This is a genomic window from Ruegeria sp. YTSC192, from assembly GCF_059609705.1.
The window spans coordinates 278583-335621 of record NZ_JBXWMG010000003.1 but is presented as its reverse complement, the minus strand read 5'-3'; the positions used below and the strand labels follow the sequence as shown (position 1 = coordinate 335621).

Annotated in this window: 54 protein-coding genes and 1 tRNA gene (1 of these 55 cut by a window edge); 31 read left to right on the top strand and 24 right to left on the bottom strand. The window is 60.1% G+C overall.

All coding sequences use genetic code 11. The annotated features are described in order from the left end of the window. Positions 1-306 precede the first annotated feature (306 nt). The 4 genes from AC2FD8_RS07150 (at position 307) to AC2FD8_RS07135 (ending at position 3836) form a co-directional block, all read left to right on the top strand. Complete coding sequence (locus tag AC2FD8_RS07150) at positions 307-867, top strand: TRAP transporter small permease subunit (protein ID WP_496854868.1); 561 nt, start codon at positions 307-309, stop codon at positions 865-867. Then, positions 864-2192 (top strand): TRAP transporter large permease, encoded by a 1329-nt coding sequence (locus AC2FD8_RS07145; RefSeq protein WP_170677494.1) that lies wholly within the window; start codon positions 864-866, stop codon positions 2190-2192. The genes AC2FD8_RS07150 and AC2FD8_RS07145 overlap by 4 nt, the downstream gene beginning before the upstream one ends. 66 nt (positions 2193-2258) lie before the next feature. Beyond that, positions 2259-3299 carry a TRAP transporter substrate-binding protein gene (locus AC2FD8_RS07140; RefSeq protein WP_496854866.1) on the top strand — a complete coding sequence of 347 codons (1041 nt, stop codon included), beginning with the start codon at positions 2259-2261 and terminating at the stop codon, positions 3297-3299. A gap of 111 nt (positions 3300-3410) precedes the next feature. Further along, on the top strand, positions 3411-3836 hold the full coding sequence (locus tag AC2FD8_RS07135) for a VOC family protein (RefSeq protein ID WP_496854864.1): 426 nt from the start codon (positions 3411-3413) through the stop codon (positions 3834-3836). A gap of 79 nt (positions 3837-3915) precedes the next feature. On the opposite strand, the gene xylA is transcribed toward AC2FD8_RS07135, so the two are convergent. From xylA to xylF, 4 genes are all read right to left on the bottom strand, one after another. Next, positions 3916-5223: a xylose isomerase gene (gene xylA / locus AC2FD8_RS07130; protein WP_496854863.1), complete on the bottom strand. Its 1308-nt coding sequence runs from the start codon at positions 5221-5223 to the stop codon at positions 3916-3918. A 9-nt stretch (positions 5224-5232) separates the two neighbouring features. Next, positions 5233-6030: an ATP-binding cassette domain-containing protein gene (locus AC2FD8_RS07125; RefSeq protein ID WP_496854880.1), complete on the bottom strand. Its 798-nt coding sequence runs from the start codon at positions 6028-6030 to the stop codon at positions 5233-5235. After that, on the bottom strand, positions 6030-7328 hold the full coding sequence (locus tag AC2FD8_RS07120; RefSeq protein WP_496854861.1) for a sugar ABC transporter permease: 1299 nt from the start codon (positions 7326-7328) through the stop codon (positions 6030-6032). The genes AC2FD8_RS07125 and AC2FD8_RS07120 overlap by 1 nt, the downstream gene beginning before the upstream one ends. Positions 7329-7394: 66 nt before the next feature. Then, entirely contained in the window at positions 7395-8414 is a 1020-nt protein-coding gene (gene xylF, locus AC2FD8_RS07115; RefSeq protein WP_496854859.1) for a D-xylose ABC transporter substrate-binding protein, read from the bottom strand. Positions 8415-8566: 152 nt separating this feature from the next. On the opposite strand from xylF, the gene AC2FD8_RS07110 reads away from it, so the two are divergent. Both AC2FD8_RS07110 and AC2FD8_RS07105 read left to right on the top strand, forming a co-directional pair. Continuing rightward, positions 8567-9784, top strand: coding sequence for an ROK family transcriptional regulator (locus AC2FD8_RS07110; protein WP_496854857.1), 1218 nt, complete (start codon positions 8567-8569; stop codon positions 9782-9784). Then, a complete protein-coding gene (locus AC2FD8_RS07105; RefSeq protein WP_496854855.1) occupies positions 9774-11285 on the top strand; it encodes a CRTAC1 family protein in 1512 nt (503 codons plus the stop codon). Before AC2FD8_RS07110 ends, AC2FD8_RS07105 begins: the two co-directional genes overlap by 11 nt. On the opposite strand, the gene AC2FD8_RS07100 is transcribed toward AC2FD8_RS07105, so the two are convergent. From AC2FD8_RS07100 to AC2FD8_RS07085, 4 genes are all read right to left on the bottom strand, one after another. Then, positions 11279-12562, bottom strand: coding sequence for a cytochrome-c peroxidase (locus AC2FD8_RS07100; protein WP_496854853.1), 1284 nt, complete (start codon positions 12560-12562; stop codon positions 11279-11281). The two genes, AC2FD8_RS07105 and AC2FD8_RS07100, sit on opposite strands and share 7 nt — an antisense overlap. Next, entirely contained in the window at positions 12559-13491 is a 933-nt protein-coding gene (locus AC2FD8_RS07095; RefSeq protein ID WP_496854851.1) for an aldose epimerase family protein, read from the bottom strand. Before AC2FD8_RS07095 ends, AC2FD8_RS07100 begins: the two co-directional genes overlap by 4 nt. Positions 13492-13810: 319 nt before the next feature. Beyond that, positions 13811-14737, bottom strand: a complete 927-nt coding sequence (locus AC2FD8_RS07090) for an aminotransferase class IV (protein WP_496854849.1) — start codon at positions 14735-14737, stop codon at positions 13811-13813. After that, positions 14734-15465: a sulfotransferase-like domain-containing protein gene (locus AC2FD8_RS07085; protein WP_496854847.1), complete on the bottom strand. Its 732-nt coding sequence runs from the start codon at positions 15463-15465 to the stop codon at positions 14734-14736. Before AC2FD8_RS07085 ends, AC2FD8_RS07090 begins: the two co-directional genes overlap by 4 nt. A gap of 269 nt (positions 15466-15734) precedes the next feature. Between AC2FD8_RS07085 and maiA the strand changes: the two genes are divergently transcribed. The 14 genes from maiA to AC2FD8_RS07015 all read left to right on the top strand — a co-directional run bounded on the left by maiA (position 15735) and on the right by AC2FD8_RS07015 (position 32968). After that, complete coding sequence (maiA, locus tag AC2FD8_RS07080) at positions 15735-16370, top strand: maleylacetoacetate isomerase (RefSeq protein WP_496854845.1); 636 nt, start codon at positions 15735-15737, stop codon at positions 16368-16370. A gap of 150 nt (positions 16371-16520) precedes the next feature. Next, on the top strand, positions 16521-17348 hold the full coding sequence (locus tag AC2FD8_RS07075) for an AfsR/SARP family transcriptional regulator (protein ID WP_496854843.1): 828 nt from the start codon (positions 16521-16523) through the stop codon (positions 17346-17348). Positions 17349-17717: 369 nt separating this feature from the next. Beyond that, positions 17718-20153 (top strand): trypsin-like serine peptidase, encoded by a 2436-nt coding sequence (locus AC2FD8_RS07070; RefSeq protein WP_496854841.1) that lies wholly within the window; start codon positions 17718-17720, stop codon positions 20151-20153. Positions 20154-20157: 4 nt separating this feature from the next. Continuing rightward, positions 20158-21114 (top strand): hypothetical protein, encoded by a 957-nt coding sequence (locus tag AC2FD8_RS07065; RefSeq protein WP_496854840.1) that lies wholly within the window; start codon positions 20158-20160, stop codon positions 21112-21114. Then, entirely contained in the window at positions 21114-22319 is a 1206-nt protein-coding gene (locus AC2FD8_RS07060; RefSeq protein ID WP_496854838.1) for a hypothetical protein, read from the top strand. The genes AC2FD8_RS07065 and AC2FD8_RS07060 overlap by 1 nt, the downstream gene beginning before the upstream one ends. Then, positions 22316-22567 (top strand): hypothetical protein, encoded by a 252-nt coding sequence (locus AC2FD8_RS07055; RefSeq protein WP_496854836.1) that lies wholly within the window; start codon positions 22316-22318, stop codon positions 22565-22567. Before AC2FD8_RS07060 ends, AC2FD8_RS07055 begins: the two co-directional genes overlap by 4 nt. Continuing rightward, on the top strand, positions 22560-23285 hold the full coding sequence (locus AC2FD8_RS07050; protein ID WP_496854834.1) for a hypothetical protein: 726 nt from the start codon (positions 22560-22562) through the stop codon (positions 23283-23285). The genes AC2FD8_RS07055 and AC2FD8_RS07050 overlap by 8 nt, the downstream gene beginning before the upstream one ends. Next, complete coding sequence (locus AC2FD8_RS07045) at positions 23282-24691, top strand: S8 family peptidase (RefSeq protein WP_496854832.1); 1410 nt, start codon at positions 23282-23284, stop codon at positions 24689-24691. The genes AC2FD8_RS07050 and AC2FD8_RS07045 overlap by 4 nt, the downstream gene beginning before the upstream one ends. A gap of 11 nt (positions 24692-24702) precedes the next feature. Beyond that, entirely contained in the window at positions 24703-26865 is a 2163-nt protein-coding gene (locus AC2FD8_RS07040; RefSeq protein ID WP_496854830.1) for a DUF2853 family protein, read from the top strand. 29 nt (positions 26866-26894) lie between these two features. Then, positions 26895-27911 (top strand): hypothetical protein, encoded by a 1017-nt coding sequence (locus tag AC2FD8_RS07035; RefSeq protein WP_496854828.1) that lies wholly within the window; start codon positions 26895-26897, stop codon positions 27909-27911. Positions 27912-27955: 44 nt separating this feature from the next. Further along, positions 27956-29332 carry a hypothetical protein gene (locus AC2FD8_RS07030; RefSeq protein WP_496854826.1) on the top strand — a complete coding sequence of 459 codons (1377 nt, stop codon included), beginning with the start codon at positions 27956-27958 and terminating at the stop codon, positions 29330-29332. Between the two features lie 12 nt (positions 29333-29344). Then, positions 29345-30583 carry a hypothetical protein gene (locus AC2FD8_RS07025; protein ID WP_496854824.1) on the top strand — a complete coding sequence of 413 codons (1239 nt, stop codon included), beginning with the start codon at positions 29345-29347 and terminating at the stop codon, positions 30581-30583. Positions 30584-30591: 8 nt separating this feature from the next. Then, on the top strand, positions 30592-31551 hold the full coding sequence (locus tag AC2FD8_RS07020) for a hypothetical protein (protein ID WP_496874293.1): 960 nt from the start codon (positions 30592-30594) through the stop codon (positions 31549-31551). Beyond that, entirely contained in the window at positions 31541-32968 is a 1428-nt protein-coding gene (locus AC2FD8_RS07015; protein ID WP_496854820.1) for a hypothetical protein, read from the top strand. Before AC2FD8_RS07020 ends, AC2FD8_RS07015 begins: the two co-directional genes overlap by 11 nt. Before the next feature lie 36 nt (positions 32969-33004). On the opposite strand, the gene AC2FD8_RS07010 is transcribed toward AC2FD8_RS07015, so the two are convergent. Beyond that, positions 33005-33094: transfer RNA gene (locus AC2FD8_RS07010), tRNA-Ser, on the bottom strand. 202 nt (positions 33095-33296) lie between these two features. Here AC2FD8_RS07010 and AC2FD8_RS07005 point away from each other — a divergent pair. Genes AC2FD8_RS07005 through AC2FD8_RS06970 form a run of 8 tightly spaced genes read left to right on the top strand, consistent with a single transcriptional unit; the run spans position 33297 to position 40736 of the window. After that, complete coding sequence (locus tag AC2FD8_RS07005) at positions 33297-34472, top strand: SPOR domain-containing protein (protein WP_496854818.1); 1176 nt, start codon at positions 33297-33299, stop codon at positions 34470-34472. Positions 34473-34488: 16 nt separating this feature from the next. Next, positions 34489-35655, top strand: coding sequence for a D-alanyl-D-alanine carboxypeptidase family protein (locus AC2FD8_RS07000; RefSeq protein ID WP_496854816.1), 1167 nt, complete (start codon positions 34489-34491; stop codon positions 35653-35655). Next, positions 35652-36278, top strand: coding sequence for a dTMP kinase (tmk, locus tag AC2FD8_RS06995; RefSeq protein WP_496854814.1), 627 nt, complete (start codon positions 35652-35654; stop codon positions 36276-36278). The genes AC2FD8_RS07000 and tmk overlap by 4 nt, the downstream gene beginning before the upstream one ends. 3 nt (positions 36279-36281) lie before the next feature. After that, positions 36282-37403, top strand: coding sequence for a DNA polymerase III subunit delta' (locus AC2FD8_RS06990; RefSeq protein ID WP_496854812.1), 1122 nt, complete (start codon positions 36282-36284; stop codon positions 37401-37403). Further along, on the top strand, positions 37400-38206 hold the full coding sequence (locus AC2FD8_RS06985) for a TatD family hydrolase (protein WP_496854810.1): 807 nt from the start codon (positions 37400-37402) through the stop codon (positions 38204-38206). Before AC2FD8_RS06990 ends, AC2FD8_RS06985 begins: the two co-directional genes overlap by 4 nt. Further along, positions 38203-39000: an MBL fold metallo-hydrolase gene (locus AC2FD8_RS06980; RefSeq protein WP_496854808.1), complete on the top strand. Its 798-nt coding sequence runs from the start codon at positions 38203-38205 to the stop codon at positions 38998-39000. The genes AC2FD8_RS06985 and AC2FD8_RS06980 overlap by 4 nt, the downstream gene beginning before the upstream one ends. A gap of 45 nt (positions 39001-39045) precedes the next feature. Further along, the gene (locus AC2FD8_RS06975) at positions 39046-39978 is read left to right on the top strand and encodes an AEC family transporter (RefSeq protein WP_496854806.1); all 933 of its coding nucleotides are present in this window, start codon (positions 39046-39048) and stop codon (positions 39976-39978) included. A gap of 8 nt (positions 39979-39986) precedes the next feature. Next, positions 39987-40736 (top strand): CbiX/SirB N-terminal domain-containing protein, encoded by a 750-nt coding sequence (locus AC2FD8_RS06970; RefSeq protein ID WP_496874292.1) that lies wholly within the window; start codon positions 39987-39989, stop codon positions 40734-40736. Positions 40737-40738: 2 nt separating this feature from the next. Here the strand turns inward: AC2FD8_RS06970 and AC2FD8_RS06965 are convergent, their stop codons facing one another. The 5 genes from AC2FD8_RS06965 to AC2FD8_RS06945 form a co-directional block, all read right to left on the bottom strand. After that, positions 40739-41731, bottom strand: a complete 993-nt coding sequence (locus tag AC2FD8_RS06965) for a diguanylate cyclase domain-containing protein (protein ID WP_496854803.1) — start codon at positions 41729-41731, stop codon at positions 40739-40741. Further along, on the bottom strand, positions 41728-42315 hold the full coding sequence (locus AC2FD8_RS06960; RefSeq protein ID WP_496854801.1) for a heme NO-binding domain-containing protein: 588 nt from the start codon (positions 42313-42315) through the stop codon (positions 41728-41730). The genes AC2FD8_RS06965 and AC2FD8_RS06960 overlap by 4 nt, the downstream gene beginning before the upstream one ends. A 106-nt stretch (positions 42316-42421) precedes the next feature. Continuing rightward, positions 42422-43981, bottom strand: a complete 1560-nt coding sequence (locus tag AC2FD8_RS06955; protein ID WP_496854800.1) for a trimethylamine methyltransferase family protein — start codon at positions 43979-43981, stop codon at positions 42422-42424. A gap of 122 nt (positions 43982-44103) precedes the next feature. Then, positions 44104-44796: an HAD family hydrolase gene (locus AC2FD8_RS06950; protein WP_496854798.1), complete on the bottom strand. Its 693-nt coding sequence runs from the start codon at positions 44794-44796 to the stop codon at positions 44104-44106. Positions 44797-44813: 17 nt separating this feature from the next. Further along, on the bottom strand, positions 44814-45098 hold the full coding sequence (locus tag AC2FD8_RS06945; protein ID WP_496854797.1) for a DUF3572 domain-containing protein: 285 nt from the start codon (positions 45096-45098) through the stop codon (positions 44814-44816). Between the two features lie 89 nt (positions 45099-45187). Here AC2FD8_RS06945 and AC2FD8_RS06940 point away from each other — a divergent pair, with 89 nt between their 5' ends. Then, on the top strand, positions 45188-46585 hold the full coding sequence (locus AC2FD8_RS06940; RefSeq protein WP_496854796.1) for a diguanylate cyclase: 1398 nt from the start codon (positions 45188-45190) through the stop codon (positions 46583-46585). 5 nt (positions 46586-46590) lie between these two features. On the opposite strand, the gene AC2FD8_RS06935 is transcribed toward AC2FD8_RS06940, so the two are convergent. Genes AC2FD8_RS06935 through AC2FD8_RS06920 form a run of 4 tightly spaced genes read right to left on the bottom strand, consistent with a single transcriptional unit; the run spans position 46591 to position 48495 of the window. Next, positions 46591-47064 (bottom strand): periplasmic heavy metal sensor, encoded by a 474-nt coding sequence (locus AC2FD8_RS06935; RefSeq protein ID WP_496854794.1) that lies wholly within the window; start codon positions 47062-47064, stop codon positions 46591-46593. Beyond that, a complete protein-coding gene (locus AC2FD8_RS06930) occupies positions 47061-47414 on the bottom strand; it encodes a hypothetical protein (protein WP_496854793.1) in 354 nt (117 codons plus the stop codon). Before AC2FD8_RS06930 ends, AC2FD8_RS06935 begins: the two co-directional genes overlap by 4 nt. Continuing rightward, a complete protein-coding gene (locus AC2FD8_RS06925; RefSeq protein ID WP_496854791.1) occupies positions 47407-48021 on the bottom strand; it encodes an RNA polymerase sigma factor in 615 nt (204 codons plus the stop codon). Before AC2FD8_RS06925 ends, AC2FD8_RS06930 begins: the two co-directional genes overlap by 8 nt. Positions 48022-48027: 6 nt before the next feature. Continuing rightward, on the bottom strand, positions 48028-48495 hold the full coding sequence (locus AC2FD8_RS06920; RefSeq protein ID WP_496854789.1) for an EF-hand domain-containing protein: 468 nt from the start codon (positions 48493-48495) through the stop codon (positions 48028-48030). Positions 48496-48708: 213 nt separating this feature from the next. Between AC2FD8_RS06920 and AC2FD8_RS06915 the strand changes: the two genes are divergently transcribed. Next, positions 48709-49104 (top strand): DUF983 domain-containing protein, encoded by a 396-nt coding sequence (locus AC2FD8_RS06915; protein ID WP_496854787.1) that lies wholly within the window; start codon positions 48709-48711, stop codon positions 49102-49104. A gap of 17 nt (positions 49105-49121) precedes the next feature. Continuing rightward, positions 49122-49823 carry an NUDIX hydrolase gene (locus AC2FD8_RS06910; RefSeq protein ID WP_496854785.1) on the top strand — a complete coding sequence of 234 codons (702 nt, stop codon included), beginning with the start codon at positions 49122-49124 and terminating at the stop codon, positions 49821-49823. A gap of 8 nt (positions 49824-49831) precedes the next feature. Here AC2FD8_RS06910 and AC2FD8_RS06905 read toward each other — a convergent pair whose 3' ends face one another. The 6 genes in view from AC2FD8_RS06905 to nuoL are tightly spaced (at most 54 nt apart) and all read right to left on the bottom strand, a layout consistent with a single transcriptional unit that may run on beyond the window. After that, complete coding sequence (locus AC2FD8_RS06905) at positions 49832-51499, bottom strand: ribonuclease J (RefSeq protein WP_496854783.1); 1668 nt, start codon at positions 51497-51499, stop codon at positions 49832-49834. Continuing rightward, positions 51496-52275 carry a type III pantothenate kinase gene (locus tag AC2FD8_RS06900; RefSeq protein ID WP_496854781.1) on the bottom strand — a complete coding sequence of 260 codons (780 nt, stop codon included), beginning with the start codon at positions 52273-52275 and terminating at the stop codon, positions 51496-51498. The genes AC2FD8_RS06905 and AC2FD8_RS06900 overlap by 4 nt, the downstream gene beginning before the upstream one ends. A gap of 11 nt (positions 52276-52286) precedes the next feature. Beyond that, positions 52287-53036 carry a biotin--[acetyl-CoA-carboxylase] ligase gene (locus AC2FD8_RS06895; protein WP_496854779.1) on the bottom strand — a complete coding sequence of 250 codons (750 nt, stop codon included), beginning with the start codon at positions 53034-53036 and terminating at the stop codon, positions 52287-52289. A 54-nt stretch (positions 53037-53090) separates the two neighbouring features. Then, complete coding sequence (nuoN, locus tag AC2FD8_RS06890) at positions 53091-54533, bottom strand: NADH-quinone oxidoreductase subunit NuoN (RefSeq protein ID WP_496854777.1); 1443 nt, start codon at positions 54531-54533, stop codon at positions 53091-53093. 15 nt (positions 54534-54548) lie between these two features. Then, a complete protein-coding gene (locus AC2FD8_RS06885) occupies positions 54549-56093 on the bottom strand; it encodes an NADH-quinone oxidoreductase subunit M (protein WP_496854775.1) in 1545 nt (514 codons plus the stop codon). Then, positions 56093-57039 carry the 3' end of an NADH-quinone oxidoreductase subunit L gene (gene nuoL / locus AC2FD8_RS06880; RefSeq protein ID WP_496854774.1) on the bottom strand. The gene runs 1177 nt beyond the window's last position, so 947 of the gene's 2124 nt are visible here — the last part of the coding sequence; the start codon falls outside the window, past its right edge — the gene reads right to left on this strand; its stop codon occupies positions 56093-56095. Before nuoL ends, AC2FD8_RS06885 begins: the two co-directional genes overlap by 1 nt.

The window sequence follows — 57039 nt, the reverse complement described above, 5'->3', positions numbered from 1 at the left end:
TGCTCTGCGACGGCGCTTGGGTTCCGTCACCTTCTCAGATGGCAGCGCAGCGTCAACTGTTTCGTTTGGCCCAAAAGGCAGGCAGTTTCTGCAAAATCACCACCGAAACGGGTTTTGCGAACTTTGAACCGAAGCCGTGCTTGACAGAATCCACCCATCTCGTTCTGATACCAGCGTGAGCCAAAACACTGAATCAAACCAATGCATTGCCCGGATCGCGCGCTGCTGTCAGCATCGCTCTTGGCATAGTTGCGTTCGGTCTGATGACCCCAAACGCCTGAAAGTCTGCCTCTCGTGACCGGACCCATGATGACTTATGTGCGGTTCATCGACCGCGCCAACCGGATGCTGGGTCGCGTGATCATGTATGGCATCTTCGTAATGATGGCGATCCTGCTGTATTCCTCGGTTTCCAAGACGTTCTTCGTGCCATCGCTTTGGACGCTGGAAATGGCCCAATTCGCGATGGTGGCCTATTACATGCTGGGCGGGCCTTACGCGATGCAGATGGGCGCGAATGTTAGGATGGATCTGCTCTATGGCGAGTGGACGGATCGTAAGAAAAGCCAGATCGACGCGCTTACCGTGTTGTTTCTGATCACCTACCTCGGCTTTCTGCTGTGGGGTGGCTGGGACAGCTTGATGTATTCGTTCCAATATGGCGGGGAACGCTCCTCCTCGGTTTGGCGGCCCTACATCTGGCCGATCAAGACCATCATGGTCATCGGCATTTTTCTGATGCTGCTTCAGGCGATATCCGAACTGTTCAAGGACATCCTGCGCCTGAAAGGCTTTGACATGGGCAAAAAGGATGATGAGCCCGTCCACATGGCCCCGGAAGACCTTGAAGGAGGGCATCGCGGGTGAGCTACGAACTGATTGCCGCGCTCATGTTCTCGACCATGATGCTGATGTTGCTGACGGGCCAGCGGGTCTTTGGCGCGATTGGCTTTGTCGCAGTGATCGCCGCCTTTTTCCTGTGGGGTGACCGCGGAGGATACGATCTTGGCTTTGCGGCGGCGATCAAGGTGATGCGCTGGTATCCCCTTCTGACCCTGCCGATGTTCATTTTCATGGGTTACATCCTGTCCGAATCCCGGATTGCCGATGACCTCTATCGGATGTTCCACGTCTGGATGGGTGGGCTGTCCGGCGGGCTGGCCATCGGGACCATCGGCCTGATGGTTCTGATCTCGGCAATGAACGGCTTGTCTGTGGCTGGTATGGCGATCGGAGCCACCATCGCCCTACCCGAGCTGCTACGCCGCAACTATGACAAGCTGATGGTCACCGGCGTGATACAGGCCGGATCGTCTTTGGGCATTCTGGTGCCACCCTCGGTCGTGCTGGTCCTCTATGCCATGATCGCGCGTCAACCCGTCGGGCAACTCTGGCTGGCCGGCGTGATCCCCGGCTTGATGATGGCCACGATGTTCATCATCTACATCGCCATCCGCTGTCGCATAAATCCTGCACTCGGCCCGGTGATGAGCGCGGAGGAACGCGCAGAGGTCACATGGGGCGAAAAGATGCGTCTGCTGGGCGCTGGCCTGCTGCCTCTGGGCATCTTCGCGGTGATGATGGTGCCCTTTGTCAATGGCTGGACGTCCCTGGTGGAAAGTTCGGCCCTTGGTGCCATTGCGGCCTTTCTGGCGGCCGTTCTGAAGCGGCGCATGACATGGCAGGTCTTTGAAACCTCGATCAAGCAGACGCTGGGCATCACCTGCATGTTCATGTGGATCATCCTCGCCGCCCTCGCATTCGGGGCTGTCTTCGACGGTCTAGGCGCGGTCAAAGCAATTGAGAATTTGTTTACCGTTCAACTCGGCCTGAACCCGTGGATCATCCTGATCCTGATGCAGTTGAGCTTTCTGCTCATGGGAACATTCCTTGATGACACGGCCATGCTGGTCATCGTCGCGCCCCTTTACGTGCCGCTGGTCGGCGCGCTTGGGTTTGACCTGATCTGGTACGGTGTGCTCTACACGATCACCTGCCAGATCGCTTATATGACACCGCCTTTCGGGTATAACCTGTTCCTGATGCGGGCCATGGCCCCGCCTGAGGTAACGATCAAAGACATTTACCGCTCAATCATCCCGTTTGTCTGCGTGATGGCTGTGGCACTGGGATTGGTGATGGCCTTCCCCGACATTGCATTGTGGCTTCCGGGCATCGTCTACGGAAACTGAGCATAAGAAAAAGAGAAGCCGGGAAAACCGGTTCGATTGTAACAAAAAGCACAGGAGAGGAAGACAATGACAACAACAAGACGCAGATTTTTACGCACTGCAGCTTTGGCCGCGCCTGCGACACTGGCAGCGCCGGCAATCGTCAAAGCGCAGGCCCCGATCAAATGGCGCTTTCAGACCTACGCAGGGGGTGCGCTGGGTGAACATGTGACCAAACCGGCCATCGATTACATCAACGCCAACGCCAATGGCGAGCTTGAGATCGAGCTGTTCTATGCCGATCAGATCGTCCCCACCGGAGAGCTGTTCCAGGCGCTTCAGCGCGGCACCATCGACGGGGTGCATTCGGACGATGACTCGATGGCGTCGCCCACGCCGCTGCGCGTGTTCGGAGGATATTTCCCCTTTGCAACCAAGCACATCCTCGACGTTCCTGTCCTGTTCAACCAGTACGGTCTGGCTGATATCTGGCGGGACGAATATGCCAAAGTCGGTGTGCAATGGCTGTCTGCCGCTGGTCAGGACCCGTGCAACTTCAACACCAAGAAAGAGATCACCTCGGTCGCTGATCTGGATGGGTTGAAGCTCTATACCTTCCCGACCGCTGGTCGCTTCCTTGCCAAGTTCGGCGTGGTTCCGGTGAACATCCCTTATGAAGACGCCGAAGTGGCCGTTCAGACGGGTGAGCTGGATGGCATGGCATGGTCCGGCATTACCGAGGACTACACGGTCGGTTGGGCTGATGTGACCGACTACTTCCTGACCAACAACATCTCGGGCGCATGGATCGGATCGTGGTTCGCCAACCAAGAGCGTTGGAACGAGCTGCCGGATCACCTGAAATCCGTCGTGATGGCCGGGATCGAAGCCGGGCACACTTATCGGAACCAGTGGTACTGGGGTGGCGAAGCGGCGTTGCGGGCCAATGGTGACAAGCTGGAGCTGCGCTCAGTTCCGCCCAGCGAATGGGCCGAGGTGGAGAACGCGGCCAAGGAGTTCTGGGACGAGATTGCTCAGGAAGGCGAAGTCCACCAGAAGATCATCGGCATCTTCCAAGAGTATAACAGTGTCATCAATCAGGCTGGCGTGCCCTACAACTTCGAATAAACAAACGGGCGACCCCGCGCAAAGGGGTCGCCTTGCCAATTTGTCATCCACAGAAACCAACCGACATGCTAGAGGTCCTGAGACACCGAATGTTCAGGGCAAGGGCAGAGCATGAAACTGGAATTCCATCACATCAACTTCGTCGCCGATGATGTTGATCGCATGCACGATTTCTACACCAACGTGCTAGGGCTGGATGACATCCCGCAGGACAATTTCCCACGGACCGAGGCCGGCAAGGACAGCGGTTATGACGGCAAGATCCGCTTTGCAACCGAGGGCCACATGCAGATGCATCTGGCCGAACGCGCCTTTGACGTCGCCTTCAAAAACGGTCAGGTCATCAACCCGGTGGAACGCGGCCATATCGCCTTTCGTACCGATGACCTTCCTGCGTTCTTAAAACTACTGGACGAACGCGGCATCCCCTATTCCGACTACGGCACCACCTTCGCGAAAGAATGGCATCAGGTCTTCTTTCAAGACCCCGAGGGCAACGTGATCGAGGTTCATCAACAGGTCGCTCAGAGTGACTAACCAAAAAAAGGCCCGCGCATTCGGGTCGTGCAGCGGGCCTTTGATAGAATTGCGGCGCGAGCCGCCCAAACCTGACTGATTAGACGAACCGGTTGACGTAGTTTTCCAGAATTTCCTGCCGACCGGATCGAGGCTGAGGGTTGATTTCCTCGGCCAGTACACGGGCCGTGATCTCATCCAGACCAGAGGACAGCATGGATTGCGCGGCTTCTGTCGACCAGCCCGCGTATCTCTCCTCCAGCGCGGCCTCCAGCCCGCCATCTTCGATCATGGCGGCGGCCGCTTTCAAACCGCGCGCGCAGATATCCATACCACCCACATGCGCGGCGATCAGATCCTCGGCGTCGATCGACTGACGCCGAATTTTCGCGTCGAAATTGGTACCGCCCGTGGTGAAGCCTCCGGCCTTCAGGATGTGATAGTAGGCCAAGGCGACCTCGGGCGTGTTGTTGGGGAACTGGTCCGTATCCCAACCCGACTGATAGTCGTTGCGGTTCATGTCGATGGAACCCAGCATGCCTTCAGCCGTCGCAGTCGCGATCTCATGCTCAAAGCTGTGACCGGCCAGAATGGCGTGCCCCTGTTCGAGGTTCAGTTTGACCTCATCTTCAAGGCCGTACTTGCGAAGGAAGCCGATGCAAGTGGCGGCGTCGTAATCATACTGATGCTTGGACGGCTCCTGTGGCTTGGGTTCGACCAGAATGGCGCCCTTGAAGCCGATCTTGTGCTTGTACTCGACCACCATGTTCAGGAACCGGCCCATGTGATCAAGCTCAGCCCCCATATCGGTGTTGAGGAGCGTCTCATAGCCTTCACGCCCGCCCCACAGCACGTAGTTCTCACCACCCAGCTTGTGGGTCGCATCGATGCAGGATTTCACCGTGGCAGCGGCAAAGGCAAACACGTCCGGATCAGGGTTCGTGCTGGCCCCACCCATCCAGCGGCGATGGCTGAACATATTGGCGGTTCCCCAAAGCAGCTTGGTGCCCGAGACCTGCATCTTCTCACCGATATAGTCGGTGATCTCTTCCAGAGTTCGCAGGTTATCCGCATAGTTGCCCTGTTCGGGTCTGATATCCGCATCATGCCAGCAGAAATAGGGCTGGCCAAGAATGTCGAACATCTCGAACGCGATGTCGGCTTTCAACTTGGCCCGGCCCATATCATCCTGCGGATGCCAGGGGCGTTCGAGCGTCGGGCCACCAAACGGGTCGCCCCCTTCCCATGCGAATGAGTGCCACCACGCGACGGCGAAACGCAGGTGATCCTCCATGCGTTTGCCCATGACGACCTCGTCCGGATTGTAGTGACAAAAGGCGAGCGGGTTCTTGCTGTCTTCGCCCTCGTACCGGATCTTTTCGATCTCTTGAAAGAAACCACGCGCCATTGTCTTCCCTCACTCAGCCTTTTCGCCAGGCTTTTTGCCCAGAATGATCATCGACAGCAGGTCATCATCGGTGACATCGGGGATGTCGACGGTTCCGACCAATTGACCGTTCTTCATGACCGAGGCCCGATCGCACAGCTCCATTACAGCATGCACATCATGGTCGATCAGGAAAATCCCGATCCCCTGCGCCTTGAGCTTCTGGATCAGTTCCGCAACCATCTGGGTCTCATGCGGGCCCAACGCGGCTGTGGGTTCATCCATGATCAGGATACGCGCGTTGAAATAAACCGCCCGGGCAATCGCAACCGACTGGCGCTGACCGCCGGACAGGGCCGAGACCGGATCATTGAACTTTTGAAAGTTCGGGTTCAGCTGCCCCATGATCTTGCGGCACTCGGCCTCCATCGCGGCGTCGTTGACCAAACCCATGGGTGTCACCATCTCGCGCCCCAGAAACAGGTTTGAGCTGGCATCGAGGTTATCGGCCAAAGCGAGCGTCTGATAGATCGTCTCGATATTGTTGGCCCGCGCGTCCCGAGGGTTGTTGATCTCGACCTTTTCACCGTCGATCCGGATCTCACCGCTGTCCATCTGGTAGGCGCCGGACAGCACCTTGATCAGCGTCGACTTTCCTGCCCCGTTGTGGCCCAGCAGGCCCACAACTTCGCCGGGGTAGAGGTCGACCGACACGTGATCTACCGCCTTGATACCCCCGAAGGAAATCGAGATGTCGTTCATTTCGACCAGAGGCGGCTGGCCTGAGCCGCGACCCGAGTTAGTGTTCTGCGTTTCTTCAGCTTGCATCATTTCGCCCCCAAACGTTTGCGATAGACGATGTCGATATAGACAGCCAGGACGAGGACAGCGCCGACGACGATGTTCTGGAACGGTGCATCCACACCGACCATGGCCATGCCCGATTGTAGTGCCTGCATGATCAGGGCACCCAGGATCGCGCCATAGATCGTCCCCAGACCACCGGACAGGGCTGTTCCACCGATCACGGCCGCCGCGATAACACGAAGCTCATCCAGCGTGCCGATATCGTTCGAGTGGTTGGCCAGACGGGCCGAAGCCACAACGGCAGACAGTGCGCACAGGAAACCCATCAAGGCAAAGATCTTGACGGTCATCATGCGCGTGTTGATGCCGGAAAGCTCCGCCGCGTCGGGATTGCCGCCGGTTGCAAAGATATAGCGTCCGAACCGGGTCTTGCGGGCCACGACGGTCAGTGTGACGGCCACGAGGATCAGGATCAGAACCGAGATCGGGATGCCGTAGCCGACGACCAGACCCTCGGGCATGATCTCGCCGCGCGCTTCGAACATACGCTCGAGCCGGCGGGTCGGGATGGCGTAGCTGTTGACGATGAAGACATAGCCCATGATCGCGATGCCGATGATCCCGGCCAGCGTGGTTTCTGCCCAGACCGGTTTGACCGGGAACCCATGCGCGGCCTTGGATCGGCGCGCGCTCCAGAGCGCCCAGATCGCAGCACCTGTCGCGGCAAGGCCGAACAGAAGGCTCGTCGTGGTGCCAAGCGTTCCGTTTGTGCCGCCAAACATCAGGAACGTGCTGTCCAGCGGTCCGATGGTTTGACCATCGGTCATGTACCAGGCGACGTTTCGCCAAACCAGAAACCCTCCGAGCGTTACGATGAAGGCTGGAATTGTCAGGTATCCGATCATCCAGCCTTGAAAGGCCCCGATAAGGGTGCCAACCGCAAGCCCAACAACCAGCGTGATCGCCCAGGTTGCGGGGTTGTTCAGGCCCATGCCCAGCATATTTGGCAAAAGCTCGGTCTGGGTCATGGCCATCACGGCGGATGTTGTCGCCAGCAAGGCGCCAACAGAAAGGTCGATGTGGCGCATCACGATGATGAACACCATGCCACAGGCCATGATCGCAACCGATACGGTCTGAATGGACAGGTTGAACAGGTTGCGAGGGGTCAGGAACCGCCCATCCGTGAAGATATTGAACCCGATGCAAAGGACGATAAACGCGCCGATCATACCCAATAGCCGCATGTCCAGCTCAAGCTGCTGGAACAGGTTTTGCTTGCTTTTGTGGGGTACCGGCTGAGACGAAGTTTCGGTCATATCCGATCTTTCATGTTCAGCGATTGGGATCCCGGCCCGCCTGTGCAGGCCGGGAATTATGTGTTCTTAGTTACAGGGGGCCGGGCCGTTTTCCACGCCCTGACACAGGTCTTCCAACGGAATCCAGCCTGCATCCACAACAACCGAGAGGTTGTCTTTCGTCACCGGAACCGGTGCAAGGAAGACCGAATTCATCTCGGTACCACCGGGCGACGTCCAGCTGACCGCGCCTTCAACATCCCCGGCAGCAGTACCGCCGCTCAGCGCGACTGCGATCTCACCTGCGGCTTTGCCCAGCTCACGCGCGTCTTTCCAGACAGACACGGTTTGGGTGCCCAGTGCGACACGGTTCAGCGCGGCATGATCACCGTCCTGACCCGAGACCGGGATACCTTCCATGCCCTGCGCCGTCAGCGCAGCAACAACACCACCAGCAGTACCGTCGTTCGAGGCGACCACGGCGTCCACATTGTTTTCGTTCGCCGTCAGGATCTGCTCCATGTTGCGTTGCGCGTTCGCGGGCAGCCAGCCATCGGTATAAGCTTCGCCAACGATCACAACGTCACCGCTGTCGACAGCGGCCTGAATGATCTCTTGCTGACCGCCGCGCAGGAAGTCCGCGTTCGGGTCGGTCGGAGAGCCCTTGATCATGACGTAGTTGCCCTTGGGCATCGCTTCGAACACCGCGCGGGCCTGCATGCGGCCAACTTCGACGTTGTCAAAGGTCAGGTAGAATGCGCGGTCGTCTTCAATCAGGCGGTCATATGCGATAACCGGGATACCCTCGTCCGCGGCGGCCTGAACAGCCGGGCCAATGGCCTGCGAGTCCTGCGCGAGGATGATCAGCGCGTCCACGCCCTGCGCGATCAGGCTTTCAATGTCCGACAGCTGCTTGGCAGAAGACGATTGTGCATCGGCCGAGATATACTCGGCTCCACCCGCCTCAAGCGCGGATTTGATTGCGGCCTCATCAGTCTTCCAACGCTCTTCCTGAAAATTCGACCAGCTGACGCCAACGACTGTCTCAGCGAATGCAGCCGTGCTCATCAGAGCAGCCGCGACTGAAATGCTTAGGAATTTTTTCATGCTTTCCTCCCGTTTGGTGAGTCCCTGCAATTTGATTCGAGGACTTCACCTACATCACTAGCATATTTATTTCAGTCGACAAAATATTTATGCTATCGCTAACACAACTACCTGACTAAAGTGAAAGCCAAGACGAGAATCGCGAGGGCAAGATGCTGAAAAACAAAGCTTCTTCTATCTCTACCGAGCAGAGGAACGTAACACGGCTGCGCGTGCTGGAACAAATCCGCCGCAAGGGGGCGATCTCGCGTATAGATATTGCAGGGGCCTTGCAGACCAGCCCGGCCACGGTCACAACCGCAACGGCTGACCTTCTTTCCGCCGGCCTGATCATCGAAACCGAAGGCGAACCTCAGTCAAAATCTGCGCGACGAGGCAGGCCGCGCGTTCTACTGAAACTGAATGGTGGGTCGTTGCTGATTGCGGGCTTCAAGGTGGCACGTCAGTACATTTCGGTTCTGATTGCGGATTTCGAAGGGACCGAGATTGCGTCGATCAAATACCCGCTGGTCGACGCGCGCATGTCGCCGCACACCTTCGCCAATACCATTCGCAAGGCCTTGGAAAGCGCCTGCGCTTCTGCATCTGTGCCACTTGCAGATATCATGGGCGTCTCTGTCGGTATTGCCGGTCTTGTTGATGCCGAGCATAACTTTGTGCATTGGTCCTCTTCCCTTTCCGAGCGGAACGTCGCTCTGGGGCCGCTCCTCATGGACGCGCTGGACTGCCCGGTTTTCATTGAAAATGACGCCAACCTTGTTGCAAAGGCTGAGCAATTGTTTGGCCTCGGCAAAGGGTTGCGGAACTTTCTTGTCATAACAATAGAACATGGGGTCGGGCTTGGAATCGTCCTGAACGGTAAGCTTTATCGGGGTGAGCGCGGGTGCGGGGCCGAATTTGGCCATACCAAGGTGCAACTGGATGGTGCGCTTTGCCAGTGTGGCCAGCGCGGGTGTCTCGAGGCTTATGTCGGGGAGTACGCCCTGATCCGAGAGGCGATGATTGCCGATCAGGGTCGCGAACAGATCACCATTGCCGATCTGCATGATCGCGCAACGTCTGGCGATCAACATGCATTGGCCGTGCTTGATCACGCCGGTCAGATATTCGGCATGGGCGTTTCGAACCTGATCAACCTGTTCGACCCCGAATGCATCATCATCTCGGGCAGTCAGATCAGCTTTCAGCACCTCTATTCCGACAGCGTGATGGAGCGGATACGCGAAGGGGTCGTCCACGTGGATGCCCCTCTGCCCGACATCAAGGTCAACCAGTGGGATGATACCATGTGGGCCAAGGGCGCCATTGCCTATGCCATCGAACAGGTGTCGACCCTGAAGATACGCGAGATGCCGACCCATGCATCGTGAATGCGTCCTTCTACTGGCAAGCGCCACAGCTGTTGCGGCTGATCAGCCCGTGCCAAGCTTTCAACAGATCGCGGTTGCCGAACATGTCTATGACGGCGGGTGGGAACATTTCGTGGGCGGTGGCGTGGCGGTGTTCGACTGCAATGGCGACAGCCTGCCCGACCTCTTCGCAGCGGGTGGGTCAAACCCGTCACAGCTGTTCCGCAACACCTCGGACGGTGATTTGTCTTTCCGCGTCAACACGCCAGAGGCCCTTTCCCTGACCGGTGTGACCGGGGCCTATCCACTGGATATCGACGGCGACGGCTTTCAGGATCTGGCGGTTCTGAGGGTCGGTGCAGACCTTCTGCTGCAAGGCCAGCCCGACTGCCAGTTTGCCCCTTTTTCCGATCTGAATTTCCAGTCAGATGATCATTGGACCACCGGTTTCTCGGCCACTTGGGAAGAAGGCCAGACGCTACCAACGCTGGCCTTCGGAACCTATGTCGACCGTTTTGATCCTGAGGGGCCGTTCGAGACCTGCGGTCCGACGCTCTTCTATCGCCCTCAAGGATCAGGATACGGCGAACCGAAGCCGTTGGAGCCGGGCTATTGCTCTTTGTCGATCCTGTTTTCCGACTGGGCGCGCACGGGTCGGGCGGACCTGCGGGTCAGCAATGATCGCCACTACTATGTGCGCGGCGGGCAGGAGCAGCTCTGGGAGATGGAGGCTGAACCGCGGCTTTACACCGAGGACGACGGATGGCTGCCCTACTCGATCTGGGGAATGGGGATCGCTTCGCGCGATCTCACGGGGGACGGGTTCTCTGATGTCTACCTGACGTCGATGGGCGACCAGAAGTTTCAGGTATTTGACCCCTCCGACGACAGCCCCACCTGGCGCGATGCAACCTATGAGAAAGGCACCACCGCGCACAGACCGCATGTCGGCGGCGATGGGCGACCTTCGACCGGATGGCATGCGCAATTCGGAGACGCCAACAACGACGGGCTAGACGATATTTTTGTGACTAAAGGCAATGTCGAACAGATGCCTGTCGCGGCTTTAAACGACCCAAATAACTTGATGCTGCAACAGCCTGATGGCTCCTTTGTCGAAGCCGCTGCCGAGGCGGGTGTGGCTTCGATGGCCAAGTCGCGCGGCGGCGCTTTGGTCGATCTGAACAATGATGGCCACTTGGATCTTGTGGTCGTCAACCGGGGCGCGCCGCTGGAGGTTCACCAGAATACAAGCAACGCCGGAAATTGGGTGTTGGTTGATGTCTCGCACAATACCTCCAACCGTGCTGCGGTGGGCGGGTTTATCGAGATGCGAACGCCCTCCGGCCTGCAAACCCGCGAGATCACCATTGGCGGTGGCCATGCTGGCGGGACGTCAGGCCTGCACCATTTCGGCTTGGGATCGGCCGAGGCAGTCGAGCTGCGGATGATCTGGCCGGATGGCTCCACAAGCGATTGGCAGGCGCATGACGCCAACCAGATCATCCGCTTGCATCACTGATCTACGGGCAAGCCGCTGGGAACGGTTTCGGGAACACCAAGCCTCAGGGCCGGATCTTCAAGGGTGTTCAGAAAGCTAAGGATCGCGTTGACCTCATCGTCGCTCAAGGCGACCGGCTCAAGACTGTTGGCGGCGGCGATTGCTTTGGTCGTTTCACCCAAAGCCCGCTGATCATCTGCGCCCGGAAACGCGGGCAGTCGGGCCTGTTCCAGCGAATAGCGTTGCAACGACCCTAGCGGATCAAGGTGGTGACGCACCACATCCTCTAGCTCGGCATAGGCTCCGCTGTGACCATAAGGGGCGGTCAAGGTCACGTTGCGCAATGACGGTGTGCGAAAGGCAAAGGCATCCTCGGCCTCGCCAGTCACCCGCATACGACCATCATCACGGACATGACTTTCAAACCGCGCGCCCTTGCCCGGCCCGATCTGAGGCATCGCGATAGCGTGGAACCCATGGTCTGTCTGGAGCCATCCCGAATGGCAGGCGCTACACCCCGCCTCACCATAAAACAGATCCAACCCAGCCTGCGCCTCAGGCGGCAGCTCGGCCTCTCCGCGCATCGCCTGATCAAACAGGCTGTTGTCGGCCCGCCACTCGAAGGCAATGAATTCAGCAATGACGTTGGCAATCGTCGTAAAGGTGATCTCCTCGCCCGGCAGAGCGTCTTCGAACTGCGCCTGATATTCGGGAATAGCAGCGACACGCGCGGCGATCAGGTCCCACGCCCCGCCCTCTTGCGTCAACAGACCCAGACGCACCGCTTTGCTGATTTCATTCTCGGAGTAATGCCCGGCCATCTCGTCCGGCGACAGCACCGGAAACATCGCCTGCGCCGCAAGGGCGGATTTGAACCCCGGCCGCATATGGGTACCAAGTGGAGTGCGGATGCCGTTGGGTCGGCTTGGGTCGGCCTCGAGCCGCCCGTCATGGAAGAATACCGTGAACTCATCCGCGCCAAGGTTCCACAAGGCCGGAGAGTTGCGGGGAATGCGCTGTTCTGGTCGATTTTCGGGGTCCATCGCCCGTGTCACGCCCAGCCCGATGCCGCCCTCACCCACGCCCAGCGACAACCCATCAGACGTGCCCAGACGTGGATGGTGACACGACCCGCAGCTGATGTTTCGATTTCCCGACAGGATCGGATCGTAAAACAGCAACTGCCCCAACTCGACAACGGCCAGATCAGGTTCCGCGAATTCGGGAGGTGGGCCAAGCTCTAGCGCCTGTGCGGCTGAGGCCAATCCCATCATTCCAATCGCAGCGAATGCCCTCATGTCTGGACCCCTGTGAGTTTGAGTGTAAGTGTCTGATGATAGGGCCGCTCAGGCGAAAAAACCATTCTGGGAAACGCGCTGATGTTGGGCGCGTTGGGAAAGCCCGATGGCTCAACACACAGACCAGCGCTTGCGTGAAACGGTACCCCCAGAGACCCAGCAGAGTAGAGCTGCGCCCCAGCCTGATCAGAGAACACTTGCAGTCCCAGCCCATTTGCGGCGTCAATCGCGGCGATTGGCTGTTGTGCGTCGCGGTCTCTGTCGAACACGTAGAAATGATCGACGTTTTTGCCAGGGCGGCACGGCTGCCTGAAATCCAGCCCAGTGTTCTTTACGTCTTGCAGCTTGCCGGTTGGCACACCTTGGGCATCGGTCTCCAGCACATGCCCGGCATGCACCTGCAGGCTGAAATCCTCAACGCCTGCAGGACTGCCAAGCGTGTAGTAGTTATGCTGCGCGATGCTGATCGGCGTTGGCCGGTCCGGCTGGGCCGTGATGGCATAGGTCAGCTTGGGAAAACTGAGCGAGACGCGCAGCTCGAACCTGACCTCGCCCGGAAAGCCGCCTTCGCCGTCGGGGGAAAGGTACGTCATCACCGCCTCACGATCCGAGAGCTGCTGCAGTGTCCAGATTTGGCGAGACAGGCTCTCGTCCCCCCCGTGCAGAGTGTTGGCGCCCTCGTTCGGGTCCAGCCGGTATCGCGTACCTGCAAGATCAAAGCCTGCGTCCTTGATCCGGTTCGCCACCCGCCCGACAATTGCCCCTTGGTAGTAGGGGTCGTTCAGATAGGCTTGAGGATCGTCATAGCCGAGGATCAGCGGCGTATCATGTATCCACCACCCTTGAGTGATTGCGCCGTAGTTCAGTAGGCTGACGGACATGTTTTTGTCCTGCAACCGCACCTGTTCGAAATACAATTCAGCCTCCATTTCCGCATCGTATCGCGCGGTGCGGCGATACCTGTCCCCCTGTCCAAAGGCAGCTTTGAAGACCAACCCAAGCTACTGCGCTCATAGGGCCGCCGAACAAATCCAGCCTGACAGATACCTTAGGGCCAACGCCTGAATGGCGATCGCACGCCCTCACGCCGTTTCGCCCTCACGCCGTTTCAAGTTAGCGCTACCATAAGCGTTACCAAACGTCGAAACCAGATGAAAATCGCTTTTTCACCCGCACTTCATGGTTCTTTTTGATCTATGAGGCAGCCCCCCAAGCAGCGCGATGACAACCGCGCTGACTGGCCAAGCGTCACGTTTGCGCAGCCACGTTCCGGGCAACCAGTTCCTTGTAGAGCGCGCGGATGCGCAGTGTCATCGGGCCGGCCTTACCCTCTCCGATCTGTTTGCCGTCGATCTCGGCCACGGGGGTCTGCGCGCCGAAAGTGCCGGTCAAAAACGCCTCATCCGCGCCGTAGGCTTCGTAGAGAGAGTAGTTCTTTTCGAAAACCGGGATGTCATTGGCGCGGCACAGGTCGATCACCTTCTGCCGCGTCACCCCATTCATGCAATAGTCCCCGGTCGAGGTCCAAACCTCGCCCTTGCGCACGATGAAGAAATTGCAGGCGTTGGTGGTGTTCACAAACCCATGCGGATCCAGCATCAGCCCCTCATCCGCGCCTGCCTGTTCGGCCTGCAAACAGGCGATGACACAGTTCAGTTTGGAGTGGCTGTTGAACTTTGCATCCTGGCTGGTCGGCAACCCCCGCACCTGCGGAACGGTTGCCAGACGGATCCCCCGCGCGGTCAGCGCCTCGGCGGGTTTTGAGTGTTCAACGATGGCCACGATCGTCGGCCCCCAGCGCGACAGCTTGGGATGCTGAAACGGCTTGGCCTTGCGACCGCGCGTGATCATAAGCCGCGCGTGGGCGTCGGTTGTCGCGCCATTGGCGGCGGCGGTGGCATCCAGAATCTCGCGGATTTCCTCGCGCGTTTTGCCGATGTCCAGCGACACCGCCTTGCAGCTGTCAAACAGCCGATCCATATGTTCGTCAAAGAAGGCCCAGCATCCATCATGGAGCCGCAGCCCTTCCCACATGCCGTCCCCCAGCATGAAACCGGAATCATAGACCGAGACCTTGGCCTCATCCTTGTGAACCAGCGCGCCATCGACCCAGATTTTCAGGTCCTCGTTGCGGGTATCGTGTTCCGCGTCATGGGTTGAGAGTTCGGTTGTCATGCATCACCTTCCAGAACAAGTGCATCCGCCTTGAGCCGCTCATAATACGGCATCGCCGCGTCGCAGACAGATTGGAGCGTGGGCGGCAACGTCGGCAGCGCCCCCTCAGCGCCCGCAAAACCGGTCGAGGCGTGGACGGCTGCATACCAGTGGCTGGCCCACACACCGTCCGAGGGATGCCCGCCCGCAGGCCACGACAACATCGCAGGATCAAAGGGCAGATCAATTGCGGCACATAGTTTCCGCAGCATCGCTTCGGGTGCCTGACGGATGTCATAGCTGTCGACGATCACACCCGCACCCGTTCGCGCGCGGATCAGATCGTAGATCTCGGCCTGTTGCACAAAGCCAATATCCTCAAGCGTCGGGTCTTCGCGTTTTGCGGCATAACTGGCCAGCACACGCGCCGGGTGGCGGATCAGAAAGACATGTTTCAACCCATCCATCCACGGCTGATCCAAGCCCCAGACCATATGCTGCGTCATGTGTTTCTGGTATATATGCGCCTTGCCTTCGGGTGGCTTTGCTGCACAACCTTGCCCGACCCGAAGCGGGTCGGTCTCGCCCACGGCGACGATCTGAGCGCCCATCGGGTGATCCAGCCCGGTCTCGGCCAGATAAGCCGCGTAGAACGGCTCATCCCAGACGGCGCAATCCGCGCGTGCGCCAAAGGCATACATCATCGCAGTGGACAGGTTTCTGGGACCGGACCAACAGGCTATGTTCATTTCTCAAGACCCCTCACCCGGGTTGACCGGTGTTATCGTTGGCGTGTCGCAGCCAGAATTTTGGTCTGCTCCACGGCCACATAAGGACGTAACTTCAAGTTCACACATATCCCCTCTGCTTGTCATAGAAACACCCCGATCTTGTCAACATCGAGCGTATGCAGAGACGCGGGCCAGCCTTAGGCAACCACCAGACCCATAACGCCTTTTTTTTCGAGTTGAATTTTGTTGCAAGCGCAACAATGTTGATCCAAAGACGGGACGATCTCATGAAACTCTATTCCTACTGGCGCTCGACCACCTCGTACCGGGTTCGCATTGCCTTGAACCTCAAGGGCCTCAGCTACGACTACTGCCCGGTCAATCTGGTCGCCGGAGAGCAAGGTGAGCGCGCTTACACTGCGCTCAATCCCGGCAACGGTGTTCCGACCCTGGTTCTTGCGGACGGAACAGCCCTGACCCAGTCGCTTGCCATCATCGACTATCTGGAGGCCATCGCACCAGAACCTCGGGTGCTGCCAACCGACCCCCTGTTGCGCGCGCAAGTCCAGGCCGCCGCGCAAACCATCGCGATGGACATCCACCCGGTGAACAACCTGAGGGTCATGACCTACCTCAAATCTCAGATGGGCATGAGCGCTGTTGGTCAGGTCGATTGGTTCCACCATTGGATGACCGAAGGGTTTGCCGCCTATCAGGCGCTGTTGCCGCGCAATACCCGATTTAGTTTCGCAAACTCCCCCACCCTCGCCGATATCTGCCTTGTCCCCCAACTCTATAATGCGCATCGCTGGGGGCTGGACATGACGCGCTTTCCGCGACTGCTTGAGATCGAAGAACACGCGCTGTCCCTTGCCGCTTTTGATCAGGCGCGCCCCGAAAACCAACCCGACGCAAGCCGATAAGTTTACGTAAGGGCAAGCGGATTGTCGCCGAGACCCGTTTTGACGTCTGCAAATGGCTTTTCCAGCCCATACCAATCCTTGCCCCACAACCATCTCACGCTGTACACTCGGAAGCTTATTCTACTAAAATTTGTTTTACCGGAGGTTTGAATGCGTTGGATCTTCCTCAATGGTAACAGCCTGGTTGGGGCGTCCGGAACGGTGAAAATACCGTCAGGCGGACTTTGCACCTTGGCAGCGATGCTGGTGTTGAATCATGGCCGACCCGTAGGCCGCGATCGGATCGAAGAGACACTTTGGGGCGAAGCAAGCCCGGAAAAAGCAAGGGATCGACTGAACACGATGCTGTGGCGCCTGCGCAAGCTGCTGCAATCCGCAGGCGCGCAAGGCCACACAATCACCAACGGTCGGGATGCCCTGACCTATGCCGCGCCCGAGCCGTTCGACTGCGACGTGATCGCCTTGGGCGATATGGCCCGATCCGTCCTGCGCAACAACCTGACCACATCCGATGAGGCAGACGCCGCACTGGCCTGCATCGACGGCTGCAATACCGAGTTTCTGCCCTTCGCCCAGGATCACTGGAGCCTCGTCACCCGTGAATCTCTCAGAAGCGCACATCTGACAATCATCGAATCCCTGCTGCGCTACATGCGCAAACAGGAACGCTGGGCGCGTGTCTCGGAGCTGGCCGAGCGGCTGCTGCAGCTAGAGCCGACGCTTGAAACCGGGCACCTCGAACTGATCGAACTTCACGGGCAACGACACCAGTTCAGCGCAGCAAAGCGTCAGTATGACGTCATGCAGAAACTGGTCGATCCGGGGGCGGGTCTGGAAACCGCCAGTGCGCTGGATGCCTTGAAGATTGCGCGGAAAACCCGAAAATCCACCGTTGTCATGCGTCCTTCGATCAAGGCGGTCGAGACCGCAATAGATCATATCGAAACGGCTCGGGACACGTTGCTGGGCAAGGCCTAACTTACCTAAGCACTCGCCGTATCACAACATTCCATGGCCCCTGTTCTGCAGGGGCCTTTTTTGTACCCCCACCGCCTTATTCCTGTGTGAGACATGTTAGAGCCGTGTGAGACCAGGGTGAGAGCGCCCGGTCACGCTGAACCCCATGACAGCCGAATCGTCTGATAGCGACAGAGCACCGAGGCGAAACCGTCGATTTCTGGTTTCGATCTGGCAGCGACCGCAGTCCAGTGGCGACGCCGTTGAAGGCGCCATCTGGGAGGCCGACCCAAAGCTGCCCGGACGCATAGCCGAGCCAGCCCCCTTTCGGAAGCTGAGCGACCTGCCCGCGATCCTACAGGTCTTTTTGGCAGAGGAAGAGACCCGCCGATGATCCAGCTTCGCCCAACTCGTATGACCATAACGGACCAGCGGCCCACGCTCAGCTACCGCGTGGCCGTGAACGCGCCGTCGATTGGCCGACAGTTCTGGTTGGAGCTGGCCCTGGCGACCGATCCCAGGCTTTTCCTTCCCACAGCGACCCGCGACCGTGTTGAGGTGAATTTCATCACCTTCTCGGGCCGGTTTCCGGTGCATGGGGGCGACGCCATTGTCGAGATACCGCCCGGCAAGCTGATCAAATTCAAATCCGCCGATCGGATCTATGCCGCTGCGGCGCTTTTCGATGCGCGCCATGAAGGTAATCGCCTCGCCATGTTTCGACCTGACGCCGAGGGCGTTTACGTCAGCGCATCGAATTTTACAGGGGCCGGGCTTTATCGCCGGTTCGGTTTCGCCAACCGGGCATCCTCGCGAACGGAAGAGGCACCTCTGCACTGGGCGGGGGATCAACCCGATCCGGAAACGCCTACGCCATCTTCTGCAACCCCACTTTCCCGTCCTGCCAATCTTCCAAGCGCGGGCCATCCACGAAAGGGACCTGATCCAATGAACCAACAACCCAGCGGATTCATGCACCAATCCCACAATCAGGCACAGGCCCCCGCGCCTGTCACCTCGCAACCGGCGCAGCCAGCAATGGACTATGATGACGGCTTTGGCGCACCCCCACCTGCGGCCCCGCCTCCGGCCGCAGTTATGCCGGGGCAAGCGGCACCACAGCCCATGCCGGTGATGCCTGGCGATGCCGCGCCCGCCCCAATGCCGGTCCATCCCGGTCAGGCCACGCCTGCGCCAATGCCGGTCATGCCGGGCCAGCCCGCACCTGCGCCACAACCCGTGATGCCGGGCAAGGCGGCACCTGCCCCAGCTCAAGCCGCGCCGGTCATGCCGCCTCAGAATGCGCCCGCGCAGCAGGCCGCCTATGCGCGCCCGTTCGACTATGTTCTGCCTGAGTTCGACAGCCTGAACCCGTTGGATATCATCAACAAACTGCGCGAGGCGTGGTCGCGCTACGAGTCCTTCACAGCCGGTGTCAACGACACGCGTGCCTTCCCGTTTTCAGCTATCGCGTTGCTTGAGATGGAGGCGCAGGCCAAGTCGGGCAATCACACCGCGTCCTTCACCGGAACCGGGTTCTACATTGCGCCAAACCTGATCCTGACCAACGCGCATAATTACGCGGAAAGCCGCAGATACAACATGGCCCATACCGGCAAGGTGTATGCGGCGATGAATTCAAGCGACGGAACCCTGAATGCACGCGATGCGATCAGTGTTGAAACGATCACGCCCGCCTCGGACGTGACGCTGCACCCGCTCTATGACGGTTCTGACAGTGACGCCAGCATGGGGCATGATCTTGCCATTGTGCGCGTCGCAAACGCGGCCCCGAACGGCCAGTATTTTCAGATTGCCAATTTCAGCCCATCCCAGGACTTGCAAATTGCCGTCTGCGGTTACGGGGCCTCAAGCAGCGCACAACGCGACAACGACTTTGACTGGCAGGACCTGCTGCCGACAGCGCAGGCCGACTATCGCCAGCGCATGGATGCCGACTTCATCCGCGAAATCGCCCACGGTGGCGAATGCATCCTGTACAATCTGCAGACGCTTTCGGGCAATTCGGGATCGCCGGTCTTCATTCAGGGTGATGGCTCGGACACCGGCGCGATGCCGGTTGTTGGCGTGCATTCCTCGCGCGTTGCGGGCAACCAGTTCCGCAATCGCGGTGTTTGGCTGACGCCAGCCAAACGCGACTGGGCCCTGTCCGGAGGCACCACACCCGTGGCGGCCTCGCAAGGCTATTACCCATCTCAACCGCACCGCCCCCAATACGGCCACGCAATGACCGGTGGTGCGGGCGCTGCTGCCGCAGTCGCAGGCGTCGAGATACTGGCCGCCGCCGGGATCGCCGCCTTCCAAAGCTCATCCGGTGACATCACATGGAACCTGTCGAATATGGCAGGCTGGCTGCCTGCAGGCGGCCATCCGACGCCGGATATCTCGGTCCCTCGGGACCAGTTGCGGCAAACCAACCTCGAGGTCGCCTCGCCCGTCTATGATGGCGGAGTGCGGACAATGTACGCGCATTTCAACATGCGGTTCCTGCATGATGGAACAGGTGTTGGCGGCATCGTGATCGAACCCGCGCCACATGTCCTGAACGACGCGATGGGCGGTGCCCTGCGGATCGACATGCACATTGAACCGCTGCTGGAGACCGCCGGGTCGACCCGGCAGGCAGGCGTGAATGTCGCCGTGGTCAAGGTGACGATGATCTACAACTTCAACTGGACGTTCACCGAAGACACCGTGATCGTTGACTACCGCCTCTATGGCGACGGCACCTACGAATCCTCGGTACGCGGAGGGCGGGCCAAGCTGGACGACACCGATACGTCCTACGCCCCGCACCGGAGGTAAGCAGATGCCTTTCGTCACCTCGCAACCCCTGCGCTGTCATCTGCCGCCCGGCAGGGCACGGCATGACCCCAGCCATGCGCAGCAGATGTCCGCCCCCGCCAGAGGCGCCACGCGCACCCTGCCGCCCACCTATCAGCGCGCCGGCACCGCCGAGGCACCTGCCACGACGTTGGCCGCCAACGGCATCAGGCGGCATTTGCCCGCCCCTGTCTCACGCGCCATGACACAGACGGCGCACGGAGGGCACCCCCTCCCCGAGGATAGGCCCGGCTCTGCACTGACAGACACCCAGCAGGATACGGTGGTCACTGACCCCACCGTAGCGCAGAGCCGGGCCAGCAACATTCCTGTACCCGCCCTTCTGAAGATCGTTGAGCGCACGGCCATCGGCATCTCGGGTCAGGCGGGCTATGCCTTTGCCGGGGCCGAACCCGATGGCCCGGGGCTGAGGTTCGGCCTGCTGGGGCTAAGACTCGATACCGGAGACATGGGCGACATGCTGCGGCTGGCGCTGGAGCGTGATGCGGAGTTGCCGGGTCTGTTGGGGGATGCCGCGTCCGATATTCTGGACCGGGTTCTGGGCGTTGACCCCTTGGCGCGTATGCGTCCCATGCAAGACGGCAAGGGTCTTTGGGACGCGCCCTACAAGACGCTTTTGTCCGCACTTGGCCAACACCCGGCGGCAAAAGCCGCGCAAAACCGCTTTGCCGTCGAAGCGCTTTTGATACCCGCCATCGACCTTCTGACACGCAACGAGGCCCCGATCACCGGCCCATTGCTGGCAAAAACCCTGTCTGCAATCGCTGCCCTCGGGCGCGAGGCCGGTTTGGCCGCCGTCGCATCCGCAGGCACAACCGACGTGGCAGCGGCCCTTCTGGCGGCCTGCCCAACATGTGCCGAACATTTTGCCGCCCTGGACCGTGACGCCGTTTTGGCAAACTGGACACCCGGAGCAGCCTGATGATGACCCCTCGCGCCATGCCGGAAGATGCTGCAACGGCCCTTGAGGCCGCTCATGCAGCCCTGCCCCATGCCGCAGCCTTTCAGGCCATGCCATCTGCGGATCGAACCGCCCTGCAGACAAACCTCAGCCGCGTCCGGCAGGCGCTGGTGGCCCGGCCACAAAGCCTGACGCACCCGGCAGACCCGTATGACAGAGATGTTCTGGCAGGCGCGATGATCGGCCCGCAAACCGGCTATAGCCGATTTGGCACGCAACCCGACGCAGAACCGGCGCAAGCCGAACCTACCCAACCGCAATCGCTGCTGCGCACGATCAACGACATGCCCGCCGCGACCGGCGCGATGATGGATGAGATCGGGTTCGCCGACTTCGTGGCCTCGCTGATCCACGGCACCTTTGATGCGATTGTCGACAGCTCGATCCGACAAATGGAGGCGTTTGCAGATCTCGTGTCATCGTTGTCGAAAACCGTTGATGATTTCAGCCGGGACAACGTCACCGACAATCAGGTCAAAGACTGGTTGATCGACCGCTACCCTGCCGATTTGCAGCTGATCCTGCCCACAGCCTCGGGCGAGGTTCCCCGCGTGATGCCGCGCACTTCGGACGACGATTGGGGCGCAAGCCCCGCCTGGCTGGGCGAGTTTGATCTGGCCGGAGAACCCCTCAGCGAAGAACTGATCGAGACCCGCCTTGTGCCCGCCGCCCGCAATCGACTGGGCGAGGACCGCATGCGCTCATTGGCCTCGATGGCGTTGATGGGCCTGCATAAAGTCAAGGTTGAGCGCGGCGAGATCAATGCCAGCGTTCGCATCCGCGCCAAGGCCCGCGACGCGGCGCGGGTCGGGTTCGCACAGGATCAGGATCCGCAGGCATCCAGTTGGTCTGGTCGATCCGGTTTTTCTGCGCCCGTTGCACAGGCGATGGTCTCAACCTCAGTGAATGCCCAATCGGATGCAGCGATTCAGGCCGAGTTGAAAGGCGAGGTGCGCGTTGTTTTTGCGTCGGAAACCGTACCGCTGGAATCCTTCATCTCGGATGCCCAGCGCGTTCTGCTGGAACGTACCGCACGGCAATCGCAACCGGCTGCAACATCACCGCCAGCCTCTGTCACGATTGACCAGACGCCAGCACAGCTTCAGCCGCAACCACCAGCAACGCCTGAGCCCGAACCGCAGCAACCTGCAGGAGGCAGCACATGACCCAAGGCCTGTCCCAGACACTGACCCACCTGCTGCAGGATCTGACCCGGTTGGACGACCTGCGACTGCGCGGGCTGCGCCGGATCGAGGCTGATCTGCCCATGGAATTCGGGCTGGTGCAGGTTCAGGGCGGCGTGACGTTCAGAACGCTGCCCCCCACCGCCACCCAATCACGGGATCTGGCCGTGCCAACCGGCGCGCTCAGTTTTTCCGTTGACGTCTCTGAAACAGGAGGTCGCGATGATTGACTCCGAAGGCGCCCTGCCCCTCGAAGACCTGTTGAACGCGATCTCGGCCCAGTTGGATCGCGCGCAGGCGGCGCTGGCTTTGAAAACCGAATCCACCGGCCTGACCTTTGCTGTCAAGGAACTGGGTCTTGATCTGAAGGCGGATATCGGCATCCAAAACGCGGCGATCATGGTGCGCCCTGCCGCCCCGGGTGAGCGGGACGTGTCGACCCTGAAGCTCAGCTTTACGACGGTCACGCGGCAGATGCTGGAAGAACACGCCGTCGAGATGCAGGCCGAAGAGCCCGACATTTCCGACGCGATGGACGATCTGTCGGATGAAGAGATCCGGCGGCTGGAATGGATCGGCGTGCGCAACCTCAACGATCTGGACGCCGCGCAATCCAAAGGCGGCGCGGCAAGCATCCGCAAGCTCTCGCGACTGCCAGCGGCACGGCTGAAACAGGCTCTGGATCTGGCCGGACAACGGCGCGTTCAGCGCGTCACGCGCCTTGGACGCGACGACGTTGGGCGGATGCGTCTGGCCGTACAGGGCCGCAACCTCGCCCGAGGCGGCCTGCCGATGGCAAGCCTCGCCGGTACGCGTGCCGAAATCATCGACGAAGGGGCCCAAGGCCTAGTAGTGGCCGCCCCCATGAGTGCGACAGCCTCGGCCCTGACCTTGCAATGGCCTGATGGCACGACGTCAGACACGCCAATATCGGAGGGCGCGTCATGACCGGTTGGCTGATGATGCCCTGGGCGCCCGAGGCGCGCCTCTATTGCGCGCCGAAACGGCTGCTGTTCACCCTGGCCTTGGGTGAAGACCCCGACCTGCCCAGCCGCGCGCCGATACTGGCCGGGATGGCTCAGGCCGCTCAGAAAACCGGACACGGCGCGCTGGACCGCATTCTGGGTGTCTTCGGCGGCAATGTGCGTCTTGCCCGCCTGCACAGCCCGGCCAATCAGGGCAGCGGGTTTGACCTGACAGAACACGCCAGCGGTATGAGCCGGACTTACGTGGCCAGCTTTTCAGACTACAGCCGCATTGATCAGGCAGCAGACGCGTTGCGGCAATTGGCGGTCGTGACCTCGGCCAGCGCGGACTATTTCGTTGTCAGCTCTGACGCGCCTTTGAATAGCACGGCAGCCGAGGCACCGGAGTCCTGGCCATGGGAGATGATCGGCGCCAACCGAAGGGCCTCGGCCGAATTCGGTGACCCGGCCATCACCACGGCGGTTCTGGATACCGGGGCCGCGCGGCGTCATGCGGAAATCTCGGGGCGGTTGTCTTCTGGTTTTGACACCGTGAATTTTGCCGGGGCCGAACTGGCGCAAGGTCTGTCACTGGTCGGTGATTATGGCACGCGGGACACCGACCCTGATGAATCCAACAACCCTCATGGGACGGCCTGCCTGGCACTGATTGGCGGCAACGGTCACGGTATGCCGCAGGGGCTGGCGACGCAGACCTCGCTTATGCCGGTGCGCGTTCTGGCCTCGGCCCGGACACCCCGACCTGGCAACGCGGACAACATCGTCGGCGTCGGCGCGCTGTCGGATATCGATTGCGGCATCAAACGCGCGGTTGATTTGGGGGCGAAGGTTCTGAATTGCTCTTTCGGCACTGCAGAAAGCGCGATCAGCCCCGGTGATCCGATGCCGCACGCTGACACAACGGCCTACGCCCTGGCGCGCGGCACAATTGTTGTCGCCGCCTCGGGCAATTCGGGCAAGCAAGAACGATACCACCCCTCCGCCGCAGAAGGCGTGATCTCTGTCGGCTCGGTCGGACCTGATGGCAAACCCTCGCAGTTTTCGACCACGGGTGACCATGTGGCCCTGTCGGCCCCCGGTGAGGCCATTCGTACGCCGCATATCGAGGGCTACCAGCTATCAACCGGGACCAGCTTTGCCGCGCCGTTCGTTGCCGGTGCCGCAGCCCTTCTGGTCGCGCGCGCGCGCCGCGGGGCACAACCAATCGACGGGCCCAAAGCCCGCGAAATCCTGACCGCAACCGCACGCCCCTTTGACACGCCGACGCGCGGCAGCGGTGCGGGCATTCTCAACCTGCCAGCCGCGCTTGCAGCCGTCGACCGGCTGCCTGCGCATGCATCCACCCTGGGCAAGACGCCCCTGCACTGAAAGGACCGAAAATGGAAGGTTCGAAATTTGACAAGGCAGTCGCCCGATACCGCGCGCATCTGACCGACATTTTCCGGGTTACCGTGGATGAGCCTCTGCTGGCCGCCATCACCAAATGGCAGGGCCCGAACAACTACATACCTGACAACGCAAGGGTCAGCACAACCGACCCCGACGAGATGACACGCCTGTCGGCAAGCCTGACGAAACGGCTGGACCTGGCCGAGGACGACGACAGCCTGCCTGACCAGATCAGCGCTGTTCTGGCAGGCTATGGCGCGTCGAACCGGGACAAGTTCCGGGTCGTTGTCGCCTACATGATCACCACACAGCTCGGCAAACGCGATGCCTTTGTCGACCCCGCAAGTGAAAATGCCAGCTCAGACCCGAATGACGCGTCGACCGGGAATGGCCATTCGGATGGCCAGAACAATGGCCAAGACGACGGCGCAAACCATGAAGGAGACCAGAAAATGCCCATCGTATTCACTGACGCCCGCGACTCCGAACGACGCGATACGCGCCGTCTGGACAAGATGTGGAAGGATTTGCAGGCCCGCAAAGAAAAGAACGCCAACCTCAGCAAGGATGAGGAGGCGACGCTTGAACTTCTGACGCAGCTTCTGGAGGACCCGCCAGATTTCGCCCTTGAGAACACCTATGTCACGCTGCGCCAGGAGCTGTCCAATGTTCTGGTGACGGATGCGTTTCCCCGCCTGAAGGACGGTATGATCGACGAGGCGTCGATTGACGACATCACCCGCGAGGCCCTGCTGGTTGCCGCCGTCTGGGGGGCCGTCGAATCCGAGGGGATCGTCACACCCGGTATTGAAGACGGCACTTTGATCCTGAACGACAACGGTGTCGTCACCGGTATCAAGCTTGAGAAACCGACCGCACGGTTCGGGCGGGTCATGACCTCGGCCGTGGCGCAAGTGAACAGCCATCTGGATCTGTTCCGCGCCGTTCTTCAGGTCATGGCCGAGGCCCCCGATGTGAATACCACCGGCCAGCTGAGGGCAAAGGACTGGCTGGCCGTGACGCGCAACCTGATCGCTTCAGGTGTTGAATTCGGCATGCCCGGCCTGCAGGGTCGTATCCGTGCCGCGATCGAGGATCGGCTGTCTCCTACGCGTGAAAAGGTCACCGCCACGGCCGAGATCATCATTCCCGATCTCGAACAACACACGGCGCAAGAGGTGCAGCAGGTCAATCTGGAAGCCGCGCAGGCGCTGTATTTTGCGGCAATGATGGACGAAGCCCGCGTCTTCGACTGCGTCGACAAACTGGCCGAACTGTTCCAGATCGGTGCTGTTCCGCTTGAACGCAGCTCGGTCAGCGAGTTCCTCTATCGCTACATCCGACAGACGCCAGAACGCATTTCCGCCTATGAACGCCGCAACCACTTTGCCCGCGTGTTCGGCGCAGCCGTAGGCGACCCGGATGCCGCCGGTGCCCTGTTCCGCAATTTCGACGACCTCTGGCTGCGGTTCGTCTCAGCCGTCTCGGACTGGTTCCGCAAACAACAGGTGGAGTCCCTGATTGCAAGCAAGGGGTCGTTTGTGCCCAGTCAGGAGCAAATCCGGAAATCCGGCCTCGATCTGGCAGCCAATCTTTCGCTCTATTGCTATGGCGGCACGTGGTTCGTGGCTTCCGAGTTGCAGAAGGACATCTCGAACTATGTCGATCTGTTGTCGTCGCCCGAGATAAAGCACCTTTATGGTGCGCGCGATATGTGGCAGGTGATCGACCAGATCTCGACGCTGGAGTTCGGACGCCCCGTCAACACGATCCGCGCCCGGACCATGGCGAATGCCGGTGCAACGATCATTGCATGGCTGGAAAAGAAATCGGATGCGCTCAGCCAGGTGGGCTCGATCCTGTTGAACCCGGTGGAAATTTCGAACCCGCCGCGCCGCTCTGCGTCGAACGCGATCAACGATCCATCGGATTTCGACCTGCTGACAGCCTGCGAGCAATGGCTGGCCGTCGAAGGCGTGGCCGAGGATATCGTCGACATGAAATCCGGGGCCTCGCCTTCGGCCGTGACGCAGACCGCACCGGTCCGCATCCCGCCTGCCGCACAGAACATTCTGGGCGCGTTCGGGTTTTCCCACCAGGACGATCAGTCGGGCAACGCAAACGGGCACTATGCCAACGGCCGCATGAATTGATTGCCCAGCCCTGAGAAGGAGATGATCTCATGAGACCTCTAGTTTCCGATCAGGTCGGCAAAACCCTGAGCCATGCGGCGCACCTGCTTGGCACCGCCAACCCGATGTCCCTGATCGGCGGGGCCGTTCAGGACGCATTCAGCATGTCGGTGGGCGACGACCGGTACCGGCACAATTCGCTTAGCCCCGGTGTCCCCGCGTTGGAGGCGTCGTTCAACGAAACCGAACCTTACGGCCTGCGGTTCACGATGGAGCCGCTGGACCCCGGTGCCTCGGCGGCGATGAAACGGGCCGAGGCCTCTCGCCAGGTACGTCGCTGGATCCTGCCGATGTTCGGGCGTGACGCCCTCTATTGGTTCGACCGCGTATCCGAGGATTTTCGCGGTACCTCCGGTGGTGGCGGGCTGCGCTTTGGCGGCTGGTTTGGCGGCAGTCTGGACCGGGACGGGCTGTACAACTCGCGCGCCTACTATGAGCTGAACAACCAGCAACTTGCCGAGCTGCCACAACCCCTGAAGCAATATATCGAAACCGCGCGGGGATATTTCCCTCGGCTGCAACCCCTGTTCGCGACCATTTCCGTGCGGCAGCGCAGCGGTCGGGAATGGGCAACCTTCCGGGTCATGGGTTCGCTACAGATCGAGGCGCTGCGCCCGATGCTTTCAGGCCTTGGGCTTGAGGCCAAGATGGCGCAATTGACTCGGCTGTTCGGTCTCGCCCTCGGCGGCGCATTCGAGGCCCCCGATGGCGGGGTTCTGATCGGCATTACCGCAGGTCCGGACGGCCCTGAACTGACCGTGGACCTGCTGTTGGCCGCGATCCCCGAAATACCAGACAGCTTTGTCGAGCTTCTGCGCCTTGGTCTGGCCGAACGACCCAGACACCTGCGTGCACTTGACACCTGGATCGACGCATTCACGCCGCAAGGGGCCCAGACACCCGGCGATTTCTCGGTGCTTTCGATTCACCTGAAAAACTCCGCACCTGCACAGGTTTCCCTGCATCTCAGGCCCATGGGGTTCGAGATCGCGGATGAAATCGCCTGAGGCCTTACCGCCTGCATCGCGGACGGAACCGATTGGAGAAGGAAATGAACGCGCAAACGCCAGCCGTCCCAGCACATGCCCATACACCGCACCCCGAGGATATCACCTCGCTCAATGAAACGCGGGTCAAGGTCAGGAACATGCTGATGCGCAGCCCGGCCTTTCTGGCGCTGCCCCCGGATGAACGCAGACGGGTCGCCTATGACACGGTGAATGTGTTCCACTTCCTCGGGGATGACGCACCTGTCAGCGCGATGACCGACCCGATGGCCGCCGCGCAATCCATGGCTCCGGCCATGGCGATGAACCGTAGGGGGCGCGGTGGCGTGAATACGGGTGCGGCGGCCGGGCGCGTGCCGGTCACAAACGTTCAGCACCCCTCAGCCGAGCCTCCCGAGGGCGCGTTCCGCGCAGGCGCTGCCCGTGAAGGGGCCGCCGTTGCCGGTGCGTTGCTGCAATCCGTCAATTTTGTCGAATTTGTCGGTGGTCTGATCCAGAACGTCTATGTCGCCATTGTCGATGCCTCGATCAAACAGATGCAGGCCTATGGCGAGATGGTCGCCTCGGTTTCGAAATCCGTGGATGAGTTCAAGCGCGACAACATAACCGCCAATCAGGGACGGGACTATCTGACCGATCAATTCCCCGATCTGTTCGATATCTCGACCGAGGCGGATTTCTTTGGTGAAGGCGGCGGTGAGCCGCGTGTTGTCCTACGGGACGGCGTTGATGAGCGCGAAGCTGCGGAACGCGTCGGGCGCGATCTGAACCTGACCGGAGATCAGGCCCCCCGCGCTTTGGACAGCGACACGCTGGAACAGATCATTGTACCCGCCGCACAGATGCAACTTGCCCTTTCCAGACATCGCCTTCTGGCCACTATGATGTTGATGGGGCTGCAAAAAATCGTGGTCACAGATGGCCGGATCAGCGCGAAAGTGATGTATAGCTTCAAATCGAAAGACGTGTCGCAAAGGAAAAAGCGGGCGCAGGAGTTCGACTACGGCAAACAGATGAAAACCACGCGCCGAGGGGCCTGGGATCGGGGCGACGATGGCTCGACCTACGAATCCAGTGGTACTGGCGACGACCGCGAAACCAACTACAATCGCGGCAAACGCTGGTCAAAGGGGCATTATCAATCCGTGCAGGAGCCGGTGATCGAGATGCAAAGCGTCACCACCGAACAGACAAACGCCGCATTGCAGACACAGGCGCAACTGGCGGGCTCGGTTGATATCAACTTCAAATCCGAAACGGTTGATCTAAACCGCATCGCGGATTCGATCCAGATGAACCAGATCCAGGATGCAGCCGGAATGATGCAGGCTGCGCAACCCGTTGCCGGATCGCCCGGAACAGCCGCTGTTCAGCAACCTGCGCCACAAGGGCAGCCTCAACCCACAACGCCCACACAATAAGCGGGGCATCCAATGGAACACCCACCACCCGCCACCCCGATAGACCGCGAGACGCTGGACACCACGCGGATCAAGGTCCGTGAAATCCTTGGGCAGTCGCCCGCCTTTCAGGCATTGCCGCCCGACGAACGCGCGGCCATTGCCCATGACATGGTGCGGGTGGGCAGCTACATGGCGAACCCCGACGGGCTGTTGAAAAACGCGCCAACCCAGCCTGAACCGCTGGCGCAGGCGCAATCCGGCACCCGACCCTCTGCCCGAGGGGTCCGCGATGCCTCGCGCCGCGCGTCAGGCGACCATGGATTCGCGGGTGAGGATTTTGAAGGCGGCGCCATCCGCCAAGGCACCGAGCAATTCGGGGAACTCATTGGAAAAGTTGACTTTCCTCAATTCGTGGGTGGGCTCGTTCAAAATGTTTTTCAAGCGATCGTCACCTCGTCGATCGAACAAATGCGCGCCTATGCCGAGATGCTGAAAAGCGTCTCGCAATCCGTCGACGATTTCGCCCGTGAGAATATCACCGAAAACAACGCCCGTGACTGGCTGACCGACACCTATCCCGACCTGTTCGATGTCTCGGTCGGCGGGGACGAGTTCTCGTTTGACGATAGCGGAGGCGGCCAACCCCGTCTGGTCGCGCGCGGCGAAGAGGTTGAGGGGCGTCTTGCCACGGTCTCGACCGATCTGGAGTTGGACAAACCGGTTACCGATCTGTCGGACCCGGAAAGCGAGGCCAGGCTTGTGCGCGGCGCGCGGCTTGCGATGGCGAAAAGCAGAATGCAGCTGCTCGCGTCCATGGTGGTCCTTGGCATAAACAGGATCGTGGTGACCGATGGCTCGATCCGCGCCAAGGTGGTGTTCGGGATGCGCGCCTCGGATATCGCCCGGAGGCGGTCGAAAGCGTCGCTTTATGATCGCCAAAGCTCTCGCAACAAAAATGTCAGCGGTACGGCGTTTGGGTTCTTCGGCATTGGTGGCGGGTCGGTGAATGTCAACGAGCAGAGCCACATGACCACAGTGGGGTCTTCGCTGGATGAAAGCTCATCCAGTTCGGCAGCGCTCAAGGCGCAGCTTTCGGGGGACGTGCGGGTGAATTTCAAGTCGGATTTCCTACCGATGGAGAAACTCGCCACGCCAGAGATGATGGCGGCGATTCAGGGCAATGCGATGCCGCAACAGCCGCCTCATCTGGCCAATTCCGAAACTACGACACCCCCGTCTGACCAGAACCAGACCGACACACAAGGATGAACGCGGGCATGAACGCGCATGCCATATATCCTGACGACCGCAGCGACGCCCAGCATATCCAACAGTTGGGCGCCTACGCGCAGCAATGCCTTGGCCGATCCTCGCCCGCCCTGGTTGCTCTGGCGCTGATCGACCTGCCGGTCCTGCCCGAGGTACAGATCGCTGACGCGCGCGACGGGGAAATCCTGCACGCCGTCGCGCCCTTGTATTTCGCGATGGAGGTCGAAATGACCGGCCTGACAACCGCCTTGTCGCGCGTCGCGGGGTATTACGTGTCCGGAGGGCTGCGTCTGCCGCGCGGTCCGGTTGCCAGCAAGTTGATGTCGCATCACCGGGATTACGAAGCGCGCAGGCCGTCCGATGACCGATTTGCGGCCTATCTCAGGCTGTTTGGCAACGCCCCCGAAGGTGCGGCGCCCTTTGCGATACAAGGCGGAGTGAACGGAACATTCGACGAAGACATGCTGCGACTGGCCGAAGCCCTGCACCGATACGCCTCTCTGCCTCCTACCGAGCTTTCGCCAATCGTGGCTCGGCGCGACATTGCCCGCGCCGCCCAGAGCCTTGCGACAACTTTATTGTCCCATGCAGGGGGCGCGACCCACTACCTTGCCGACGAAGCCCTGGCCCTGATCCAGCGCGCAACGGACATCTTCGGGGATCGCAGCCTGCAGGCCGCCTTGGGCAGTGCACGGTTTTGGGATGCCGTTTCCGCCAGTCTGTCCGCAGGTCATGGCAGGCCCGGTTTTCGCGACCCCTCCTTGATCGCAAGGGCAAGGCAGCATCTGGCGCGCGGTCGGGCTGGCATGATCCTGATTGAATGGGTGGCAAGTCAGTTGGGTGATCTGGGCGGCGTCTCGCAACTGCGCCTTGACCAGTCCGATCCAGTACTGACCGAAGGCACGCGTTGGCTTGAGGCGACGCTTGACCTTCTGTCCCAGGCCGAGGCGATGCACCATGGCCTCTGACACCGCTCGCCCTGAACAACGCAACAGCGTCCGCGCCGCCGTGCGTGGTTTGCTCGAATCGAACCCCGCCTACGCCAATATCCCCGAGCCCGACCGCAAACGCCTGGCGCAAAATCTCGTGCAATTGACCGAAACCTCGCTGGAGCTGCTGCGCGAAGAAGCCGCCAACGCGCCCCGCCCCGATCCGCCGCTTGCCACAGCCATGTCCGAATCCTTTGATCCGGCGGCCAATCGCCAGCTTTCGGACGTGGCGCAAGCAACTTTAGAGGGAATTGCCTTCCCACGATTCGTGACCGAGCTCGTGAACGGAGTTTTTCGCGGCCTGATTGATGCAAATGCCCAGCAATTACAGGCTTATGTCGAGATGATCTCGGGCGTGACAGCGGCCTCGGCGGACAGTCCCGCCGCTACCGGGCCGGACCAGGCGCGGGTCTGGCTGGTGCAACAATTCCCGGATGCCTATGAACTTGGCACCTCGCAGGATGACTGGGGCAACGAAGAGGAAAACGGTTCCGCTGTCGTGCGGCTGCGCGAAGGGCGAGACGGTCCACCGCGGGAAGAGGTCGCGGCGCTGCTGGAACTTACGGGTGAAGAGGCCGAAGGGTTTGACACTGAAGAGCCTGAAGAAGGGCTATTGGGCCGCGTTCGCGCCTATCTGTCGCGGAAAAAGCAGAAGGTGATCGCCTCGCTCCTGACGTTGGGAATGAACCGTCTGGTGATTGACCACGGCAAGATCAAAGCCGGCATGAATTTCTCGATTGATGCGCGTTCGGCGGCTGAAGAAAACCGTGCGCGGCGATTTGAGATGAAGCATACCTCGACCATGGGCGGGTCAGTGGGTTTTGGTCCGTGGTCGGTCAATGCTTCGATGACCAATTCGATTGGGATTGTGAACACCAATCAAAACCACCGAAGCGAAGAAATGAACCAGAGCGTCAATATGAACGCGGATGTCGAGCTTCATTTCCACTCGGACTATCTGCCGCTGAACCAGCTTGCGGCGGCGGACAGCGTCAATCGTATTCGGGCAGTCAGTTTGAATCCCAACGCTCCGGCGCAGACGCGCGCGCCACGGCAACCATCGGCGGCCCAGGTCGCGGCGCGTTCGGTGGTCAACACGCCGATCCAGCATGCTGAAACACGTGATCCGCCGCAGATTCAGCAGCACCCAACGGGGAATCGCGATCAGGGTAGCAACACCCCCCAGAGGGCGCCATCGGGCAGCGATCAACCCTCGGCACCGGATCGTCAGACACAAACAGGCGCTGATGCAAATCAAACGGCTTCAACCCCGGACAGCCAGACTGCGACACCCGCCCAAGGCGAAAACAGAACGCCATCCAACCCGTCCGACACGACCGCCGACCAAAGCAACACCCAATCAGATGCGGGCGCTTCAACAGCATCTCAGAATTGAGGGAGAACCGGGGCTTTGCGTAACCTGGGGTGGCAGTGGCGGGGAGACAGGGATTCGAACCCTGGGAACGCTCTCACGTTCAACGGTTTTCAAGACCGCCGCATTCGACCACTCTGCCACCTCCCCGTCGAAGGCAGGGTCTAAGGCCATCTGAAATCAGAGGCAAGCCGAAATCGGGAAATCTTGCCGAAGCCGAAGCAGCGGACTTTCCATGACACCCCACCCACGTTATGATCCGCCTGAAAGACCGCAGCAGACCGGCGCAAAGATCCGGCAGGCTGACGGTGGGGCTCGGGAAACGAGGCCCCTTCAGGCAAGGGATGACAAGATGAAGCGAGCGACTGAGATCCGCCAAGGGCCAAAACGGCTGGCGTGCTTGGCTGTGGCCTTGGTGGTGTTGTCGGGCTGCGAAGACACGCTGGCAACCGCCGAAAAACCCGAAGAAAACACAAACACGAACGAGCTTTTCCCGCAAGGATCGAGCGGCACGCAGCGCGATGTCGAAGCGCCGGAAGTGTTCGAAGTGACAGAGGCCGGGCTTTGGGACGGACGTCCCTCACTCGGTGGTATTTGGGTGGCCCACCCGGATGTGACACAGCCCGAGAGGGTGATCATCAAAAACGCCTCGAACAACAAGTCCGTGACCGGCGCTTTGTTCCGGCGCGAACGCAACCTGCCCGGCCCCGCCTTGCAGGTATCATCTGCGGCGGCGGAGCAGCTAGGTATCCTTGCTGGTGCGCCGACCAAGATCAACGTTGTGGCCTTGCGGCGCGAAACCGTCGAGGTCGCCCCACCCGAGCCCGAGGTCGCTGAGGTCGAGCCCACGCCCGAAACAAGCCCCGAGACCGCCACAGCCAGTGACGTGGCCGAGGTTGATGCATCCGAGGCTACCTCTGAGACGGAAAAACCGGCCAAGCGCAAATGGTGGCAGAAGAAAGCCCCCGCCGCAGCGGTGACCGCTGGTGCCGTGGGCGCGGCCGCTGCCGCATCGGACGCAGCCGAAGACGCAGCCAAAGACGGGGCCGAGGCCGCCGTCGAAGCAACCGTTGAGGTATCGACCGCTGCGGCACCCGCAGCAACTGCCGCTCCGGCTTTGACCGATGCGCCGGTGGTTGCCCCTGCCGAGAAACCCGCCAAACGCAAGTGGTGGCAGAAAAAAGACGCCGACGCGATCACCGAAACCACGCTTGACCCGATCGATGGGGCCGCTGCCGCCATAGACGCCGCAGACCCCACGCCGGTCGCCGCGACTGCCGCCGCCTCGTCTTCGTTGTCCAAGCCCTTTGTGCAGGTCGGCACATTCGGCGTTCAGTCCAATGCCGACAGCGCCGCAGCCAAGATCCGCAGGAACGGCATGTCAGCCGAGGTCCGAGAGCTGAAGACCGAAGACAAGACCGTCTGGCGCGTTCTGGTCGGACCCGCCGCCACCCGCGCCGAGCGCAAGGCCATCCAGAACGATGTGAAGGATCTGGGCTTTGGCGACGCGTTCACTGTGTCCAACTGAGAACAGGAGGCACCTCATGCTATCCGCATTGCGAACATCCTTTTTTACCCTCGGGATGGCTGTTCTTGCCCTACCCGCCCACGCCTTCGACACCTCGGCACGCGCGGCATATGTGATGGATCAGACCACTGGCACCGTGCTTCTTTCCAAAGACGCCGACCAGCCGCTTCCGCCTGCATCCATGTCCAAGCTCATGACGCTCTATGTCGCGTTCGAAGCGCTGCGTGACGGGCGTCTGACACTGCAAGAGACCCTGCCTGTCTCGGAACATGCCATGAGCTATGGCGGCTCGACCATGTTCCTGAACACTCAGGACCGGGTAGCCGTCGAGGATCTGATACGCGGCATTATCGTGCTGTCCGGCAATGACGCCTGCGTGGTGATCGCCGAGGCGCTCAGCCCCGATGGGACCGAGGCTGGATTTGCCCGCTATATGACCCAGCGCGCGCAGCAGATGGGGATGAACAACTCGAACTTTGCCAACTCCAACGGCTGGCCCGCTGCCGGGCATATGATGTCCGTGCATGATCTGGCCATACTCGCAGATCGGCTGATCACGGATTTTCCCGAATATTACCCTCTGTTCGCCGAAGAGGAATTTGCGTTTGACGGGCGCGCGCCCTCGAACAAGCGTAACCGCAATCCGCTGCTGCGGTTGGACATCGGGGCCGACGGTCTGAAAACCGGCCACACGCAAGAGGCCGGTTACGGCCTTGTCGGATCGGCCAAACAAGGCGATCGCCGGGTGATCTTCGTCCTCACCGGCCTGGACAGTACCGCTCAGCGGGCAGAGGAGGCTGAGTCCGTGGTTAACTGGTCGTTTCGAAATTTTGTCGAGAGGACAGTTGCCACCGAAGAAGCGCCGATAGCCGAAGCCAAGCTGTGGATGGGTGAGAAAAAGACCGTGGGTCTGGTGCCCGAAGGCGACTTGAACGTGCTGTTCCCGGTTCTTGGCACCCAAAATATCAAAGCCGAAGTGGTCTATGACGGCCCCATTAACGCACCTGTCGCCAAAGGCCAGCAACTGGCCGAGCTGGTGATCAAGCCCGAAGGTCTGCCCGAAATCCGCCGCCCTCTGGTCGCGGCCGAGGCTGTCCCTCTGGGTGGTTTCATAGTGCGCATGATGACGGTCGGCGGCATTGTCCTGAAAGACGTTATCAATAACCCGCTGGAGTCGATGTGACGCAAAACGGGTTATTCCTGACCTTTGAAGGCATAGACGGATCAGGCAAGTCAACTCAGGCCCGGATGCTGGCCGAGTCCCTGCGCAATGCGGGCCATCAGGTCGTTCTGACGCGCGAACCCGGCGGATCGCCGGGGGCTGAAGAAATTCGCCGCCTCGTACTGGAAGGCGACCCTGACCGGTGGTCAGCGGAAACCGAGTTGTTGCTGTTCACAGCCGCCCGCCGCGATCATCTGGAGCGGACAATCCAACCGGCCTTGGCCGCGGGTAAGGTGGTGATCTGCGATCGCTTTGCCGACAGCACAAGAATGTATCAGGGCCTGTCCCGCGGGAACCTGCGGGCGGTTGTCGATCAGCTCCATGACCTGATGATCGGGCGCGAGCCGGACATGACCCTGCTGATCGACATGGACCCGGACACCGGCTTGTCCCGCGCCAAGGGACGGCAGGGCACCGAAGAACGGTTCGAAGATTTCGGGCCTGCCCTGCAAAAACAGATGCGCGCCGGTTTTTTGGCGCTGGCGGATGAGTTTTCCGACCGGTTTCGCGTCATTGATGGCAATCGCGACATGGACAGTGTCGCACAGGATGTGACAGACATCGTCCATGCAGCCCTGCGATAGACGATGAGCGACGACACCCCAACCCCAGATCAGGCCCCCGGAGCGCCCCATCCGCGTGAGACCGCGCAGCTGTTCGGGCAGGACACCGCCGAACAAGCGTTTCTGAGCGCCTACAACTCGGACCGGTTGCACCATGGCTGGCTTCTGACCGGCCCGCGCGGGGTGGGCAAAGCCACGCTGGCATGGCGGATCGCGCGGTTTCTGCTCGCCACTCCTCCGGCAGATGACGGGGGGCTGTTTGGCGCGCCTCCGCCCCCGCAAACGCTGGATATCGACCCGGACCACCCGGTGTCGCATCGCATGACGGCGGGCGCCGAACCGGGGCTGGCGGCGATCACCCGGTCGTTGAATGATCAGGGGCGTCTCCGGAATGAGATCGTGGTGGATGACATCCGCAAGCTGGGCAAGTTCTTCGGCCTGTCCTCGACAGATGGCGGGCGGCGTATCGTCATTGTCGACGCGGCTGATGAGATGAATGTCAGTGCTGCGAATGCCCTTCTGAAAATGCTCGAAGAACCACCGGCGCGCACCACGTTGCTACTGATCTCGCACCAACCTTCGCGCCTTTTGCCGACCATCCGGTCACGTTGCCGAACCTTGCGCCTGTCACCACTGGGGCCCGAGGATATGCAGGCCGCTTTGGCACAGACCGGGGCGGAGGTTCCCAGCCAAACCGATCACCTAGCTGCCCTCTCAGCAGGGTCGGTGGGCGATGCGGTGCGTTTGATTAATCTGGGTGGGCTTGAAATCTATGCCGAGTTGATCGCCATTCTGGGCACCCTGCCCCGCATGGATCGTCAGCGCGCCCTTAAGCTGGCCGAAGCCGCCGCCCAGCGCGGCGCAGCCGAACGGTTCGAGCTGTTGCTGACCCTGATCGACATGGCACTGTCACGTCTGGCGTTGACCGGTGCCACCGGGGCGCCTCCGACTCCTGAAGCCGCCCCTAACGAGGCTGAAATTCTGACCCGCCTGTCGGCCTCGGCCCATCACGCCCGTAACTGGGCCAAGGTGGCGGCCACGATCACCGCCCGCGCACGTCATGGTCAGGCGGTGAACCTTGACCCTGCCGCGTTGGTCCTAGATACGATGTTCAAGATACAAGAAACCTCCGGTCAGAGCAGATGAGCAGCACCCCCCAAATCACCGATAGCCATTGCCATCTGGATTTCCCCGATTTCGACGGGCAGCTGGACCAGATCATTGCCAATGCAGCCGAGGCCGGTGTGACCCGAATGGTCACCATCTGCACTCGCCTGCGCAATGAACCCAGCGTACGCGCCATCGCCGAGACTCATGCACCGATCTTCTATGCCGCCGGCACCCACCCGATGAGCGCGGCGGACGAACCGATGGCGAGTGTCGATGAACTGGTCGCACTAGCGCAGCACCCCAAATTCGTGGGCATCGGCGAGACCGGGCTGGACTATCACTACACCGCCGACAGCGCCGAGGTACAAAAGCAATCGCTGCGCATTCATATCGAGGCGGCCCAACGCACCAGCCTGCCCCTGATCATTCACGCCCGCGCAGCCGATGACGATATGGCGCGCATTCTGGCCGAGGAATACCGCAACGCGCCTTATTCCTGCGTGATGCACTGTTTCTCATCATCGGCCGAGCTGGCAAAAGCTGCCTTGGACCTTGGGTTTTACCTGTCGATGTCCGGGATTGCCGCTTTCCCAAAAAGTCAGGAGTTGCGCGATATCTTCGCAAACGCGCCCGTGGATCGCATTCTGGTCGAAACCGACGCCCCTTATCTTGCGCCGCCCCCATACCGCGGCAAACGCAATGAACCGGCCTATACCGCCCATACTGCCCGCAAAGGGGCCGAGGTATTCGGCATGGACTACGCAGATTTCGCCGCCCAGACACAGTTGAACTTTGACCGCCTGTTCTCAAAAGCAGCACAGTACAAGGCCGCCGCATGACACAGCTGCGCTGTACCATTCTGGGCTGCGGGTCTTCGGGCGGCGTGCCGCGCCTTGGTGGGCATTGGGGCGATTGCGACCCCGAGAACCCTAAGAATATACGCCGCCGCTGCTCGATGCTGGTCGAGCGGGATGGGCCAGAGGGCACGACCTCGGTCCTGATCGACACCTCGCCGGATATGCGTAGCCAGCTGCTGGATACCGGAACCGGACGGTTGGACGGGGTGGTCTATACTCACTCTCACGCCGATCATGTGCACGGCATTGATGATCTGAGAATGATCGTCTTCAACATGAAAACCCGTGTGCCGGTCTGGGCAGATGGCGACACCCAGAACGCCCTGCTGGGACGGTTCGGATATGCGTTCATCCAGCCCGAGGGCTCTCCGTACCCGCCGATTCTGGAGCTGAAATCCATCGACGGCCCGTTCGAGATCGACGGCCCCGGTGGCCCGATCCCCCTGCGCCCGTTCCGCGTCAACCATGGATCAATTGACTCGCTGGGATTTCGGATCGGCAATCTGGCCTATCTGCCCGATGTCGCTGAAATCTATGACGACGCCTGGCCCGAGATGGAAGGCCTGGATTGTCTGGTCATCGACGCCCTGCGCCGCGCGCCACATCCCACCCACGCGCATCTGGAAAAAACGCTTGGATGGATTGAGAAACTTCAGCCCAAACGCGCCGTCCTGACCAATATGCATATCGACCTGGATTATGCGACGGTCGAGGCCGAAACCGCCGACAACATCACCCCCGCCTATGACGGGATGGTGATCGCGCAGGCGCTGTAAGGCCCTGCCCTGCGCGGTCCATATATCGCCAGAACCGGGGGCGATATGCTTCAAAGCTTGATAGACGTCATCCTGCCGGTCTTTCTGGTGATTGGCGCAGGCTATGCGGCGACCCGTTCGGGCTATTTCAAAGAGGTGCATGTCGACGGGTTGATGCGCTTCACGCAGGGTTTCGCCATTCCCTGCCTTCTGTTTCTGGCCATCGCCCATCTGGATCTCAGCGCCAGTTTCGACCCTCGGCTTCTGGCCAGTTTCTATTCGGCTGCTGGATTGTGTTTCTGCGCAGGGCTTTTCGGGGCACGGCTGATCTTTGGCCGCGAGTGGGAGGATTGCGTTGCGATCGGCTTTTGCTGCCTGTTCTCGAACTCGGTCCTTCTGGGCCTGCCCATTACCGAACGCGCCTATGGCCCCGACAGCCTGACCGGCAACTACGCGATCATCGCCTTCCACTCGCCCTTTTGTTACGGCGTCGGGATCACGGTGATGGAGATCGTGCGCAATCGCGGTCATGGCGGCACAAAGATGGTGCGCTCGGTTCTGTCTGCGATGTTCAAGAACGCCCTGATCCTTGGCATTGCGCTGGGCTTTGTCGTCAACCTGTCCGGTCTGGTCATTCCACAAGTCGTGGATGAGGCGCTGGAGCTGGTGACCCGCGCCGCCCTGCCCGGCGCGTTGTTCGCACTGGGCGGCGTGCTTGTGAAATACAAACCCGAAGGCGATCTGCGTACAATCACCTATGTTTGCGCAATTTCTCTGATGTTACACCCAAGCCTTGTATGGCTGTTCGGAACAACCACAGGGCTGCCGCAGGACCTGTTCCGCTCCGGAGTGCTGAACGCAGCGATGGCGCCCGGTTTCAACGCCTATATTTTCGCCAATATGTACGGGCGCGCCAAGCGGGTCGCGGCCTCGTCAGTGCTGATCGGAACTGCCACCTCAATCCTGACCGTCTGGCTTTGGCTGACACTTTTGGGCTAACACCCGCCTTGACACAGAGAACCGGCGACACACTTACCGCTCAGGAACAGGAGCCCGGAATGCCGCACGCCATCATCGTTGCCCATGGTCAGCCCTCAGACCCCAAACCGGCCGAGGCTTCTCTGACCCGCTTCGCCGCTGAGGTGGACGCGCTCGCGGCCAATGTAACTGTCCATTCTGCCACGCTGGCCAATCCCGGCGCGCTTGAAGAGGTGATGGATAGCCTGCCCCACGACACGGTGATTTACCCCTTGTTCATGGCTAAAGGCTGGTTTGTCACCAGCGCCCTGCCCAAACGCATCGGGGATCGCAACTTGCGTATTCTTGACCCGTTGGGCACCGACCCCTTGCTTCCCGATCTTGTAAGCGACGCGCTGAAATCAGCCCTGAAGGCAAAAGACTGGAGCGCGGCAACGTCTGATCTGATCATCGCAGCTCATGGATCGGGCCGCAGCAGAAACCCCTCGGTCGTCGCAAAAGATTTTGCCGATCAGCTTTCGCAGAAACTGGCGTTCCGCTCGATCCGCGTTGGATTTGTCGAAGAACCTCCGTCAATTTTCGATGCAGCCAAAGGCGCGTCAGAGCAGTCACTCTGCCTGCCATTCTTCGCCTGTCGTGGAGGTCACGTTCTGGAAGATGTCCCGGAAGAGCTGAACAAAGCGCATTTCCGCGGCACCGTTCTGCCCGTTGTTGGTGAACTGCCTCCGATACAACGCCGGATTTCGGAAACTCTGCAGACGGCTTTTACCAAGACCTGATCTCAGGATTGCGCCTTTAGCAGCGTAGAATAGAGCCGATGGCAGGATCGACCCTCTCGCTTGGCCTGATACAGTGCGAGGTCCGAGGCCTGCAAAACGTCTTCGGCCCCTGGATTTTCAAAATGCGTGGACAAGGCGGTACCAATACTTGCAGAGACACGGCAATCCCTGTTCTGAAAGCGCATGGGTTGTTTCAGTCTTTCGATCAACCGGTCTGCGATCGCCGAAAGCCGGTCAGTGTTGGACAGGCCTTGGAAGATGATGACGAATTCGTCCCCACCAATTCGCGCCACCGTGTCGTCGTCTCGGGTTTCTTCGATCATGATCCGGGCGGCCTGCTGCAGAACGAAATCCCCCGCAGCATGTCCCAACCGGTCGTTCACGGATTTGAAGTAGTCCAGATCAATATGCATCACCGCAAACGGCGCGTTCGACGCGATCATCTGCCCTAGAAGACTGTCCATCGCACGCCGGTTCTTCACTCCGGTCAGGGTGTCGGTATAAGCCTGCTCCTCTGCTGCGAGCATTGCGCCCTGCAGCCTGAGGTTCAGTGACCGCGACGCATCCATCGCAGCCGATTTCGCCTCAACCAGATAGAGAAGCTCGATCGCCAGATCGGTCCCGGAAAAATCAGCGCTGGTCAGGGCATAGTCGCGCACTGCGTCGAGGATCGAGATACCGAAGGACAAGTTGATAACGGCCCCTTCACCGTCCGGCAGCGGTGCGACCAAACCCTTAAGGGCGGTGCGCGGCTCATCATGAAACCTGAGATGCAGATTCGCCCCAGCCATCGCCATGAGGGCCGGAATCGTTGTCACCGTACGGGGACGGACCATTTCGAACACATCCAGAAAACACTGCCCCTCCATGCGGCAGTTCGGGCGCAGCTTCTGCAGTGTCGGGCCGACGCGCAGGATGCCGCCATCTCGGTCAACCAGCAGAAACATAGGACACAGGGTTTTCAGCAACGCTGCCAGATCATCCATCCGCGTCATGCGCCCCGCGCCCCCAGATCGAATTGCCGCCCCTTGGCAAATGCACTTTCGACAAGCAGGATCGATATGACTTCGGCCTCACCTTGTTGTCCATCATGCGACAACATCACCAAAGCACCGTAATCATCTGCCATCGCGCGCAAAACACCGACCATTGCGCTGGCGTATCCGGGCAGCCCAGGGCCGCAAGTAAGCTGGAATTCAGTCTGCGAAAGCTCCTGCAATTCGAGGGTCGGAAGCGACAGGTCGGACACAGCCAGCCGCACCCGATCTGCCAAGTCATCAAGGGAATGGAGGAATTCAACATATGTCACACCACCGAACCGCAACAGGCGGCGCAAGCCTTCGGTGTTGGGATGCGAGACCAGATAGGTGCCAACATCTTCAAGAATCTCGGTCCGTGGACGGGTCAGTTCCGTACTAAGCGCATCCAGCAAAGCAGTCGTGATGGCATCATCATAGGTCAACATGGCCTCGAACTCGGAAAAACCCAATCCGGCCGAATCTGTTACGCGCTGCCAGCAAGGCCGCCCGTAAGTTGCGCATACAAAAGACTGTATCGCCCGATTGATCAGACCATGCATCAGATGCCTCAGATTGGTTGCATCCGTACTTTGGCCTGACAATCCTTAACAAATAGCCAAGAACCACTGTCGATCAGCGGAAAGACTTCGCAGTATCAAATCGATATCAAAAATCCGTCGGAGCCCCGCCTTCGGCTTTGCGGCGGGTGACGAACTCGGCCAGCTCCTCGCGAATGCCCTCGTCCAGAGGTGGGGCCTCAAAACTTCCAATGATCTCTTTGTACATGTGATGCGCGCGTTCAGCCGTCCAGATACCGCCTGCGATCTCCCAACCCTCATAGTTTTTCCAATCGCTCAGGAACGGTTGATAGAAAGCAGTCGAGTAGCGGTCCTGAGTGTGCTGAATGCCAAAGAAATGCCCGTCATTCCCGACCGCGCGGATTGCATCCAAGGCAATTTCATCCGGGCCAGTCGCCGTCAGGCCTGGGTCCATATAGCGTTGAATTTGCTGAAGGATTTCGCAATCCATGATAAACTTTTCAGGACTCGCGATCAGCCCGCCTTCAAGCCATCCCGCCGCGTGATAGACCATGTTGGTCCCCGACTGCACCGACGCCCAGAGCGAATTTGACGTCTCCCATACCGCCTGTCCATCCGGCACATTCGCCGCACAGACACCCGACGACCGCATCGGCAGACCATAAAAGCGCGCCATCTGGCCCGTCATCTGAGTGGCCCGTATATACTCTGGCGTCCCAAAAGCCGGGGCGCCGGATTTCATGTCCACATTCGAAGTAAAGGTTCCAATCACGCAGGGAATCCCCGGGCGTACATATTGGAACAGCGCGATGGCACAAAGCGCCTCGGCCAGAGATTGCGCCACCGCGCCGGCGATGGTCACAGGGGCCATCGCTCCGGCCAGAGTAAATGGCGTGACCACAATCGCCTGACCGCGCCGCGCCAGACGCAGGCAGCCGTCAATCATCGGATGATCGTGTTTCAGCGGCGAGGTCGAGTTGATGTTGGTATACATCCGCGGCGTGGCCTCGAATTCTTCATGACTCAACCCGCCTGCGATGCGGACCATCTCCATCACATCTTCGACCCGCTCTTTGCCCAGCGAGTAGGCATGCATCGCCTTATCCGTCAGGGTCAGCTTGTCATACAGCACATCCAGATGGCGAACGCTTGCGTGAATATCGACCGGCTCGACCGGATAGCCGCCAGCAAAATGGATACAGTTGAAGTACTGCGTCAGTTTCAGCAGATTGCGACACATCTCGCGATTGCCGGGAACTTTGGTGCCGATTTCCATATCCCAGTAGTTCGGAGGCGATGAGACGTTGCCAAACAGGATGTTCCGCCCACCGATTTCGATCGTCCGGTCGGGATTGCGGGGCGTGATCGTGAAGCGGCTGGGGGCTTTTGCCACCATCTCCATCACGAAATCGCGGCCCATCCGCACGTTGTCACCGTCGATAGTGCAGCCCGCCTCACGCAGGATGCCTTTGGCCTCTTCGTTATAAAATTCGACCCCGATCTCTTCGAGGATTCGCATGGCACCGTCGTGGATTGCCTCGACCCCGCCCTGATCCAGAGGCTCGGTCGGCGCATCAATATTGACCGGTGGGTTCCACGGCATCTGATCAATTGCCGCACTTCCCCTGCGCTCGGCAGCGCCTGCGCGCCCTCCGCTGCGACGTCTGCGCGAATTGGTTCCAGCCATGCTCGACTCCCTGCCATTTGCCTGTCCTTAAGCAAGCCCGGGAACGCGCTGGTGGGCCGCTCTATATGCGACAGATTTTGTCGCTTACAAACTTTGAGCCGCCGGAAACTGGTTCTGCAGATTTAGTTTTCCGCCAACCACGCCGGGATATGACCAATATCGGGCAGGACAACATCCGCCATCCCGGCCAGCTCATCGGCTTTAGCGAGACCGGTCAGAACTCCGATCGTGGTCATCCCTGCGGCGCGCCCGGCCTGCAGGTCGTGCAAGCTGTCTCCGACCATGGCGATACGATCAGGCTGCATGCCAATATGTGCTGCAAATGCCAGAAGTTGGCCAGGGCCGGGCTTGAACCCATGGCCGCTGTCATACCCGGCGATAAAGTCGAAATGGTCTTTGACGCCCACCGACTCCAGGTGCTGAAGCGCCGGGTGTTCGCTGTCATTTGTGGCGACACCCAGCTTGAGGCCGGCCTGTTTCAACGCGTCCAGGAACGGCCCTAACGGCACCGCCTGCGCTTGCGGCGCGGCGGCGGCTTCGGCATTCATCAACGTGATCAAGGCGTTACGCGCGATCCCATCGACATGCGGCAACAACGCATCTGCGATTTCCTCAACGGTCCCCGCAATCACGACGCTATTAGGGGAATAAGTCTCGGTCTCAAGGTCGAAGCCGATGGCCCGACCCAGCTCCGCCGCACGATCCCGGTCATTCTCGGCTATGCGCAACAACATGGTCCGTCCGAACGTGCCCCAGGTGTTGGCGAAGTCAAACAGCGTGCCGTCCTTGTCGAACACGATCGCATCTATTGGCATGAAAAGCTCCTGCAGGGTCAGGTCCAGTGAACGTCGGAACCACCCGACAACATCGCTTGCGCCTGAGCGGGTTGGTCATACGGCACCGTCATCGCGTCACAAAAGGCCATGATCCACGAATCGTCAAGCATCAGGAAATCCAATACCGAGGCCAGAAACTCGGGCTCACCGGCCCTATCGCGTAAATCATTTACTGCAGCGCCGGTCGAGCCCAGAAAAATGGGCAAAAGCTCCTCATTCCCGACCAGCCACCCGAGGGCATTCAGGGCCAGAGTCTGGGCGGAATCTTCGGAAATCGACATAAACTGGCCTTAGCCCCCTGTTTTGGAAAGGGTTTGTTAACCAGACTCATAAACACTTTGTTCACGCATGCAATCAATGGTGAGCAACTATGTCCGTGCAGGGAACCATCCTTGTTTTAGATGGGGTATCTACGAACCGCATCATGCTGAAGGTTCAGCTGACAGCGGCGTGGTACCACGTGGTACAAGGAGAGAAATTGGAAGGCCTCGCTGCGCTCTTGCGGCGTGCGCGACCTGATCTCGTGCTGACCGCGCAAACGCTGCCCGACGGCACGGCGGCGGATGTCAAAAGCCTGATCGCGGAAGATCCGACCTTGGGCGACGTGCCCGTTGTGGCCCTGACCGCCCAGAATGACAAAAAGGCACGGCTGCGGGCTTTGGCCGATGGTCTGGATGATGTTCTGACCCACCCGTTCAAGGACACACTGCTGCTGGCCCGTATCCGCAGCCTGTTGCGCGCACGGGCTGACACGCAGGACCTGCAATTGCGCGAGGACCCCCAGTCTTTGGGCCTGGCCGAGCCGGAAACGCCGCTCATTGCAGCCCCCAAACGGGCCCGCGTTGCGGTTCTAGCGCAATCGCCGCGCAACGGCGCGCTTTGGCAAAAGGCGCTTTCCGGGCAGTCACGCTACGCGCTGACCTCGCACCACCAATCGGACCTTCAGGCCTTGCTCTCTGGTCCGGTCCCGGATGCAATTGTGGTCGAACTGGATGCAGACCGATCTGCGCTGAACGTCCTGGCCGACCTCCGATCGCGGGGCACCACGCGCCATACGGTTCTGATCGGCGTGCTGAGTGACAACAACGCCACCCGCGCCTCCGAGGCGCTGGACCGAGGAGCAGATGCCGTCTGCCTCGGCGGGTTCTGCGCAGATGAGATCGTCTTGCGGCTGGACAACCAGATTGCCCGCAAAAGCCGGATGGACCAGATGCGGGATTCGCTGAAGAAGGGGATCGCCGAATCGTGGATCGACCCGCTGACCGGGTTGCAGAACCGTCGCTATGCCATGCGCGCCATCCAGCAGATAGCGCAGCGATCGGCACAGACCGGACGGGGTTTTGCGCTGATGCTGGCTGACCTGGATCATTTCAAGACGATCAATGACCAATACGGTCACGCCAGTGGTGATTGCGTGCTGACCCAAGCGGCGGCACGCATGCAACAGGTCGTCGGCAAAGCCGGGTTCGTCGCGCGCATCGGCGGAGAGGAGTTCATGATCGCCGTTCCCGAAATCTCGCGCGCCAATGCGCTGACGATGGCCAGCACCCTGTGCGATGCGATCTGTGCGGCACCCTTTCAATTGCCAGATCTGAGAACTCCGATTTCCGTAACCATAAGTGTCGGTCTGAAAATGTCTGCGCCGGCCTATCTGTCACAAGACGTGGCCGAACCGGTCGAGCAGTTGATCAAGTCCGCAGACAAAGCGCTGTACGCGGCCAAACAGGCGGGGCGAAATCAAGTGCAGATCAGGCAAAGCGCTGCCTGATCGCTTCAGTGCTTTTTCTTGTGACCGCGCGGGCCGCGTTTGACGACCTCTTCCAGGCGGGTCGCATAGGTCTGGCGTTCCTCGTCGCTCATCTGTGTGACGACCACCAACCATTTCTGTTGCAGCGAGGCCTGAAGTTCCGCCGTCGCTTGCGCCTGCTGCTGCAGCAAAAGCGTGACGGTTTCAGGATCAAAGGGAACCGCACGCAACGCCTCGCCCACGGCCGCAAAGTCCTGCGACCGCCCTTTGGCCCCTTTACCGTGCAGGCCGGACAGCTCTCCCTTCAGGGCTTTGCGGTCCTCTTTCGGCAAGGCGCGGTACAGTGCGGGCCCAAAACCGGGCGGCGCCTTGGCGTGATCGCTGTTCTTCAAACGCAATACGCTGCCAACCGCGACCCCGACAATCAACAGGTTGACCGCCAATGAGAGAGCCAGAAAAATCGGCATCCAGCGACGTTTCGGTTTTGGATCAGTGTTCATTCCGTGATCTCCAGAAAACTGGTGTCAAATCCAAGGTCGGCCGCCAGAATGCTGTCATCCGTTGCGCCCAAAAGGCCGCCCGTATCCGGTAGAACGGCAGGCGCAAAAAACCCAATGAAAATTCCGGTAATACTGGCAGCGGCCAAGCCACTAAAGCCTTGCCATCCACCGATATTGCCCAGAATGCGTGACCATAGGGACGGCTCCGAATGCGCGTGTTTTGCCAACCGCTGCATCCGTATGGCCTCGGCATCCGTTTCGATACGCACGGCAAGATCATCCGGCAGCCCGGATCGGTCCTTGCGCGCCTGAGCAAACAGGTTTTCCAGTTCCATATCGTCATCAGCCATCGTCATACCCCAGTTCTTCCCGCCGTCCGGCCAATATGGCGGACAGTGCCCGCTTTCCACGCGCGGTCAAGCTCTCGACCGCTTCTACCGATAGGCCCATGACCCCGGCAATCTCGGGGTTGGACAGCTCCTCAATATGCCGCAACACGACAGCCTGTCGCTGTCGGTCGGGCAATTGCATAAGCGCGCCCTGCAACGCATCATTGCGTGCCGTATCCTGCATTTTCTCAACCACGCTGGCCGCCTGATCGGAGGGTTCGGCCTCTTCTGGCAGTTGCTCAGGTGCCTTTTTGCGCTTGCGGTCCAGACACAGATTCAACGTCACCCGATAGAGCCACGTTGATACTTTGGCCGTGCCCGGCACCCAATTGGGGGCCATCTGCCACAGCCGCATCATGGCATCCTGCGTCACATCCTCGGCCTCTGCCCGGTTGCCCAACATGCGCAAAGAGACCGAATAGCAGCGCGGGCCCAGCCGATCCGTCAATATCCGCGCCGCCCCGGGGTCGCCATCAGCAAACAGCCTCAGCAACCTATCGTCGCCAAGGTCGTCCGCGGCGCATTCCACACCGCGAACGTCTTGAGGGTGGGAGGTCAGGTCCTCCATCCTGCATCAGCTATCGTCAGCGTCCGACTTATGGCGCTTTTTGTGGTGCTTGCCCATCTTGTCTTTTGCATCGGCAAATTCCTGTTCCGAGATACCGCCGCTGCTATCCGCGTCGATCCGATCAAACATCTTGCCAGCCCGGCGTGGTTTCGGCAACTCATCGGTGCTGAGGGCGCCATCACCATTCGCGTCATGCTTTTCGAACATCTTGGTCACACGGTCGCTGGCCTTCTGCTGGGCCGCGGCCTGCATCTCCTCAAGGCTCAACTGTCCATCGCCGTCAGTATCCGCCTTTGTGAAGCGCTGTGCGCGATGGGCCTGCATCTCTTCTTTCGTGATCTGGCCGTCCGCATTGGCGTCCAGTTCCTGAAACGAGACAGGCTCGCGATCCTTTGGGCCGGCTGCCAATGCCGATGTACCTGTGATCGCCACTGCCGACAAAACGATGGCCGGGATGAATTTCGAGTTCTTCATATCGGTTTCCCCATATTGGCGCGACCTGATTGCCGCTGCTCATACCCATTCAAACGCGGCACCATCGGGTTTCCGTCGAAAAAAGTTTAGCGAAGGATCAGCGGGTCACGAACGCGTATCCGGACCGGGCGATGCAAAGCGACGCACCCCCCTTTTCTATTGCGGCAAACAGGCCCATTATCGGCCAAAGATAGATGCGCGAGTTACATTATCATGGATCAAACGATCACCCCCGCAGTGGAAAAAGAGCGCGAAACATGGCCAGCTTTGGTCAAGGGCTTTCGTTGCAAATGCCCGAAATGTGGTGAAGGCAAGCTGTTGCACAGCTACCTGAAGGTCAACGACAGCTGCTCAAATTGCGGTCAAGAGCTGTTTCACCACCGCGCAGATGACGGCCCCGCATATCTGACGATCCTGCTGGTCGGGCACCTGCTGGCCCCGGCGCTGCACGTCTCATACGTGCATTGGCGACCGGACCCATGGACGATGGCCATCGTGCTTTCCATCGGCTGCATAGCGCTGTCGCTGTTCCTGCTGCCTCGCCTGAAGGGGGCTGTCGTGGCTTATCAATGGGCGCGGCGCATGCATGGGTTCGAGAAAGCCGCGTGACCGCATCAGGCACCAGCATGAGCGTCGACAAGACTGCCATCCGCGACGCAGCCACCGTCATCGTTCTGCGGGACAGGTTTACCGTGCCGTCGATCCTGATGGGGCAACGCGGGGCCAAGGCGGCGTTCATGCCCAACAAATTCGTGTTTCCCGGCGGCGCAGTCGACCCCGAAGATGCGAGTATCCCACTGGCCGCCCCCCTGCCCCCACTCTGCTATGATCGCTTGGCCGAGCAGGCCGAGGCTGACATGCAGCAGGCGCTTGCCGTCGCAGCGATCCGCGAGCTGTGGGAGGAAACCGGGATGGTTCTCGGCCAACCCGGTGAGTGGGACGGCGATGCTCCGGCGGATTGGGCCAGCTTTGCGGCGTTGGGCTACAAACCCTCGGCCGAAGCGCTGCAATTCGTGTTCCGCGCCATTACCCCTCCGGGTCGGCCCAGACGGTTTGATGCGCGGTTCTTTCTGGTCGATGCGCAGGAGATTCACGGCGATCTGGATGATTTCAGCCGCGCCTCGGATGAGCTGTCACACCTGCAATGGATCAAACTGGACGAGGTCCGCAACTTCGACCTGCCCTTCATCACCGAGGTCGTACTGGCCGAGATTACGGCCCGGGTCACCGACCCGACACCGCCATCCTCGGTCCCGTTCTACCTGAACAATGACGAGGCCAGCCTGTTCCAAAGGCTCAGGGGCTATCCCATGCCCGAGGTTGACTGACCCCAACCTTACTTCATGCGGCTGATCACAACCGTAACTTCGGGTTTTTTTCCGATCTCGGACCTAGCCGTCTGGCGCACGATCCGGCGCAGGGCCTCTTCCAGCTTGTCATCATCGCGCAGGGTTTTGGCCTCGGCCCGCATCAGGAACTGGTTCAGGTCTTCCTCAAGCACCTCAACCAGCGCCGCGCGAGAGGTTCCTGTTTCCGGAAGGCCCATCGTATCACACCATGGCTCACCCAGAGGCTCATCCTCTTCATCCAGAATGACGGTCACGGTCACATGGCCGTTCAGCGCCATGCGGATACGGTCGCGCACGACCCCGTCCAACGCACCGACCTTGACCGTGCCATCCAGATAGGTCCGCCCGGTTTCGACATAGTCGACAACTTTCGGCGCATTGCCGGTCAGGTCCAGCATGGTCCCGTTGACGGCCAGAATACCCGTGCGTCCAGCAGCCTCGGCCAGTTTGGCATGTTCGCGCAAGTGGCGATGTTCGCCATGCATCGGGATCACCATCTGCGGGTCGATCAACCCATGCACTTTCTCAAGATCAGGCCGGTTGGCATGGCCCGATACGTGATAAAGACCCGAGCTGTCATCCACCACATCCACGCCCTTTTCGCTGAGCTGGTTGATGATGAAAATCACGCCGCGCTCGTTGCCGGGGATGGTCTTCGAGGAGAACAGGAAAAGGTCGCCCTCTTTCAACTCGATACCGCGGTATTTACCACGAGCCAGTTGCGCGCTGGCGGCGCGGCGTTCACCCTGACTGCCGGTTACAATCAGCATCAGGTTCTGACGCGGAAGCTCTACGGCCTCTTCGGCGCTGATCACTTTGGGGAAATCCGACAGGATGCCGGTTTCTGTCGCAGCCTCGATCATCCGGCGCATGGCCCGGCCCAACAGCACGACCGAGCGCCCGGCCCGCTGGCCAGCCTCGGCCAATGTCTTCACCCGCGCCACGTTCGAGGCGAATGTGGTCGCCACGACCATACCCTCGGCGCTTTCGACCAACTTCGTGATCTCGGGGCCGACCTCGGATTCTGAACGTCCGGGGTGGTTTGAGAACACATTGGTGCTGTCACAGACCAAAGCCTTTACGCCGGACTTGGCGACGTCGGCCCAAAGATCGGGGTCAAACGGTTCGCCCACCACTGGATTTGTGTCCAGTTTGAAGTCTCCCGAATGCACGATCCGCCCTTCAGGCGTGTCGATCACCAGCGCGGCGCTTTCGGGGATCGAGTGCGAAACCGGCAGGAACCCAACGGTGAATGGCCCGGCCGAGATCTGCTCGGGCCAAGCCGAGGCAGTGCGCACGGCATCTTCGGGGTGGCCGTGTTCTTCCATCTTCCGACGGGCGATATTGGCGGTGAAGGCGCGCGCATAGATCGGCGCACCCAGCGCCTCATAGCAATGCGCAACGGCGCCCACGTGGTCTTCGTGTGCGTGCGTGACAAAAACCGCTTCAAGCCGGTCGGCGCGTTCCCGCAGCCATGAGATATCGGCGTGGATCAGGTCGACACCCGGCGTGGTGTCCATGTCAGGGAAGGTCACGCCCAAATCAACGAGGATCAGACGCTCCTTGCCCGGCGCACCGTAGCCGTACACATAGGCGTTCATGCCGATTTCACCGGCCCCGCCCAACGGCAGGTAGATCAGTCTTTCGCTGCTCATGTTGAGCCATTTTCCTTGTTATAGCGATGGATCACGGTCAGCCCGTGCATCGTCAGATCATCTTCGATTGCGTCGAACCCTACGTCGGCCTGATCGAACAAGGGTGCGAGCCCTCCGGTTCCAACGACTTTCATCGGCATTCCGTATTCCGCCTTGATGCGGGCGATCAGCCCCTCGATCAGACCGGAATAGCCCCAATACACGCCCGATTGGATACAGCCAACCGTATTCGTGCCAATCACCTTGTCCGGGCGGGTGATGTCGATATGAGGCAGAGCGGCGGCCCCTTGGTGCAGCGCCTCAAGACTCAGGTTCACGCCCGGCGCGATAATGCCACCAACATAGGCCCCATCCGATGCGACGACATCAAAGTTGGTCGCGGTTCCGAAATCGACAACCACAACGTCTCCGCCATGACGGTCAAACGCCCCCACCGCATTGGCGAGGCGGTCGGGCCCTGGCACCGTGCCCTCATCAATGCGCGGGGCGACCGGCAGCAGGCAATCCGGTTTGCCCACAACCAGCGGACGACAGCCAAAGAACCGATCCGCAAAGATACGCAAGTTGAACACCACGCGCGGCACGGTCGAGGCGATGATCACATCCGTAATGTCAGCCTCGATGCCGTAGTGCTTCACCAGCGTGGAATACCAGGTGAAATACGCGTCCGCCGTGCGTGAATGATGGGTCGAGGTGCGCAGGGTACACAGGAAATTCTCGCCATCCCAGATCGAGAAAACGGTATTTGTATTGCCGCAATCAATGGCCAGAAGCATCTAAGCCCCCTTCAGAAAAACACGTCCGCCGCAGGAATGCTCACACGGCCTTTGGCGGTGTTTAGGACAAGGTTGCCCCCCGCGTCCACCGTTTCGAAGGTACCAACCGTTTCCGACGTAGCGGTACGGGCGGTAATGACCTCGCCCAATCTTGCTGCGCGGGACAGCCATGCTGTGCGGATCGGTTCAAAACCGTAAGTGACGAATTGGGTTTCATAGCCGGCATAGGCCACGGCGAGTTCAGTCAGAAAATCCTCGGGCGTGACGTGGGCGCCGGTTTCCGACAGCAGAGAGACAGGGCGCACCGCGCCCGGCTCAACCGCTTCAGCGGCTGGGGCTTCGGTCAGGTTCACGCCGATCCCGATCGACAGATGTGACACCCCGCGCCCCTGCCCGGTGCTTTCCAACAGAATACCCGCAAGCTTACCGCCATTCAGCAACACATCATTGGGCCACTTCAGAGACAAACCCGACGCCCGGCCCGTGACCGCGACACAGGCGTCAAACAGGGCCAACGCGGCCACGAAACTTCGCAGTGCCGCACTTTCGGGGTTGCCCTGAGGGCGCATCAGAAGGGTCGAGGCCAGATTGCCCCTAGGATTGGCCCAAGCCCGTCCACGCCTGCCGCGTGCTGCGGTCTGGTGATGCGCCATGATCCACACGGGACCTTGCGCCGTAGGGGCAAGCCGCGCGGCTTCGTTCAGCGTGCTGTCGACCTCCTGCAAGATGTGCAGGCCGTATCCGTCAGGCCAACTGCTCATGTCAGAATGGCCCGACTACGCGGGTTAGCGGCCGCATCCTGTCGGCAAGGTTCATCAATTGACAAGTGTGGCTGCGGCAGCCGCTGCTGCGCCCTCGACACCGAACTGGTAGAACACGCCGATCAGCATCAAAGCCGCCGATCCCATCAAGGCCACCCACAATACCGGGGTTGAGCGGGTCTCGATAGGTTCCTCATTCTCGTCACCGAAATACATGTAGAAGACGATCCGCAGGTAGTAGAACGCGCCGATGACCGAGGCGATAGCTGACACAATCACCAACCCGGTCAAACCCGCGCTGACACCGGCCTGCCAGACACCGAACTTGGCAAAGAAACCAAGCATGGGCGGCACACCTGCGAGGCTGAACATCAAGATCAGAACGGCCAGAGCTTTGCCCGGATCACGCTTGGAATACTGGCGCAAAGCGTCGATGTCGGTGACCGGTTTGCCGTCCCGCTCCATCATAAGGATGAAGGCGAAGGTGCCGATGTTCATCGTCACATAGATCGCCAGGTACATCAGCATGGATTTCACGCCCAGCTCGGTTCCGGCAGCCAGACCGATCAGCGCATAACCCATATGGGCAATCGAGGAAAACGCCATCAGCCGCTTGATGTCACGCTGGCCAATGGCCGCAACCGCACCCAGCAGCATGGACAGAACCGACAGCAATACGATCACCTGCTGCCAGTCCTTCACGATGCCCCCAAACGCGTCATGCAGCAGCCGTGCAAACAGCGCCATGGCGGCCACTTTCGGGGCCGTCGCGAAAAACGCCGTGATCGGGGTCGGAGACCCTTCGTAAACATCTGGGGTCCACATATGGAACGGCACAGCCGAGACCTTGAAGGCCAGGCCCGAGATCAGGAAGATCAGACCGAAGAGCAAACCGATCGAGACGTCTCCGGCCTGAACGGTGGTGATGATGCCCGAGAACAGCGTGGTGCCGGTGAAACCGTAAACCAGCGACGCGCCATAAAGCAGCAAGCCCGAGCTGAGCGCACCCAATACGAAATATTTCAAACCGGCCTCGGTGGATTTCGCACTGTCCCGACGCAGCGCCGCCACAACATAAAGCGCCAGCGACTGCAGCTCCAACCCCATGTAAAGCGACATCAGATCGCCCGCGCTGACCATCATCATCATCCCGACCGCAGCCAATGCGACCAGAACTGGATATTCAAACCGCAGCAGGTTGCGGCGGGCCATGTATTCCTGGCTCATGACCAGAACGGCAGCGGCGGAAAGCAAGATGGCAACCTTGGAAAACCGCGCAAAGCCATCATCGACGAACATGCCGTTGAACGCCACGTTGGTCCCGTCGCCGTTGCTTGATATCCAGATCGCCAGAAGCGCCATCAGACCCGCCGTTGACCAGACCAACGCCGGGGCCAGCTCGTCCTTCTTGGTGTAAACGGCACCGATCAGGGCAGCCATCGCATATACGGCCAGAACGATCTCTGGCAGGATTGTCGTCAGATCAGCCTGGATCATGTCTCCAAAGCTCCCTTAATGCGAGGCGGCCGTCTGGGTCACGGCCTCGGCCGCGGCCAGAGCCGTGTCATAGTTCGAAATCAGCGCCGCGGTCGAGTTGCCGATCACATCGGTCACCAGCGACGGGTAGACGCCCAGCAGGATGGTCATCACGATGAGCGGCGCAAAGATCAGCCGCTCACGCGAGGTCATGTCGGTCATCGCCTTGAGGCTTTCCTTGATCAGATCGCCAAAGACAACCCGACGGTAAAGCCACAGCGCATACCCGGCCGAGAAGATCACACCGGTCGCGGCCACCGCAGTCACCCAGGTGTTGACCTGGAATGCGCCCATCAGGGTCAGGAATTCACCGATGAACCCGGAAGTACCCGGCAGGCCGACATTCGCCATGGTGAACAGCATGAAGACCAGCGCATAGGCAGGCATCCGAATGACCAGACCGCCGTAAGCGTCAATATCGCGGGTGTGCATCCGGTCGTAGATCACACCGACGCACAGGAACAACGCCGCTGAGATAAACCCGTGGCTGAGCATCTGGAAGATCGCGCCATCAATGCCCTGCTGGTTCGCTGCGAAAATGCCCATGGTCACAAAGCCCATATGCGCGACCGAGGAATAGGCGATCAGCTTCTTCATGTCCTCCTGCACCAGCGCCACAAGCGAGGTGTAGACAACGGCAATCGCAGACATCCACAGGACCAGATCGGTCATCACCGCCGAGCCAACCGGGAACATCGGCAGGCTGAACCGCAGGAAGCCGTAGCCACCCATCTTCAACAGGATCGCCGCCAGCACGACCGAACCCGCCGTCGGGGCCTGCACGTGCGCATCCGGAAGCCAGGTATGCACCGGCCACATCGGCATTTTCACCGCGAAAGAGGCAAAGAACGCCAGGAACATCAGCGTCTGCATCCCGCCGACGACATAAACACCCAGAACGCTGAAGCTTTCGGAGGAGAAGTGATGGCTCATCAGCGCTTCGATATCCGTGGTGCCCGCGTCGGCATACATCGCGACCATGGCCACCAGCATCAGCACCGAGCCGAGGAAGGTATAGAGGAAGAACTTGAAGCTGGCGTAGATCCGGTTCGCACCGCCCCAGATGCCGATGATCAGGAACATCGGGATGAGGCCTGCCTCGAAGAACAGGTAGAACAGCACCAGATCCAGCGCCATGAAAACGCCCAGCATCAACGTTTCCAGCAGCAGGAAGGCGATCATGTACTCCTTGACGCGGTCAGTCACGGTCCAGCTGGCCAGAATGGTCAGGGGCATGATGAAGGTGGTCAGCAACACGAACAGAACGCTGATGCCATCGACACCCATCTTGTACTTGAGGCCAAGTAGCCACTCACCCTCTTCCACCATCTGGAAGCCGGTGTCGCTGGGATCGAAGCCCGTGTAGATGCCAATCGACACCAGGAACGTCACCGAGGTCGCAAGCAGTGCCACCCATTTGGCATTCCGCTGCGCCGCCGCATCATTGCCATGCAAGAACAGCGCCAGAATGCCCGCGGCGATGGCCGGAATGAAGGTCACGATCGAAAGGATATTGTCCATTACTGCGCCCCTCCGCCGATCGACATCCAGGTCACAAGGGCCGCAATGCCCAGCACCATCCAGAAGGCATAGGTAAAGATGTACCCGGTCTGCGCCTTGCCTGCGAGGCGGGTGAAGAAGGGAACAACGCCCATTGCTACTCCGTTCAGGAAGCCATCAATTGTTTTGCCATCGCCGCGCTTCCACAGCAGGCGGCCAAGGGCCAGAGTAGGTTTGACAAAGATCGCGTTATAGATCTCGTCAAAGTACCATTTGTTCAGCAGGAACAGGTATAGCGGGCGCTGGTTTGCAGCCAGACGCGCGGGCAGCGACGTGTTCACGATGTAGAACCAGTAGGCCACGACAAACCCCAGCAGCATCGCGACAAAGGGCGAAACCTTGACCCATTTCGGCGCGTCATGCGCATCGTTCAGAACGTTGTTGTCAGGCGCCATGTACAGCGCACCGTCACCCGGCTCTCCACCAAAGCTGGCATGTTTTTTATCGGCCTTGTAGTCACCCTCGCCTTTATCGGCTTTCGCCTCACCATGGCTGTCATCTGCCTTGGCTTCGCTTTGGTCGGCCTTGGCCTCAGCATGTCCGCCGGTCTCTTCCGCCAGCGGAATCCCATAGAACTTGGCCACCTTGTCGGTATAGCCGAAGAACTGGTTGTACCACAGCATGCCCGAGAACACCGCGCCCAGCGACAGAACGCCAAGCGGGATCAACATGACCATGGGGCTTTCATGCGCGTGATCATGCGTGTGCTTGTCGCCACGCGGTTCGCCGAAGAAGGTCAAGAAAATCAGACGCCAGCTATAGAACGAGGTGAAAACAGCCGCGATCACCAGCATCCAGAAGGCATAACCTGTACCACCGACAAAGGCGCTTTCGATGATTGCGTCCTTGGACAGGAACCCGGCAAAGCCGAAGGTGGTCAGCGGGATACCGACACCAGTGATGGCCA

Coding starts and splice junctions, on each gene's coding strand:
- nuoN (WP_496854777.1), bottom strand. CDS start 54,533: ATGATCCAGGCTGATCTGACGACAATCCTGCCAGAGATCGTTCTGGCC.
- AC2FD8_RS06905 (WP_496854783.1), bottom strand. CDS start 51,499: ATGAGCAGCGAAAGACTGATCTACCTGCCGTTGGGCGGGGCCGGTGAA.
- AC2FD8_RS07035 (WP_496854828.1), top strand. CDS start 26,895: ATGAGACCTCTAGTTTCCGATCAGGTCGGCAAAACCCTGAGCCATGCG.
- AC2FD8_RS07065 (WP_496854840.1), top strand. CDS start 20,158: ATGCCTTTCGTCACCTCGCAACCCCTGCGCTGTCATCTGCCGCCCGGC.
- AC2FD8_RS06900 (WP_496854781.1), bottom strand. CDS start 52,275: ATGCTTCTGGCCATTGATTGCGGCAATACAAATACCGTTTTCTCGATC.
- xylF (WP_496854859.1), bottom strand. CDS start 8,414: ATGAAAAAATTCCTAAGCATTTCAGTCGCGGCTGCTCTGATGAGCACG.
- maiA (WP_496854845.1), top strand. CDS start 15,735: ATGAAACTCTATTCCTACTGGCGCTCGACCACCTCGTACCGGGTTCGC.
- AC2FD8_RS07105 (WP_496854855.1), top strand. CDS start 9,774: ATGCATCGTGAATGCGTCCTTCTACTGGCAAGCGCCACAGCTGTTGCG.
- AC2FD8_RS07095 (WP_496854851.1), bottom strand. CDS start 13,491: ATGGAGGCTGAATTGTATTTCGAACAGGTGCGGTTGCAGGACAAAAAC.
- AC2FD8_RS07125 (WP_496854880.1), bottom strand. CDS start 6,030: ATGCAAGCTGAAGAAACGCAGAACACTAACTCGGGTCGCGGCTCAGGC.
- AC2FD8_RS06950 (WP_496854798.1), bottom strand. CDS start 44,796: ATGCCAATAGATGCGATCGTGTTCGACAAGGACGGCACGCTGTTTGAC.
- AC2FD8_RS06935 (WP_496854794.1), bottom strand. CDS start 47,064: ATGAACACTGATCCAAAACCGAAACGTCGCTGGATGCCGATTTTTCTG.
- AC2FD8_RS06955 (WP_496854800.1), bottom strand. CDS start 43,981: ATGGCTGGAACCAATTCGCGCAGACGTCGCAGCGGAGGGCGCGCAGGC.
- AC2FD8_RS06915 (WP_496854787.1), top strand. CDS start 48,709: ATGGATCAAACGATCACCCCCGCAGTGGAAAAAGAGCGCGAAACATGG.
- AC2FD8_RS06920 (WP_496854789.1), bottom strand. CDS start 48,495: ATGAAGAACTCGAAATTCATCCCGGCCATCGTTTTGTCGGCAGTGGCG.
- AC2FD8_RS07020 (WP_496874293.1), top strand. CDS start 30,592: ATGAACGCGCATGCCATATATCCTGACGACCGCAGCGACGCCCAGCAT.
- AC2FD8_RS07140 (WP_496854866.1), top strand. CDS start 2,259: ATGACAACAACAAGACGCAGATTTTTACGCACTGCAGCTTTGGCCGCG.
- AC2FD8_RS06945 (WP_496854797.1), bottom strand. CDS start 45,098: ATGTCGATTTCCGAAGATTCCGCCCAGACTCTGGCCCTGAATGCCCTC.
- AC2FD8_RS07075 (WP_496854843.1), top strand. CDS start 16,521: ATGCGTTGGATCTTCCTCAATGGTAACAGCCTGGTTGGGGCGTCCGGA.
- AC2FD8_RS07040 (WP_496854830.1), top strand. CDS start 24,703: ATGGAAGGTTCGAAATTTGACAAGGCAGTCGCCCGATACCGCGCGCAT.
- AC2FD8_RS06985 (WP_496854810.1), top strand. CDS start 37,400: ATGAGCAGCACCCCCCAAATCACCGATAGCCATTGCCATCTGGATTTC.
- xylA (WP_496854863.1), bottom strand. CDS start 5,223: ATGGCGCGTGGTTTCTTTCAAGAGATCGAAAAGATCCGGTACGAGGGC.
- AC2FD8_RS07085 (WP_496854847.1), bottom strand. CDS start 15,465: ATGAACATAGCCTGTTGGTCCGGTCCCAGAAACCTGTCCACTGCGATG.
- AC2FD8_RS06965 (WP_496854803.1), bottom strand. CDS start 41,731: ATGACGCGGATGGATGATCTGGCAGCGTTGCTGAAAACCCTGTGTCCT.
- AC2FD8_RS06990 (WP_496854812.1), top strand. CDS start 36,282: ATGAGCGACGACACCCCAACCCCAGATCAGGCCCCCGGAGCGCCCCAT.
- AC2FD8_RS06910 (WP_496854785.1), top strand. CDS start 49,122: ATGAGCGTCGACAAGACTGCCATCCGCGACGCAGCCACCGTCATCGTT.
- AC2FD8_RS07120 (WP_496854861.1), bottom strand. CDS start 7,328: ATGACCGAAACTTCGTCTCAGCCGGTACCCCACAAAAGCAAGCAAAAC.
- AC2FD8_RS07135 (WP_496854864.1), top strand. CDS start 3,411: ATGAAACTGGAATTCCATCACATCAACTTCGTCGCCGATGATGTTGAT.
- AC2FD8_RS07060 (WP_496854838.1), top strand. CDS start 21,114: ATGATGACCCCTCGCGCCATGCCGGAAGATGCTGCAACGGCCCTTGAG.
- AC2FD8_RS07150 (WP_496854868.1), top strand. CDS start 307: ATGATGACTTATGTGCGGTTCATCGACCGCGCCAACCGGATGCTGGGT.
- AC2FD8_RS07000 (WP_496854816.1), top strand. CDS start 34,489: ATGCTATCCGCATTGCGAACATCCTTTTTTACCCTCGGGATGGCTGTT.
- AC2FD8_RS07055 (WP_496854836.1), top strand. CDS start 22,316: ATGACCCAAGGCCTGTCCCAGACACTGACCCACCTGCTGCAGGATCTG.
- AC2FD8_RS06980 (WP_496854808.1), top strand. CDS start 38,203: ATGACACAGCTGCGCTGTACCATTCTGGGCTGCGGGTCTTCGGGCGGC.
- AC2FD8_RS07025 (WP_496854824.1), top strand. CDS start 29,345: ATGGAACACCCACCACCCGCCACCCCGATAGACCGCGAGACGCTGGAC.
- AC2FD8_RS07100 (WP_496854853.1), bottom strand. CDS start 12,562: ATGAGGGCATTCGCTGCGATTGGAATGATGGGATTGGCCTCAGCCGCA.
- AC2FD8_RS07015 (WP_496854820.1), top strand. CDS start 31,541: ATGGCCTCTGACACCGCTCGCCCTGAACAACGCAACAGCGTCCGCGCC.
- AC2FD8_RS06925 (WP_496854791.1), bottom strand. CDS start 48,021: ATGGAGGACCTGACCTCCCACCCTCAAGACGTTCGCGGTGTGGAATGC.
- AC2FD8_RS07090 (WP_496854849.1), bottom strand. CDS start 14,737: ATGACAACCGAACTCTCAACCCATGACGCGGAACACGATACCCGCAAC.
- AC2FD8_RS06885 (WP_496854775.1), bottom strand. CDS start 56,093: ATGGACAATATCCTTTCGATCGTGACCTTCATTCCGGCCATCGCCGCG.
- AC2FD8_RS07045 (WP_496854832.1), top strand. CDS start 23,282: ATGACCGGTTGGCTGATGATGCCCTGGGCGCCCGAGGCGCGCCTCTAT.
- AC2FD8_RS07050 (WP_496854834.1), top strand. CDS start 22,560: ATGATTGACTCCGAAGGCGCCCTGCCCCTCGAAGACCTGTTGAACGCG.
- AC2FD8_RS06895 (WP_496854779.1), bottom strand. CDS start 53,036: ATGAGCAGTTGGCCTGACGGATACGGCCTGCACATCTTGCAGGAGGTC.
- AC2FD8_RS07030 (WP_496854826.1), top strand. CDS start 27,956: ATGAACGCGCAAACGCCAGCCGTCCCAGCACATGCCCATACACCGCAC.
- AC2FD8_RS06930 (WP_496854793.1), bottom strand. CDS start 47,414: ATGGCTGATGACGATATGGAACTGGAAAACCTGTTTGCTCAGGCGCGC.
- AC2FD8_RS07070 (WP_496854841.1), top strand. CDS start 17,718: ATGATCCAGCTTCGCCCAACTCGTATGACCATAACGGACCAGCGGCCC.
- AC2FD8_RS06960 (WP_496854801.1), bottom strand. CDS start 42,315: ATGCATGGTCTGATCAATCGGGCGATACAGTCTTTTGTATGCGCAACT.
- AC2FD8_RS07110 (WP_496854857.1), top strand. CDS start 8,567: ATGCTGAAAAACAAAGCTTCTTCTATCTCTACCGAGCAGAGGAACGTA.
- AC2FD8_RS06940 (WP_496854796.1), top strand. CDS start 45,188: ATGTCCGTGCAGGGAACCATCCTTGTTTTAGATGGGGTATCTACGAAC.
- AC2FD8_RS07005 (WP_496854818.1), top strand. CDS start 33,297: ATGAAGCGAGCGACTGAGATCCGCCAAGGGCCAAAACGGCTGGCGTGC.
- AC2FD8_RS06975 (WP_496854806.1), top strand. CDS start 39,046: ATGCTTCAAAGCTTGATAGACGTCATCCTGCCGGTCTTTCTGGTGATT.